At 58.6% G+C, this 55,553-nt stretch carries 61 protein-coding genes and 1 tRNA gene (1 of these 62 running past the window's edge); 28 read left to right on the top strand and 34 right to left on the bottom strand.

What is annotated here, in order from left to right; genetic code table 11:
• The 3 genes in view from WA922_RS08780 to nadB are tightly spaced (at most 48 nt apart) and all read left to right on the top strand, a layout consistent with a single transcriptional unit that may run on beyond the window.
• Nucleotides 1-96, top strand: the 3' end of a protein-coding gene (locus WA922_RS08780) for an ABC transporter ATP-binding protein (RefSeq protein WP_424771321.1). It extends 849 nt beyond the left edge of the window; only the last 96 of its 945 coding nucleotides appear in the window; its start codon lies beyond the left edge, outside the window; the stop codon is at nucleotides 94-96.
• Nucleotides 96-395, top strand: coding sequence for a putative quinol monooxygenase (locus WA922_RS08775; RefSeq protein ID WP_424771320.1), 300 nt, complete (start codon nucleotides 96-98; stop codon nucleotides 393-395). The genes WA922_RS08780 and WA922_RS08775 overlap by 1 nt, the downstream gene beginning before the upstream one ends.
• Before the next feature lie 48 nt (nucleotides 396-443).
• Nucleotides 444-2,027, top strand: a complete 1,584-nt coding sequence (gene nadB / locus WA922_RS08770) for an L-aspartate oxidase (RefSeq protein ID WP_424771319.1) — start codon at nucleotides 444-446, stop codon at nucleotides 2,025-2,027.
• On the opposite strand, the gene WA922_RS08765 is transcribed toward nadB, so the two are convergent.
• Nucleotides 2,024-2,737, bottom strand: coding sequence for a hypothetical protein (locus WA922_RS08765; RefSeq protein WP_424771318.1), 714 nt, complete (start codon nucleotides 2,735-2,737; stop codon nucleotides 2,024-2,026). The genes nadB and WA922_RS08765 overlap by 4 nt on opposite strands.
• Before the next feature lie 197 nt (nucleotides 2,738-2,934).
• A complete protein-coding gene (locus WA922_RS08760; RefSeq protein ID WP_424771435.1) occupies nucleotides 2,935-3,114 on the bottom strand; it encodes a hypothetical protein in 180 nt (59 codons plus the stop codon).
• Between the two features lie 147 nt (nucleotides 3,115-3,261).
• Here WA922_RS08760 and WA922_RS08755 point away from each other — a divergent pair, with 147 nt between their 5' ends.
• The 9 genes from WA922_RS08755 to WA922_RS08715 all read left to right on the top strand — a co-directional run bounded on the left by WA922_RS08755 (nucleotide 3,262) and on the right by WA922_RS08715 (nucleotide 12,049).
• Nucleotides 3,262-4,161, top strand: a complete 900-nt coding sequence (locus WA922_RS08755; RefSeq protein ID WP_424771317.1) for an alpha/beta fold hydrolase — start codon at nucleotides 3,262-3,264, stop codon at nucleotides 4,159-4,161.
• A 660-nt stretch (nucleotides 4,162-4,821) separates the two neighbouring features.
• Nucleotides 4,822-6,762 carry a ribonucleoside-diphosphate reductase subunit alpha gene (locus WA922_RS08750; RefSeq protein ID WP_424771434.1) on the top strand — a complete coding sequence of 647 codons (1,941 nt, stop codon included), beginning with the start codon at nucleotides 4,822-4,824 and terminating at the stop codon, nucleotides 6,760-6,762.
• Nucleotides 6,763-6,810: 48 nt separating this feature from the next.
• Nucleotides 6,811-6,993 carry a hypothetical protein gene (locus tag WA922_RS08745; RefSeq protein WP_424771316.1) on the top strand — a complete coding sequence of 61 codons (183 nt, stop codon included), beginning with the start codon at nucleotides 6,811-6,813 and terminating at the stop codon, nucleotides 6,991-6,993.
• Nucleotides 6,980-7,300: a hypothetical protein gene (locus WA922_RS08740; protein ID WP_424771315.1), complete on the top strand. Its 321-nt coding sequence runs from the start codon at nucleotides 6,980-6,982 to the stop codon at nucleotides 7,298-7,300. The genes WA922_RS08745 and WA922_RS08740 overlap by 14 nt, the downstream gene beginning before the upstream one ends.
• Before the next feature lie 25 nt (nucleotides 7,301-7,325).
• Nucleotides 7,326-7,499: a hypothetical protein gene (locus tag WA922_RS08735; protein ID WP_424771314.1), complete on the top strand. Its 174-nt coding sequence runs from the start codon at nucleotides 7,326-7,328 to the stop codon at nucleotides 7,497-7,499.
• A gap of 125 nt (nucleotides 7,500-7,624) precedes the next feature.
• Nucleotides 7,625-7,996 (top strand): DUF4440 domain-containing protein, encoded by a 372-nt coding sequence (locus WA922_RS08730; protein ID WP_424771313.1) that lies wholly within the window; start codon nucleotides 7,625-7,627, stop codon nucleotides 7,994-7,996.
• Nucleotides 7,997-8,108: 112 nt separating this feature from the next.
• Entirely contained in the window at nucleotides 8,109-9,467 is a 1,359-nt protein-coding gene (locus WA922_RS08725) for a GntP family permease (protein WP_424771312.1), read from the top strand.
• A 243-nt stretch (nucleotides 9,468-9,710) separates the two neighbouring features.
• Nucleotides 9,711-10,778: a ribonucleotide-diphosphate reductase subunit beta gene (locus tag WA922_RS08720; RefSeq protein ID WP_424771311.1), complete on the top strand. Its 1,068-nt coding sequence runs from the start codon at nucleotides 9,711-9,713 to the stop codon at nucleotides 10,776-10,778.
• 5 nt (nucleotides 10,779-10,783) lie between these two features.
• Nucleotides 10,784-12,049 (top strand): hypothetical protein, encoded by a 1,266-nt coding sequence (locus tag WA922_RS08715; protein ID WP_424771310.1) that lies wholly within the window; start codon nucleotides 10,784-10,786, stop codon nucleotides 12,047-12,049.
• A 367-nt stretch (nucleotides 12,050-12,416) separates the two neighbouring features.
• Here WA922_RS08715 and WA922_RS08710 read toward each other — a convergent pair whose 3' ends face one another.
• From WA922_RS08710 to WA922_RS08695, 4 genes are all read right to left on the bottom strand, one after another.
• Nucleotides 12,417-12,860 carry an endonuclease domain-containing protein gene (locus WA922_RS08710; protein ID WP_424771309.1) on the bottom strand — a complete coding sequence of 148 codons (444 nt, stop codon included), beginning with the start codon at nucleotides 12,858-12,860 and terminating at the stop codon, nucleotides 12,417-12,419.
• Between the two features lie 241 nt (nucleotides 12,861-13,101).
• On the bottom strand, nucleotides 13,102-13,767 hold the full coding sequence (locus tag WA922_RS08705) for a hypothetical protein (RefSeq protein WP_424771308.1): 666 nt from the start codon (nucleotides 13,765-13,767) through the stop codon (nucleotides 13,102-13,104).
• 146 nt (nucleotides 13,768-13,913) lie between these two features.
• Nucleotides 13,914-14,441: a thermonuclease family protein gene (locus WA922_RS08700; RefSeq protein ID WP_424771307.1), complete on the bottom strand. Its 528-nt coding sequence runs from the start codon at nucleotides 14,439-14,441 to the stop codon at nucleotides 13,914-13,916.
• A gap of 51 nt (nucleotides 14,442-14,492) precedes the next feature.
• Nucleotides 14,493-14,912, bottom strand: coding sequence for a thermonuclease family protein (locus tag WA922_RS08695; protein WP_424771306.1), 420 nt, complete (start codon nucleotides 14,910-14,912; stop codon nucleotides 14,493-14,495).
• Between the two features lie 305 nt (nucleotides 14,913-15,217).
• Between WA922_RS08695 and argB the strand changes: the two genes are divergently transcribed.
• The 5 genes from argB to WA922_RS08670 all read left to right on the top strand — a co-directional run bounded on the left by argB (nucleotide 15,218) and on the right by WA922_RS08670 (nucleotide 18,827).
• On the top strand, nucleotides 15,218-16,129 hold the full coding sequence (argB, locus tag WA922_RS08690; protein ID WP_424771305.1) for an acetylglutamate kinase: 912 nt from the start codon (nucleotides 15,218-15,220) through the stop codon (nucleotides 16,127-16,129).
• Between the two features lie 83 nt (nucleotides 16,130-16,212).
• On the top strand, nucleotides 16,213-16,488 hold the full coding sequence (locus WA922_RS08685) for a YggT family protein (RefSeq protein ID WP_424771304.1): 276 nt from the start codon (nucleotides 16,213-16,215) through the stop codon (nucleotides 16,486-16,488).
• 15 nt (nucleotides 16,489-16,503) lie between these two features.
• Nucleotides 16,504-17,400 (top strand): bifunctional methylenetetrahydrofolate dehydrogenase/methenyltetrahydrofolate cyclohydrolase FolD, encoded by an 897-nt coding sequence (folD, locus tag WA922_RS08680; RefSeq protein ID WP_424771303.1) that lies wholly within the window; start codon nucleotides 16,504-16,506, stop codon nucleotides 17,398-17,400.
• Nucleotides 17,397-18,197 (top strand): hypothetical protein, encoded by an 801-nt coding sequence (locus tag WA922_RS08675; RefSeq protein WP_424771302.1) that lies wholly within the window; start codon nucleotides 17,397-17,399, stop codon nucleotides 18,195-18,197. The genes folD and WA922_RS08675 overlap by 4 nt, the downstream gene beginning before the upstream one ends.
• A 12-nt stretch (nucleotides 18,198-18,209) precedes the next feature.
• Entirely contained in the window at nucleotides 18,210-18,827 is a 618-nt protein-coding gene (locus WA922_RS08670) for a MarC family protein (protein WP_424771301.1), read from the top strand.
• A gap of 1 nt (nucleotide 18,828) precedes the next feature.
• On the opposite strand, the gene WA922_RS08665 is transcribed toward WA922_RS08670, so the two are convergent.
• On the bottom strand, nucleotides 18,829-19,440 hold the full coding sequence (locus WA922_RS08665; RefSeq protein ID WP_424771300.1) for an LON peptidase substrate-binding domain-containing protein: 612 nt from the start codon (nucleotides 19,438-19,440) through the stop codon (nucleotides 18,829-18,831).
• Between the two features lie 4 nt (nucleotides 19,441-19,444).
• Nucleotides 19,445-20,353, bottom strand: coding sequence for a tetratricopeptide repeat protein (locus WA922_RS08660; RefSeq protein WP_424771433.1), 909 nt, complete (start codon nucleotides 20,351-20,353; stop codon nucleotides 19,445-19,447).
• Nucleotides 20,354-20,585: 232 nt separating this feature from the next.
• Between WA922_RS08660 and WA922_RS08655 the strand changes: the two genes are divergently transcribed.
• Both WA922_RS08655 and WA922_RS08650 read left to right on the top strand, forming a co-directional pair.
• A tRNA-Gly gene (locus tag WA922_RS08655) sits at nucleotides 20,586-20,660 on the top strand.
• 233 nt (nucleotides 20,661-20,893) lie between these two features.
• Entirely contained in the window at nucleotides 20,894-21,802 is a 909-nt protein-coding gene (locus WA922_RS08650; protein ID WP_424771299.1) for a LysR family transcriptional regulator, read from the top strand.
• Here WA922_RS08650 and WA922_RS08645 read toward each other — a convergent pair.
• The 12 genes from WA922_RS08645 to WA922_RS08590 all read right to left on the bottom strand — a co-directional run bounded on the left by WA922_RS08645 (nucleotide 21,778) and on the right by WA922_RS08590 (nucleotide 31,863).
• A complete protein-coding gene (locus WA922_RS08645) occupies nucleotides 21,778-22,017 on the bottom strand; it encodes a DUF2274 domain-containing protein (protein ID WP_424771298.1) in 240 nt (79 codons plus the stop codon). The genes WA922_RS08650 and WA922_RS08645 overlap by 25 nt on opposite strands.
• Complete coding sequence (locus tag WA922_RS08640) at nucleotides 22,014-23,186, bottom strand: TrbI/VirB10 family protein (protein WP_424771297.1); 1,173 nt, start codon at nucleotides 23,184-23,186, stop codon at nucleotides 22,014-22,016. Before WA922_RS08640 ends, WA922_RS08645 begins: the two co-directional genes overlap by 4 nt.
• Nucleotides 23,186-24,178, bottom strand: coding sequence for a P-type conjugative transfer protein TrbG (gene trbG, locus WA922_RS08635; RefSeq protein ID WP_424771296.1), 993 nt, complete (start codon nucleotides 24,176-24,178; stop codon nucleotides 23,186-23,188). The genes WA922_RS08640 and trbG overlap by 1 nt, the downstream gene beginning before the upstream one ends.
• Complete coding sequence (trbF, locus tag WA922_RS08630) at nucleotides 24,178-24,858, bottom strand: conjugal transfer protein TrbF (protein ID WP_424771295.1); 681 nt, start codon at nucleotides 24,856-24,858, stop codon at nucleotides 24,178-24,180. Before trbF ends, trbG begins: the two co-directional genes overlap by 1 nt.
• A 6-nt stretch (nucleotides 24,859-24,864) precedes the next feature.
• Entirely contained in the window at nucleotides 24,865-26,178 is a 1,314-nt protein-coding gene (trbL, locus tag WA922_RS08625; protein ID WP_424771294.1) for a P-type conjugative transfer protein TrbL, read from the bottom strand.
• A 1-nt stretch (nucleotide 26,179) separates the two neighbouring features.
• Nucleotides 26,180-26,527: a putative entry exclusion protein TrbK-alt gene (gene trbK-alt, locus WA922_RS08620; RefSeq protein WP_424771293.1), complete on the bottom strand. Its 348-nt coding sequence runs from the start codon at nucleotides 26,525-26,527 to the stop codon at nucleotides 26,180-26,182.
• A 6-nt stretch (nucleotides 26,528-26,533) separates the two neighbouring features.
• The gene (gene trbJ, locus WA922_RS08615) at nucleotides 26,534-27,280 is read right to left on the bottom strand and encodes a P-type conjugative transfer protein TrbJ (protein WP_424771292.1); all 747 of its coding nucleotides are present in this window, start codon (nucleotides 27,278-27,280) and stop codon (nucleotides 26,534-26,536) included.
• A complete protein-coding gene (gene trbE / locus WA922_RS08610) occupies nucleotides 27,277-29,739 on the bottom strand; it encodes a conjugal transfer protein TrbE (RefSeq protein WP_424771291.1) in 2,463 nt (820 codons plus the stop codon). The genes trbJ and trbE overlap by 4 nt, the downstream gene beginning before the upstream one ends.
• Nucleotides 29,740-29,742: 3 nt before the next feature.
• Nucleotides 29,743-30,018, bottom strand: a complete 276-nt coding sequence (locus WA922_RS08605) for a VirB3 family type IV secretion system protein (protein ID WP_424771290.1) — start codon at nucleotides 30,016-30,018, stop codon at nucleotides 29,743-29,745.
• Nucleotides 30,018-30,347, bottom strand: coding sequence for a TrbC/VirB2 family protein (locus WA922_RS08600; RefSeq protein WP_424771432.1), 330 nt, complete (start codon nucleotides 30,345-30,347; stop codon nucleotides 30,018-30,020). The genes WA922_RS08605 and WA922_RS08600 overlap by 1 nt, the downstream gene beginning before the upstream one ends.
• Complete coding sequence (trbB, locus tag WA922_RS08595) at nucleotides 30,347-31,327, bottom strand: P-type conjugative transfer ATPase TrbB (protein WP_424771289.1); 981 nt, start codon at nucleotides 31,325-31,327, stop codon at nucleotides 30,347-30,349. Before trbB ends, WA922_RS08600 begins: the two co-directional genes overlap by 1 nt.
• Nucleotides 31,328-31,650: 323 nt before the next feature.
• The gene (locus tag WA922_RS08590) at nucleotides 31,651-31,863 is read right to left on the bottom strand and encodes a DUF3892 domain-containing protein (RefSeq protein WP_424771288.1); all 213 of its coding nucleotides are present in this window, start codon (nucleotides 31,861-31,863) and stop codon (nucleotides 31,651-31,653) included.
• A 179-nt stretch (nucleotides 31,864-32,042) separates the two neighbouring features.
• Here WA922_RS08590 and WA922_RS08585 point away from each other — a divergent pair, with 179 nt between their 5' ends.
• From WA922_RS08585 to WA922_RS08550, 8 genes are all read left to right on the top strand, one after another.
• Nucleotides 32,043-33,752 (top strand): restriction endonuclease, encoded by a 1,710-nt coding sequence (locus WA922_RS08585; RefSeq protein ID WP_424771287.1) that lies wholly within the window; start codon nucleotides 32,043-32,045, stop codon nucleotides 33,750-33,752.
• Between the two features lie 301 nt (nucleotides 33,753-34,053).
• Nucleotides 34,054-35,028 carry a DUF4365 domain-containing protein gene (locus WA922_RS08580; RefSeq protein ID WP_424771286.1) on the top strand — a complete coding sequence of 325 codons (975 nt, stop codon included), beginning with the start codon at nucleotides 34,054-34,056 and terminating at the stop codon, nucleotides 35,026-35,028.
• Between the two features lie 344 nt (nucleotides 35,029-35,372).
• Nucleotides 35,373-35,660 (top strand): hypothetical protein, encoded by a 288-nt coding sequence (locus WA922_RS08575; protein WP_424771285.1) that lies wholly within the window; start codon nucleotides 35,373-35,375, stop codon nucleotides 35,658-35,660.
• Nucleotides 35,653-38,148: an AAA family ATPase gene (locus WA922_RS08570; RefSeq protein WP_424771284.1), complete on the top strand. Its 2,496-nt coding sequence runs from the start codon at nucleotides 35,653-35,655 to the stop codon at nucleotides 38,146-38,148. Before WA922_RS08575 ends, WA922_RS08570 begins: the two co-directional genes overlap by 8 nt.
• A 61-nt stretch (nucleotides 38,149-38,209) precedes the next feature.
• Nucleotides 38,210-40,525: a hypothetical protein gene (locus WA922_RS08565; protein WP_424771283.1), complete on the top strand. Its 2,316-nt coding sequence runs from the start codon at nucleotides 38,210-38,212 to the stop codon at nucleotides 40,523-40,525.
• A gap of 271 nt (nucleotides 40,526-40,796) precedes the next feature.
• On the top strand, nucleotides 40,797-41,978 hold the full coding sequence (locus WA922_RS08560; protein WP_424771282.1) for a DNA cytosine methyltransferase: 1,182 nt from the start codon (nucleotides 40,797-40,799) through the stop codon (nucleotides 41,976-41,978).
• Nucleotides 41,975-42,835, top strand: coding sequence for a hypothetical protein (locus WA922_RS08555; RefSeq protein WP_424771281.1), 861 nt, complete (start codon nucleotides 41,975-41,977; stop codon nucleotides 42,833-42,835). The genes WA922_RS08560 and WA922_RS08555 overlap by 4 nt, the downstream gene beginning before the upstream one ends.
• A complete protein-coding gene (locus tag WA922_RS08550; RefSeq protein WP_424771280.1) occupies nucleotides 42,832-44,517 on the top strand; it encodes an AIPR family protein in 1,686 nt (561 codons plus the stop codon). The genes WA922_RS08555 and WA922_RS08550 overlap by 4 nt, the downstream gene beginning before the upstream one ends.
• Nucleotides 44,518-44,708: 191 nt before the next feature.
• Here the strand turns inward: WA922_RS08550 and WA922_RS08545 are convergent, their stop codons facing one another.
• The 14 genes from WA922_RS08545 to WA922_RS08480 form a co-directional block, all read right to left on the bottom strand.
• Entirely contained in the window at nucleotides 44,709-45,122 is a 414-nt protein-coding gene (locus WA922_RS08545) for a CopG family transcriptional regulator (protein ID WP_424771279.1), read from the bottom strand.
• Complete coding sequence (locus WA922_RS08540; protein ID WP_424771278.1) at nucleotides 45,119-47,104, bottom strand: conjugal transfer protein TraG; 1,986 nt, start codon at nucleotides 47,102-47,104, stop codon at nucleotides 45,119-45,121. Before WA922_RS08540 ends, WA922_RS08545 begins: the two co-directional genes overlap by 4 nt.
• A gap of 96 nt (nucleotides 47,105-47,200) precedes the next feature.
• Nucleotides 47,201-47,917: an RES family NAD+ phosphorylase gene (locus WA922_RS08535; protein WP_424771277.1), complete on the bottom strand. Its 717-nt coding sequence runs from the start codon at nucleotides 47,915-47,917 to the stop codon at nucleotides 47,201-47,203.
• Nucleotides 47,904-48,395 (bottom strand): antitoxin Xre-like helix-turn-helix domain-containing protein, encoded by a 492-nt coding sequence (locus tag WA922_RS08530; protein WP_424771276.1) that lies wholly within the window; start codon nucleotides 48,393-48,395, stop codon nucleotides 47,904-47,906. Before WA922_RS08530 ends, WA922_RS08535 begins: the two co-directional genes overlap by 14 nt.
• Nucleotides 48,396-48,407: 12 nt before the next feature.
• Nucleotides 48,408-50,159 carry a relaxase/mobilization nuclease domain-containing protein gene (locus tag WA922_RS08525; RefSeq protein WP_424771275.1) on the bottom strand — a complete coding sequence of 584 codons (1,752 nt, stop codon included), beginning with the start codon at nucleotides 50,157-50,159 and terminating at the stop codon, nucleotides 48,408-48,410.
• A gap of 240 nt (nucleotides 50,160-50,399) precedes the next feature.
• Nucleotides 50,400-51,080, bottom strand: a complete 681-nt coding sequence (locus WA922_RS08520) for a lytic transglycosylase domain-containing protein (protein WP_424771274.1) — start codon at nucleotides 51,078-51,080, stop codon at nucleotides 50,400-50,402.
• 3 nt (nucleotides 51,081-51,083) lie between these two features.
• Nucleotides 51,084-51,416: a DUF736 domain-containing protein gene (locus tag WA922_RS08515; RefSeq protein WP_424771273.1), complete on the bottom strand. Its 333-nt coding sequence runs from the start codon at nucleotides 51,414-51,416 to the stop codon at nucleotides 51,084-51,086.
• A complete protein-coding gene (gene traF, locus WA922_RS08510; protein ID WP_424771272.1) occupies nucleotides 51,413-52,033 on the bottom strand; it encodes a conjugative transfer signal peptidase TraF in 621 nt (206 codons plus the stop codon). The genes WA922_RS08515 and traF overlap by 4 nt, the downstream gene beginning before the upstream one ends.
• Complete coding sequence (locus WA922_RS08505) at nucleotides 52,003-52,425, bottom strand: DUF2840 domain-containing protein (protein ID WP_424771271.1); 423 nt, start codon at nucleotides 52,423-52,425, stop codon at nucleotides 52,003-52,005. Before WA922_RS08505 ends, traF begins: the two co-directional genes overlap by 31 nt.
• Before the next feature lie 260 nt (nucleotides 52,426-52,685).
• The gene (locus WA922_RS08500) at nucleotides 52,686-53,579 is read right to left on the bottom strand and encodes a replication initiator protein A (RefSeq protein ID WP_424771270.1); all 894 of its coding nucleotides are present in this window, start codon (nucleotides 53,577-53,579) and stop codon (nucleotides 52,686-52,688) included.
• Nucleotides 53,580-53,590: 11 nt separating this feature from the next.
• Complete coding sequence (locus WA922_RS08495; protein WP_424771269.1) at nucleotides 53,591-53,863, bottom strand: helix-turn-helix transcriptional regulator; 273 nt, start codon at nucleotides 53,861-53,863, stop codon at nucleotides 53,591-53,593.
• A 121-nt stretch (nucleotides 53,864-53,984) separates the two neighbouring features.
• Complete coding sequence (locus tag WA922_RS08490) at nucleotides 53,985-54,512, bottom strand: DUF2285 domain-containing protein (protein ID WP_424771268.1); 528 nt, start codon at nucleotides 54,510-54,512, stop codon at nucleotides 53,985-53,987.
• A gap of 22 nt (nucleotides 54,513-54,534) precedes the next feature.
• Nucleotides 54,535-54,771, bottom strand: a complete 237-nt coding sequence (locus WA922_RS08485) for a transcriptional regulator domain-containing protein (RefSeq protein ID WP_424771267.1) — start codon at nucleotides 54,769-54,771, stop codon at nucleotides 54,535-54,537.
• A gap of 160 nt (nucleotides 54,772-54,931) precedes the next feature.
• A complete protein-coding gene (locus WA922_RS08480; RefSeq protein WP_424771266.1) occupies nucleotides 54,932-55,192 on the bottom strand; it encodes a DNA -binding domain-containing protein in 261 nt (86 codons plus the stop codon).
• A 236-nt stretch (nucleotides 55,193-55,428) separates the two neighbouring features.
• Here WA922_RS08480 and WA922_RS08475 point away from each other — a divergent pair.
• Nucleotides 55,429-55,553: helix-turn-helix domain-containing protein (locus tag WA922_RS08475; protein WP_424771431.1), on the top strand; the 125-nt coding region annotated here is incomplete at its 3' end.

The following is a 55,553-nucleotide window of genomic DNA, read 5'->3' as shown; positions in this document are numbered from 1 at the left end:
CAGGAACAGGGCCTAGTGGTGGAAGACGTAACCACGCGCGAGGCGGACCTCGAAGATGTATTTGTCAGCCTGACCAGTACGGCGGAGAACGCATAATGCTACTCGTTATCGGCACCGTCCGTATGCCTGCGGAAAACCTCAATGAAGCGCGTTATGCGATGCAGGAAATGATTGAGGCGAGCCTGGAGGAAGAGGGCTGCATCCGCTACGCCTATGCCGAGGATGTGATCGAGCCGGGTCTGGTCCACATCACCGAAATCTGGCGTGATCGCGCTACACTGGAGGCCCATTTTGACAGCGAGCATCTGGCCGAATGGCGCGCCAATTGGGACCGTTTCGGCATTCATGACCGCGATTTGCAATTGTTCGAAAGCGACAGCGCCGAACGGATTTAGAAAGCTGCTGCTTGCCCCAATAGCGGCACGCGCGCATGAGGGCTTTCCATGACTATTCATTATGACGTTCTGATTATCGGCTCGGGTGCTGCCGGGCTTACCGCCGCGCTGGCCCTGGCGGAGCATAAGAAAGTGCTCGTTCTGGCCAAGGGCGGGCTGGATGGCGGATCAACCGCTTGGGCGCAGGGCGGGATCGCTGCGGTGCTCGATGCGGGCGATACGTTTGAACATCATATCCATGACACGATGCGCGCGGGCGCGGGGCTGAACCGGCAGGAAACGGTCGAGTTCGTGATCGAGCGCGCCCCGCGCAGCATCGCGCGGCTGGTCGAACTGGGCGTGCCTTTCAACCAGGATTCGGGTGATCTGCATCTGACCCGCGAAGGGGGCCATTCGCACCGGCGGATCGTGCATGTCGATGACGCGACCGGATGGGCGGTGCAGGAGGCGCTGCTCAATGCCGCCAATGCCAATCCCAATATCACCATGCTGGCGGGCCGCGCCTGTGTCGATCTGATTACCGGCCGCAACGGGCAGGATTATTCGGGATCGGGCCGCGTCTGGGGTGCTTATGCGCTGAACCAGGCCACTGGCGAGGTCGAAGCCTACACCGCGCGCGCCACCATTCTGGCGGCGGGCGGCGCAGGCCGCGTCTATCAATTCAGCACCGCGCCGCGCGGCGCGACGGGTGATGGTATCGCGATGGCATGGCGCGCCGGCGCGCGGGTATCCAACATGGAAATGATGCAGTTTCACCCGACCTGCCTGTATAATCTGGAGGTCAAGAACTTCTTGATCACCGAGGCGGTTCGCGGCGAAGGCGGGCATTTGCTTCACCCTGAAAGCGGCCACCGTTTCATGGCCGATTACGATCCTGAGCGGATGGAGCTGGCCCCGCGTGATGTGGTGGCGCGCGCGATCGATGACCAGATCAAACGCTATGGCCTCGATTATGTCCATCTCGATATCAGCCACAAATCGCCCGACTTTGTGAAGGGCCATTTCCCGACCATTTATGACAAGCTGATCGGGCTGGGCATTGATATGACAACTGGGCCGATACCGGTTGTTCCGGCGCAGCATTATACTTGCGGCGGGGTGCTGGTCGGGCTGGATGCGCGGACCGATCTGCCCGGCCTGTGGGCGGCGGGAGAAGTGACCGAAAGCGGCCTGCACGGGGCCAACCGGCTTGCATCAAATTCGCTGCTCGAATGCTTCGTGTTTGGCGAAGCGGCAGCGCGCGATATTCTGGGCCGGTGGGATGAATTGCTGGAACCGCCCGCGATCAGGGAATGGGATGAAAGCCGCGTCACCGATTCGGACGAAGAAGTGGTCGTCAAACAGAACTGGACCGAAATCCGCCGTTTCATGTGGAATTATGTCGGCATTGTCCGCACCACCAAACGGCTGGAACGCGCGCGCAACCGGATCGATATGATGAACAAGGAAGTCGCCGATTATTACGGATCCTTCCGTGTAACGACCGATCTGATTGAACTGCGCAACCTGCTCCAATCCGCCGAACTGATCGTGAAAAGCGCACTCGAACGCCGCGAAAGCCGGGGGCTGCATTACACGCTCGATTATCCCGAAACGGCGGAGGCCGCGCGCGATACGGTGTTGGTGCCTTAATTTACAGAATCTGGCGCTTTGAGTGTTGTTCCATCGCCAAAAACAATCTGGTCAGGCACAAATCTAAACTTCTTATTTTTATCTAGCTGCATAACCTTTTTATGTTCATCCATGAACTTGTTTATCTCCATTCCTAGCTCGACAGTCTTACTTTCACCAGGTGATATATCGTCCTCTGATTGCATTGGAACACGCACATACTCATCTCCGAAGGTGTCGATGAAAACTGCTTCACCTTTTACCGCCTTGATAGGCTTGGTACTGATATTTTTGATTGCAAAAGTTAGGCGTTGAAAGTCTTCGTAACGGCCCGATCTAAAGTCGCTCGGTACAAACTCAGCATCGACAAAGGCTATCGTAACTGCCTTTGAAATTTTTGTGGCGACTGCTTTTCTTTTTGCCTCAACCTCTACTCTAAGTTCTTCAGTTCTTTTCTCCTCGTCAGATAAATTTTTCGCAAACTGCCTCTGAGCATCTAGCGCCTCACCTACAGTCGTAACGCCATCATTGAGTTCGTTACCACCAAATGCTTTTGCCATCTCACGGCGCATTAGATAGCCAATAAGAAGTTTCTTATCGCCCTCAGATAGACCGTCTGCGATAACCTTAAGCTCTGGGTCGTCTGAACTTGTAGGTAGGGGTGTATTATTAACTGGACTGCAGCTTGCTAAAATCAAAGCTAGCGAAGAGATAAAAATAAAATTTTTCACAGTAACACCCTACTCATTTACAGTTCACGTCATGCTAACAAACCAGTACAGAAAATCAATTATCGCCGAGCTGAAAATCACAATTATCTAACTTGCAATTACACTTATCTCATCATTCGGACGATTTAGCACCTCCTCCAATCGCCTCGTTTCGCGGATAATGCGGTTCGCTTGCAGGCTCGGCCAAAGGGTCAGCTCTAGTCAGAGCGGAGATAATCAGGAGCGGCGTGGGGGAGGCCCTGATGGCGTGCTTGCAGCGCATCGGCCGCGGCAAAGACGCGGATGGCGATCCACATAGATGCGGCGAACATAATCAGTTGTGCGGCCATCAGCAGCCAGCTGATCGATCCCAATTCTCCGCGAAACGGTTCTGCGATCTGGCAGGAATACGCTGGTTATGGACCGGATGTATACTCGCTGGTCATACAGTCTTTCCTCGCAAAAATCTTGCAAATCGGGCGCTCGCTCTTGTCGCGCGCGATATAATGCGGTCTTTAGGTTTCAAAATACTACGGAGAAGAGCCATGCCAGATATCACCGCCAACGGAATTTCCATCCATTATGACGAGCATGGCGACAAGAATGCGCCGCCCATGCTGCTGATTATGGGGTTTGGCGCGCAAATGACGTTGTGGCCGATGGAATTGGTCGAGGCGCTGGTGGCGCGCGGTTTCCGGGTGATCCGTTATGATAACCGCGATGTCGGCCTCAGCCATAAATTTGACGGGGTGAAAGCGCCGGGCCTCATCAAAATGACTTTGCTGAGCAAATTCGGGATCACTCCTAAAGTGCCCTACACGCTGGCCGATATGGCCGATGATGGTGCAGGATTGCTCGATGCTTTGGGGATTGAAAAGGCGCATATTGTCGGCGCCAGCATGGGCGGCATGATTGCGCAGCATTTTGCGGTCAAGCATGCGGATAAGACTTTGTCGCTGACCTCAGTATTCTCCACCACGGGCAATCCGAAGCTACCGGCGGCCAAGAAAGAAGCGATGAAAGTGCTGATCACACGCCCCGCCAGTATGGAGGAGGAAGTGCTGGTCGATCACGGCGTGAAACTGGCACGCACCATTGGCAGCCCCGGCTATCCGGCGGAAGAGGCCCGCTTGCGTGACCGCGTTAGGCAAAGCGTGCAGCGCAGTGTCTATCCAGAGGGGCCGACGCGGCACCTGTCTGCGATCGTGGCTGATGGAGATCGCCGCGCGATGATCGGGACTATCACGGCCCCCACTTTGGTACTGCACGGCGAGGATGATCCGCTGGTGCCGGTGGAGGGCGGCCGGGATACCGCCGCGCATATTCCGGGCGCGGCGATCAAAACCTATCCGGGCTGGGGGCATGACCTGCCGGCGGAGCTGGTCGATACTATTGCAGACGATATCGCAGCGCATGCAAAGGCGCCTGATTTCGCAAAGGTATAATCGGCAATAGGTTATGCGAAACCGGCACGATTTGAATGAAAATTGCGCGGTTCGATTCGATTGAATCAAAGCCCTGGAAACGACTTTTCCGGCGAAATATTTTTTCCCAGATTCATTTTGGTTCTTGCGCGCGCCAAGACCCTAGGAGTTCTGCCGCGTCGCTGTGTGTCAGCAGGGTAATACACTGAAATTTTTGCCCGCAGAAACCGGTTAATTATCATTTACCCTCTTGCGCCAGAGTCCTGCTTGATTCACTATCTAGTGGTATTGCTTTCGGGTGCACCTACTAGACCTTGTATTGACGCAGTTCGGGCCGGGCGGCTCGTACAGCTGTGATTCGGGCCGGTTGGGGGTGGGGACGTCGCCAGATACAGACGTTGCCAGATACAAACAGGGCTGGGGGTATTTGCGGGATAAGTAATTCCCCGTGACGTCTTCAACACTGCTAGGCGGGAAACCTCTCGCCGAATCGAACGGAACAGGAACGCGGGCCATTCTGGTCCGGCGTTTTCTAATCGCTAGGGTGAGTGACAACACATGGAATTACGAAGCGGGGACGATGCGGATATGGGTCGCGGTGAAACAACAGATACGGCAGTCCAGCACGATACAGCGTCTGCACCCGCACCCAGGAAACGCGCGGCAAAGGTAGCAGTGGCAATGGAAAATGATGATCTGGGCAGCGAACAGCTGATTGCCGCGAAAGCGGGCGAGGCATTGGCGGGCGCGCTTGCCAGCTCTGGGGGTGAGGCCAACTCTGATGATGACAGCAAGAAGGTTAATGACCGCCGCTTTACCATCGCCACCGATGAAAGCCGCGATGATCTGCTGACCGACTTCGGCAAAGAAACGCTGATCGACCGCTATTTGCTCCCCGGTGAAAATTTCCAGGATCTGTTTGCGCGTGTGGCGGATGCCTATGCCGATGATCAGGACCATGCCCAGCGCCTGTATGATTATATCAGCCGCCTGTGGTTCATGCCCGCAACGCCGGTATTATCCAACGGCGGCACGTCGCGCGGCCTACCGATTTCCTGCTATCTCAATTCGGTATCCGACAGTCTTGGCGGCATTGTCGATACGTGGAATGAAAACGTCTGGCTCGCGTCCAAGGGCGGCGGCATTGGCACCTATTGGGGCAATGTCCGCGGCATTGGGGAGCCGGTTGGCCTGAACGGCAAAACCAGCGGCATCATTCCGTTCGTACGGGTGATGGACAGCCTGACACTGGCGATTTCGCAAGGATCGCTGCGGCGCGGATCAGCGGCCTGTTATCTTGATGTATCGCATCCCGAAATTGAGGAATTCCTCGAAATTCGTAAAGCATCGGGCGATTTCAACCGCAAGGCGCTCAATCTGCATCACGGCGTCTTGCTGACCGATAAATTCATGGAAGCGGTTCGTAATGGCGAGAAGTTCGAGCTGCTCTCGCCCAAAACCGGCGAAGTGCGCGGCGAGGTCGATGCGCGCAGCCTGTTCCAGAAACTGGTTGAGACCCGTCTGGCCACGGGCGAGCCGTACATCGTGTTCAATGATACCGTGAACCGGATGATGCCCAAACATCACCGCGAACTGGGCCTCAAAGTATCGACATCGAATCTGTGCAGCGAAATTACGCTGCCAACCGGTATCGACCACCTTGGTAATGACCGGACGGCGGTATGCTGCCTGTCTTCGCTAAACCTTGAAAAATGGGATGAGTGGCACGAGGACAAGACCTTCATCGAGGACGTGATGCGGATGCTCGATAATGTCCTGCAGGACTATATTGACCGCGCGCCGCCGGAAATGGCCCGCGCCAAATATTCCGCGATGCGCGAACGCTCTGTCGGGCTCGGCGTGATGGGGTTCCACTCCTTCCTCCAATCCAAGAATATCACTCTGGAAGGATCGATGGCGAAAGTCTGGAACCTGAAAATGTTCAAGCATATTTCGGGCAAGGCGGAAGAGGCCAGCATGGTGCTGGCGCATGAGCGCGGCCCGTGCCCCGATGCGGAAGAGATGGGCGCGATGGAGCGGTTCAGCTGCAAAATGGCGATTGCCCCGACGGCGTCGATTTCGATCATCTGCGGCGGCACCTCCGCCTGTATCGAACCGATTCCGGCGAATATCTACACGCATAAAACCCTGTCGGGCAGCTTTATCGTGAAGAACCCGTATCTGGAAAAATTGCTGCGTAACAAGAGCAAGGATTCAACCAATGTGTGGAATTCGATTCTTGAAAATGGCGGCAGTGTCGCGCATCTCGATTTCCTCAATGAGGAAGAGAAAGCGACGTTCAAAACCAGCTTCGAGGTCGATCAGCGATACCTGCTCGAATATGCCGCCGACCGCGCGCCCTTCATCGATCAGGCGCAGAGCCTCAATCTGTTTATTCCGGCCGATGTCGATAAATGGGACCTGATGATGCTGCACTTCCGCGCATGGGAACAGGGCATCAAATCGCTCTATTATCTGCGTTCCAAATCAATCCAGCGCGCCGGTTTCGCCGGTGCCAGTGCGGGCGGCGTGGAAGCGGATAACACCGCTGAAGCGGCCAAATTCGAACTCGCCGGTGCGGGCGAACAAACCGATTATGAGGAATGTCTGAGCTGCCAGTGATGGCGGCCGATGCATGACATCACGATCAGAAGGCAGAGCGAGAGTGCGATGATAAATCTATTGAGCGGTCTGTTCCTGCTGCTGGCGATTACTTTCGCCTCGATTGCCGTGGCGTTTGTGAAAATGCCGCAACTGGTTGATCCTAAACTGGGCCGCGTGACAGCCATCCTGTTCGTGGTCGCTGCCGTGCTGTTTGTGCTGATCGGTATAGTCGGTTTTGGCGGAGCGTAAAACTGCACCTGCCCCTGCGCGCCGCTATGGCGACAGGGCGGCGGCATTGCTGTTATTGCTGACGCTCTCCGCGTGCGCCTCGCAGATTGATGCGGGAGTAGCGGGGGATGCGGGCACGCCCGGTTTTCTGTGGGGCATGTGGCACGGTTTTATCTTCCCGTGGTCGTTCATCGGATCGCTGTTCAGCCCCGATATCGCGGTTTATGCCGTTCCCAACACAGGCGGCTGGTATGATTTCGGGTTCTTCCTGGGCATTACCGTGCTGGGCGGCGGATCGTTCTTCGGTTCGAAAAAGAGCCGCGCATGATTGAACCGGGAAATAGGGGCCCGACATGATCTCGCAGATTGTCTTTAATGCCGCCAGCATCGTATTTTTGCTGGTTCTCGCCTATATCTTGTGGAGCGGTGTGGGCAAGAAACGTCCGCAGCTCGGCCGCGGCTTTGGCGCATTATGCGGCGCGATTGCGTTATTTCTGGTCTGGCAAACGGTCCAGTTGCTAAGATAGGGGCCCGGCCCTGGACCGCGCCTGCCGCAGTGCAAAATTCCGGATAATCTGAACCATACCGTGATTGCTGCGTTGATAGGAAAAGCGCGCATGATCCTGCGCGGCCAATCTTACAGGAGTGATCCATGAATGACGACCGTATTTGGGAATTTGAAACTGAATTATGGACCGGTTCAGCCGATGCCTATGACCGCAAAGTCGCCGATGACTGCGTGATGGCACTACCGGCAGATCCGTGGCTGCTTAGCGGGGCTGCCGCGCGCCAGGCGGTCAAGGATACACCCCGGTGGGACAGTGTGGAATTTTCAGACACACATATCGCCAAACCCGAACACGGCCTGATCGTGATCGCCTACCGCGCGCAGGCATCGCGCGGCAGCGAAAACTATGATGCGTTATGCACGAGCACTTTGCAGCGCGTGGGCGAAGAAGACTGGCAAGTCGTCCAGCACCAGCAGACCCCGCTTGATGTCAAAATTGCCAAACCGGACGGGTAAGTCCGCCCGGACCCGCATGCGCGCCAGCGTGTGTGTGCCCGATTGCAGCCATATCGCCTTTGTCCCGAAGGTGCGCTAAGCATCCCCTCCACAGACGTTGGGGGAAGGCATTATGGCTGGAATGGCGGGATTGCTGGCGGGGTTGGCGCTGCTGATCTGGCTGGCGCTGCGAGATGTGAATATCATTTTTGCATCGGTGCTGTGTTCGTTGGTTGTGATCGCTTCCAATGCTCTGCCACTTGCCGACAGCATGACAAATTCCTACGCATTCGGCGATCTGGGTGCCTTTACCTTTGCCGGGCGGTTTTTCCTGCTGTTTGCAGCGGGCGCCATATTCGGGCGGTTGATGGGCGAAAGCCATGCCGCCACCAGCATTTCAATGGCGCTGGTCCGCGCATTGGGCGCGCACCGGGCACTGTGGATTACGGTGCTGTCCTGCGCGCTGCTTACATATGGCGGCGTGGTGGTGTTTGTGGTGATTTTCGCGATGTATCCGCTGGGGCTCCGCTTGCTGAAAGAGGCGGATATTCCCAAACGGCTGTTCTGCGGCGCGGCGGCGCTGGGGGCGGGAACGTTCACGCTGACAGCACTGCCCGGTACGCCGTCCATCCATAATGTCATTCCAACACTCAAGCTGGGGACTGATCTTTTTGCAGCGCCGGGCCTTGGCCTGTTTGGCGGCGGGCTGATGTTTGCGCTGGGTATGGTCTATCTGGAGCGTGAACGGATCAGGGCGCGGGCGGCGGGCGAGGGGTTTGTGGCCGGTCCGCGCGATGTGATCCCCGATTTCGGCACCATCGCCAAGGACGTACCGCATCCCGCACTGGCCGTGATCCCGCTCATCCTGGTGATTGCAACCATCCTGCTGCCGCGATTGCTGACAATGGTGGGTGCCGGGCAGGATTTGGTCATTATCCAGTTTGCCGCCAGCCAGTCTGTCCTGTGGCCCTCCATCGCGCTGATCGGTGGCAGCCTGGCGGCCATTGCGCTGTTCCCCGCCGCGCGCCGCGTGCCGCTGAAATTAATGGGTGAGGGAACACAGGATGCCATCATCCCGCTCATGGCAACCTCTGCCGTGATCGGTTTTGGCGGCGTAGTGGCGCAGACATCGGGCTTTGCGCTGTTTACGCAGGCCATTGTCGGCGCGGATTTGCCGCCGCTGCTGTCGGTGTTTGCCGCCGCTAGCACGGTGTCTGGCATTACCGGATCCTCTTCGGGCGGGTTGCAGATATTCATGGCGACGCTGGCGGACCCCTATCTGGCGATGGGTATCGACCCGCAGGAGCTGCACCGGCTGGTCGCTATGGCGAGCGGCGGATTTGACAGTCTGCCCCATTGCGGCGCGGTGATTGTGCTGCTGCAGATCACCGGCCTCACGCACCGGCAGGCCTATCGGGATATCGGTATTATCACCGTGGCAGTTCCGGTGATCGCGACCTTGCTGACGGTCGGTCTGGCGATGGTGATATAGCGCCAGTGTTATAGCGGGGATGTTACTTGGAAGATCACATAGGTTTGCCGGACCAGCCAATATCGGGTGAAAAGTAATTCAGACATATTGGCTGTTGCCCGAATCCGCACAGCTCCTGATACAGGCGCGGCACGGGCATTATCTCTGGGTCACTTATCCACGTGCAATCTTTGCACTTGCTCTCGATTCCCAAATCTGATTCTGTACAAGGGATAGCTGATCAAGCCCCCACGGAGATACTACATGTCGTTGACCGAAGCCCGCAAGACCTACAAGCCATTTGAATATCCGTGGGCCTATGACTTCTGGAAACGCCAGCAGCAAATCCACTGGATGCCCGAAGAAGTGCCGCTGGGGGAGGATTGCCGCGACTGGGCGCAAAACCTGACCGATCATGAGCGTAACCTGCTCACGCAGATCTTCCGCTTCTTCACTCAGGCCGATATCGAGGTGCAGGATTGCTATCACGAAAAATATGGCCGCGTGTTCAAGCCGACCGAGATCAAGATGATGCTCGCCGCGTTTTCCAATATGGAAACCGTGCACATCGCGGCATACTCGCACTTGCTCGACACGATTGGCATGCCTGAAAGCGAATATGGCATGTTCCTCGAATATGAGGAAATGAAAGCCAAGCATGATTATCTGCAGGAATTCGGCGTCGATAGCGATGAAGATATCAGCCGCACGCTGGCAATGTTCGGCGGCTTTACCGAAGGGCTGCAATTGTTCGCCAGCTTCGCCATGCTGATGAACTTCCCGCGCTTCAACAAGATGAAAGGCATGGGCCAGATCGTCAGCTGGTCGGTGCGCGATGAAAGCCTCCACTGCGAAGGCATCATCCGCATGTTCCACGCCTTTAACGAAGAACGCGGCTGCCTGACCAAGGCGGTTAAGGAAGACATTATTGATTGCTGCCAGAAAGTCGTCCGCATGGAAGACGCCTTTATTGATCTGGCGTTTGAGGAAGGCCCGGTACCGGGCATGACCGCGAAAGAGATCAAGCGTTACGTGCGTTATATCGCCGATTGGCGCCTGGGCCAATTGGGCCTGCCGCAAGTCTATATGGTGGAAGACCACCCGCTGCCGTGGCTCGCCCCGCTGCTGAACGGTGTGGAACACGCCAACTTCTTCGAAACCCGCGCCACCGAATATTCCAAAGGCGCGACCAAAGGCAGCTGGCAAGATGTCTGGTCCAGCTTCGACAACCGCAACAAAGCCGGTGCCGGCGATGAGGCAAACGACGTTGTCGATGATGGCCCGGGGTTGTTTGGTGATGCTGGCAACGAAGGGGCTGTTGCGGCGGAGTGAGGTGAGTGGCACGCTACAAGCCACTTGAAGGGCATCCGCTAATTGAGATTCTTAATAGCCTTCTTAAATTCGAGGGGCGAAAGGAACTAGGTCAAGAGCACTTTGGTATCCAGCCACCTCATGTTTATGCTATTGATCGTATTTTCTCCGTAGCGCGAAGTACGCAATTATCGTTGTCAAAGCTCGGCGGAGAGCCAATCAACATCAGCGCGCTCAACGACCTTGAGAATGCATTTTCCAACGTTCAAAACGAACTGAACGCATTTATTTCTAATGGTAATGCGGCGCATATCGACAACGCGAGAACCCACATTGATCACACTGCTACACCTTCACTTCGAAACCTACTTCCAATAGGATTCGAAGTACATCCGCGAACAGAAGCTGCCCTAGAATCTTATAGAAAAAAAGCAAGAGATGCCAATTCTGAGCTAAAGAATAGGACGTCTGAACTAAACGATAAACTAGAAAAATTGCTTGAGACGATAGGTGCTGAGAGCGAAAAGCTAGTATCGTTTTCGGCAGAAATCCAAGAACGGAAAGCTGAGAATGACACAGCAATCTCCGACCTAAAGAAATCGGACATAGCTCGCGTCGAAAAACAGACAAATGATGCTCAAGCAACGCTTGCTGAAGTTGAGCGGCAGCTAGCGGACTTCGTTAAGAAGAAAGAGAAGTCGCTTCAGTCGGCTCTCCAAGGTTTTCGTAATAGCGGTAAAAGTTTAGTAGGAGACCTAGAGGCAAAAAAAGATGAAGCTTCCGGTATTGTCCAATCTGTTGGCGACCTGCTGACAACAGGGACTTATGCAGATCGAGCAAGCAAGGAGACTGGTAAGGCTGATTTTTTCAGGACAGTAACTGTTGGATTATTTGCCTTTGGTCTGCTGATCATAGTTTCAAACTATATGATTTATGCCTTTGGTATAGCCTTCAGCAAAGAGGTTGTTCTCGCTGAAAGTTGGCAGTCTCTAGTTGCCAGAGTAGCGACCGGGCTCGCCGTTACGCTCCCAGCTTTTTATACTGCAAGAGAGTCTGCACGGCATAGAACCAATGCGGATATCGCGAAACAGCGTGAACTTGAACTTACTACTTTGGGTCCCTTTATCGAATTGCTTCCGAATGATCAAAAATCAGCGATTAGGGACAGGTTGACAGATCGTTATTTTGGAGGGGAAATCGAACCTCACAACGTTAAAGCGCCTATTGATGTTGATGCTCTGATCAAAGCAATTACAGATGCCGCAAAAGTTTCAAAAGACGGAACGAACTAGTAAACATACTACCATGAGTGCAGCTAATATTTACGAATATTAGTGCTGATGTTTTGATGGTGGAGGCCCACCCCCGGCCCCTCCCGCAGGCGGGAGGGGAGAAGCCAGTAGATGTGCCCTCCCGCAGGCGGGAGGGGGAAAGGCAGAGAGATGTCCCCTTCGCCCAGTGGCAGAGAGGAAGCGGGGATATTCCGCTCTTTCTGACAGGACGGCGCGTTGGAGCGCTGCGTTGTGTCCGTATCCATAAATACCGCCATTCTTATCCCCCTACCGTTTACGGGAGGGGTTAGGGGTGGGCATTGGCTTGGTCCTAGTTTTCGCGTTGGCGCCTATCTTATATCTCGCGCTTTTGCCCACCCTGCTGCGACTAATCCGATGGCTCGGATAAGTCTCGCTTCCCTCCCGCAGGCGGGAGAGATTTTAGGCGCTCGACTTCTAGTTTGATCGCGGTGACAACGCCTTCGATATTATTACGCACATCATCATTGGTGAAATGCAGCACGGTATAGCCGTGATCTTGCAGCCAACGGTCACGCCGCACATCGCGCTGCGGATCAATATCATGCGAGTGGCCGTCCAGCTCAATCACCAGCTTCAATTTGCGACACAGGAAATCGGCGAAGAACGGACCGGCGGGCATTTGCCGGTTAAACCGCACACCCAAGCCCGACCGGCTCAAATACACCCACAGGGCACGCTCTGCAGGCGTAGCTTCACGGCGCAATTTTTGCGCGCGGTCCGTATTGCGGGGCGTCCATTTGGGCATGGTGATTATGTGCCAGCAGGATGCAGCGGCGGCAAGGAGTGGCATGGTGGTATCGTGGCGCTGTCCTACACGCAGTGGGCACGTTACGGCCCGCTCATGTTTAACCATCGAAACGCCTTAGCCCCCGCCTTAACTCTTGCCCCTATTCCCTGTCCGTCACTTTGGGCAGAAACCTTAAAATGCGTTCTATATCAGAGGTTTGGGAAGAAACGATCAGAGTGACGCGGTGTCACCTTTGTCACCCAAGCGTCACTCTAATCCTGCGGAAATTGCTGCAACGCGCGGATCAAAAGCCCCACGGCGGGGGCGGCGGATCGACGGGTTTGGTGAGGTTAAACTCGACGCGGAAAAAGCGCGGCTGCGGCGCGCCGCCTTCGACCGTGCGAGTAAGCTGATAGGCAAACTCAGCGCCTGCCGCATCGGCCGGATCAACCTCGATACGCCAGACATTGGTGACCGACACATCCAACCCCTCGCGTTTGAACATATCGATGCTGAATTGGTCCACGGGGAAATCCTGCGCCGTGGCAGTGCCTTTGGTCGCCGTATCGCCGCCATACATGGTCACTGCGTCAGGCTGCCCGTCCTGATGCCGGTGATCATGTTTCAGGCGGATGCCAGTATCGGGGCCAGTATCGGGGCCGCTATCCGTTCTGGTCAAAACCCACGTGCGCGACCGGTCCCATTCGCCGCCGGCCTGCTGGATATGGAACGGCACCGAAATCGCCGTATCGCTGCATTCGCGGACATGCATCACCATCGCGCTACCCGCCATATTGGCATCAGCGGCATCATTGCTGGCAAGGCGGCCCTCATACGCATTGCCGCAATGCGAGGAAAGCGCCGCCCAGAATGCGTCTTGGGGTTCGGTGCTTGCCGGCGGTGCGCCCGCTCTGATGCATGCGGTAAGGGCAAGGGCCGCGGTGCCGGTTAGCAGCAATGGACGGATCATAGCGGCGCGCAAACCCGCACTGTTTCAATATTGGGCAGCCCTGTGCACGGCTGCGATCTTACGGCGGACATCGTTCTTACCCTCCTCGAAACTGATGGGCGTTGTAACGCTATGGCTGGCGCGTGGGAAGAGCGGGCGCAGTACCGCTATTCGCACCAACCGCCGCGCACAGTCCCCCAGCCGGAGCCTTGCGCCAATCCGCGATCGATCATCACGTCCGCCAGGAATTCATCCCCGCGCCGCAACTCGCGCAGTTCGCGGCCATATTGGTCAAAGGCGGGATCATCGCCGCCACCGATCAGAAACGGGGCCACATTTAGCCAGTCCAGCACCGCATCGCGCGACCGGCGGGCCAGCGCGCTTTCCGCGGGGCACTGGCCGTCCATCTCTGGCGCGTTATAGCCGGTGATACGGATTTTGCGTCTGCCGATCATGATCGTGTCGCCATCTATCACGCATGCCACGGAAGACCGATCTGCGCATAGGGTGAAGCGGGTATCCGCCATCTGCCAGTCACCGCTGGTTTGGGAAAAATGCATGAATATTGCGCCAATCGCCAAAGCAATCAGCAGCGTCAGCAGCGCCCTGACCGTGCGCCAGCCAGAGCCGCCACGGCGCCGCGTTCTGCGCAGCGGTTTGGTGTGAAAGCGCGGCGGTTTGATCTTTCTAACCATTCTGCGCTGTCCCAGAAAAAGGCGCTGCGGGAAAGCTGCTGCTGCGGATGATCAACACCAGTTTCGGCGGTGACCATTCCATCGCTCGGCCAGCCCCTCGCGCACCAGTTCTGCGCCCAGCGACTGCCCGCCGCGCGTGATCACGCGCAGCTTGCGGCCATACCGATCTTCATCGCGGTCAACCGCCCGGAGATCGAACGGTCCCTGGTTAAGCAATTGTACCAGCCGCACTGTCGCCTGGTCGCCTAGAGCTTTCTCGGCGGGGCAATCAGGCTTGAATGTTTCGGGCGTGTTGATATCGGCGATGCGTATTTTGATCCGCTCCAGCCAGATCGTATCGCCGTCCACCACACATGTGATCCGTTCGCCATATCCGCAGGTGCTGAAGTTTGCGCGCACGGGGTCAGTCAGCAGGGGGTCAGCTAGCGGTGGTTCAGGCAGCCGGGGGTCAGCCATAGGTGGGTCAGCCATAGGCGCGGGGGGCTTTGCCGGCACGGCCAGAACCGCTGGCCCGCCGTCCCATAAAAACGCTGCCGAGAATGTTGCGAGACTTAGCGCACACACCGCCCATACAAAGCTGCTGAGACCGCTTGGTTTACGCCGGCGTGATCTGCGGAAAGGAATTACCCCGTTATTTGAGAAGGAGCGCGCCATGCTTCCCGATTTTACCGGGAAGCCCTCGCCAAAGAATTAAGGACGGCTACGTAGCGCGCTCACTTCCCCCCGCGCGATCGAGCCGCTAGACGGCGAGCACACACCCCGCAAAGGATTTCGCGATGAGCGCCGCCACTTCTGACCCGACTACGCTGACCAAAGCGGAAACGCTGATTGAGGCGCTGCCCTATTTTCAGCGGTATGCCGGGCGGACATTTGTGGTAAAATATGGCGGCCATGCAATGGGCGACCCCAAAGCGGCGCGCGAATTTGCCGAAGACATCGTGCTGCTGCGCGCGGTCGGGATCAATCCGGTGGTGGTACATGGCGGCGGCCCGCAGATTGGCGCGATGCTGACCAAACTTGGTGTCGAAAGCGAATTTATCGACGGTTTGCGCGTGACTGACAAGGCCACGGCGGAAGTCGCCGAAATGGTACTTTCAGGCAGTATCAACAAGGAGCTGGTCAGCTGGATTGCGCAGGCAGGCGGCAAAGCCATCGGCATTTCGGGCAAGGATGGCGGGCTGGTAACCGCCATCAAGGCGCAGCGCAGCACGCGCGACCCGGAAAGCAACATCGAACGGGTGATTGATCTGGGTTTTGTTGGCGAGCCAGCCAAAGTCGATACCACGATCATCGATACGGTGGTGGCATCGGGCATGATCCCGGTCATCGCGCCGATCGGTGCGGGCGCCAATGCGGAAACCTATAACATCAATGCCGATACTATGGCGGGCGCGATCGCAGCGGCACTGGGCGCAGCGCGGCTGTTCCTGCTGACCGATGTGGCGGGCGTGCTGGACAGGCAGGGCCAGCTATTGACTGATCTGTCGCCCGATGACGTTGCGACCCTGAAAGAAGACGGCACAATTACCGGCGGCATGATCCCGAAACTGGAAACCTGCGTCAATGCGGTGGAGGCTGGCTGCGATGCGGCGGTTGTGCTGGACGGGCGGGTGCCGCATGCGATGCTGCTAGAATTTTTCACATCGCGCGGTGCAGGTACATTGGTCAGCGCCAAATCCACTATATAGCGATATCTGTGTTACGGTGTTGATACACCCGCATCAGATCACATATACCAACGACATCCATTTCATCTGCGAAAGACCGATCCATGATTGCCTTTATCCAAATACTCGGAATGCTGATCAATGTGCTGGTGATGCTCGTCATTATCCAGTTCATCATCGGACTGTTATTCGCATTCAATGTGATCAATCAAGGCAACCAGTTTGTGGTGCAGATATATAATTCGATCAATTCGCTGCTCGAACCTGTGCTCAGCCCGATCCGGCGGATACTGCCGCAGACCGGTGCGCTCGACTTCTCGCCATTGGTGCTGATTTTGGGACTGAATGCGCTGATGATCATTTTGAACAATGCTGTCTGATAAAGGGACGGGCTGATGAGCGCCGAACGGATTGACGGGAAAGCCTTTGCGGCCGATCTGCGCGAGCGGGTCGGCGCGATAGCAGCTGATTTTGAAAATACCGCAGGCCGCAAGGCCGGTCTGGCTGTGGTTCTGGTAGGGGATGATCCGGCCAGCACTGTATATGTCAGGTCGAAAGGCAAGGCCACCGTGGCCGCCAATATGGCCAGTTTTGAACACCGTTTGCCAGCCGATACCAGCGACGACTCTCTGCTGGCTTTGGTAGAGCAGCTGAATAATGATCCGGCAGTCGACGGCATTCTGGTGCAATTGCCTTTGCCCGCGCATCTGGACGAACAGACAATCATCTCCGCGATCAGCCCGGACAAGGATGTCGACGGGTTTCACGTGATCAACGCGGGGCGTTTGTCTGTCGGGCAGTCAGGATTTGTGCCCTGTACGCCGCTTGGCTGTATCATGCTGCTGACTGACCGCCTGGGCGATCTTTCGGGCCTGGAAGCGGTCGTCATCGGCCGCTCCAACATTGTCGGCAAACCGATGGCGCAATTGCTGCTGGATGCGAATGCAACGGTCACCATCGCGCATAGCCGTACGAAGGATTTACCCGCCGTGGTCCGCCGCGCCGATATTGTCGTGGCCGCAGTTGGGCGCGCGCACATGGTCAAGAAAGACTGGCTGAAAGACGGTGCGACTGTCATCGATGTCGGCATCAACCGCCTGCCGCCGGCAGAGGGTGAGGAGAAGGGCCGCCTGGTCGGCGATGTCGATTACCAGGATGTGGCTGACACTGCGGGCGCAATTACGCCTGTTCCGGGCGGCGTCGGGCCGATGACCATCGCGGTCCTGCTGCGCAACACGCTGGTCGCGGCACATCGCAACGCGGCGATTGATCTGGCCGAGGGTGCCATATGAACCGGATTGTTGCCGCAGCGGTGGCGGCATCGCTTGTCGCGGGCTGCTCAAGCGGCAGACCCATTGCGCGTGACCGGATTGACCGCGCGCTGTCGATCGCACCAGGTGAAGGCCAGCCAAGCAAAATCGTTGCCGCAGAAGTGGCCATGGAACAGCGCGCCCGCGAGAGAGGCCAATGGAGCAGCTTTGCACAATATGCAGCGCCTGATGCCAAGATCCATCTCACCAGCGGCCCGGCCCCGGCCGCTGCATGGCTGAGGGGCCGCCGCGATCCGGCGCAGACCGCCAGCTGGGAACCGCGCAATGTCTGGATCAGCTGCGATGGCAGTCTGGCAGTCAGCAAAGGCCGGTACCGCGCCGCCGATGGCAAAGTCGGTGATTTTGTGCGCATATGGCAGCGCAGCGGGGAAAATGAATATAGCTGGGTGCATCACCTTGCCGCTTTGGATAACCCCCAACCCGCCCGCCGCCCGGCGCTTCCCGCTGCCGAGGGTGATGAGATCGTCGTGACCGCAATCGATTCCATCAAGGGTTTTGTCGCTGACTGCCCAGAACGCGGCACAGCCATACCCGCCGCTCCGCCAGCAGCCATGCCATCCGATGTGCCATCCGATAATACGTCAGCTGTCATATCCTCTCGCGCCGCATCGCGCGACGGGACGCTCGCATGGCGGTGGGAACACGATAGCGCGAGCAATCGCCGGATCGTTGCTGAATATTTTTCCGGCGGAAAATGGCAAATTGCACTGGACGAACGGTTTATCCCTGATACCGGCGCTGCCTTACAAGATGATTGATCGAGTGCAGCCGTGACCGAATTGTTTATCTCTGCCTTCATTACCTTTTTCGTGGTCATTGATCCGCCCGGCTGTGCGCCGATCTATGCCAGCCTCACCGGGTCTGCCCCTGCACGCGAACGCCGCATCATGGCTATCCGTGCCGTTTTCGTGGCTACGGTTATTCTGCTGGTTTTCGCGCTGTTTGGAGAAGGTTTGCTGGGCGCTTTGGGGATCAGTCTGGATAGTTTCCGCATTGCAGGCGGGATCATGCTGTTTCTGATCGCGCTTGAAATGGTGTTTGAGAAACGCACAGAACGCCGTGAAGTGCGCGCCGATGAAATACGCGGCAAGCCGGAATATGAGGATGTATCGATTTTCCCGATGGCCATGCCGATGATCGCCGGGCCAGGCTCTATCGCGGCGGTCATGCTGCTTACCGCGCAGAATGACGGTGTCGACAATGCGCTGGTAATTTTGGGCGCTTTGGGTTCGGTACTCGCGCTAACGCTTCTGGCATTGCTGGCTGCCGGCCGATTGATGCGGCTCCTGGGCAATAAGGTCGAGGCAGTGATTACCCGGGTTCTGGGGGTATTGCTGGGCGCTTTGGCGGTGCAGTTCGTGGTTGATGGATTGAACGCCAGCTTCTGAATTATTGCAGCGTAACCCGGTCATCATCACTGTCACGGCGGGCGAAAAACTGCATCAGCTGAACCAGCAATTCGCACCGTTCGTTCAACGTATTTGCTTCGAGCAGCGCCTGTTTGGCCGCCGGATCGAACGGAGCGATTTGCGATACGCCATCAATCAGCGATATGTCATCCAGCCGGGTAACCGAATCCCAATCGACACTGTAACCCTGCGCATCAGCGAAACGTCTGGCTTCGCGTTCAAAACTGGCGCGTTCTACCGAGCTGAGATATTCATCATCGGGTTCTTCAAGCAACTCCGCCTCGATCTGGCGGAACTGCGTGGTTACTTCCAATTCGCGAATAATACGGAAACGGTTTTCACCCTCGAGCATGACATTGAACCGGCCATCATCCAGTGCCTCGACATCACCGATCCGGCCAACGCAGCCGATCTGGAACAGCGGCGCGCCCTCGACCGGACGTTGCGGCTGGACCATCGCGATCCGGCGGTCGCGCGCCAGAGCATCCGATACCAAAGCGCGGTAACGCGGCTCAAAAATATGCAGCGGCATTTGCAATCCAGGAAACAGGAGCGCGCCGGTGAGCGGAAAAATCGAAAGCCGTTTGGTCATCGGCTTAGCTGAACAGGATTTTCGACAGGCGGCGGCGTGTGGCGACAGCCCACGGATCTTCCAGACCAACCGCTTCGAATATCTGCAGCAATTTGGTCCGCGCTGCGCCGTCATTCCATGCGCGGTCGGCCTCCACCATACGCAGCAGCACATCTGCGGCCTCATCTCGCTGGCCCGCAGCATAGACGGCTTCTGCCAATGCCAGTCCTGCCTCCATATCGCCGGGATCACCTGCAAATCTGGTGCGCAGCACTTGCAGTTCGCCGTCATCAACCGCGGTTCCTGCAAGTTCCAGCGCGGTCAAAGCCTGGGTGATCGCGGGGTCGCCTTTCATTTCGTCTGTCAAAGTATCGGCAATGCTGCGCGCTTCGTCGCCGCGTCCGCCAGCTATCAGCGCGCGGATCACGCCCGAATACGCCGCCGCATTGTCCGGCGCCATCTGCACCACTTGCATAAACACGCTCGCAGCGCGCTCTGCATCACCCTCTGCCAAAATCTGTTCGGCCATTTCAATAAATTGTCCGACATCCTGTTCTGGCGGTTCACCGCCAGTCCCGGAATCGAGTGGCAGTTTGGCTATCAGCTCGTCAAGCATCTGCTTCATTTGCGACTCGCTGCGGGCAGGGGTCAGATCGGCAACTGGCTGTCCCTGAAACATGGCATAGACGGTGGGGATGGATTGTACCTGGAACTGGCCCGCGATGAATTTCTCTTCATCGACGTTGATCTTTGCCAGGACCACGCCCCGATCGGTATAGTCGGCAGCGACTTTCTCCAGCATTGGCGCAAGCGCCTTGCACGGCCCGCACCACTCGGCCCAGAAGTCGAGAATGACAAGTTTTGTCATGGACGGTTCGACCACATCTGTCTTGAACCGCTCGACCGCTTTCTGTTCCTCGATATTCAGCCCCATACTCGCCAATGTCATATCCTTTTCGGTAGTATTTTGTGCACCCTATGTGGGTGTCTTAGCGCCAATGTGAAGAGCATGACAGAGTGTGGCGGGGGCCGTTCCGAAAGCGCATTTTTGGCCTTGCGGGTCCTGGCAACCGCTGCTAGTTGCCCGCATCCCCACACGGTATAGGTGATTCACTTACCGTAGTGCTGGTTGCCAGCGATATGGCCAACTGGAGACGTCTTAGTGAGCGGGCGTAGCTCAGGGGTAGAGCACAACCTTGCCAAGGTTGGGGTCGGGCGTTCGAATCGCCTCGCCCGCTCCATTATTTCTTCATATATTCAAGTGTGTATAGCCTGTAGGCGCCAATCAAGGGCGCTTACACGGCTCATTACGCTTGTTGTTGTAAGCAGAATGTAAGCGCGACGGCTTGTGCTGGGCGTGCGGTGAATTGACTCAGCCCCGGTAAATGGCATGACGTATGCAGCACCGAAAACGGAGCATTCGTTCAAATTATGGGGCCACAACAATGACTAAGGGCAAGGTGGGGCGAAGTCTTTGACCATCGACCTTCGCCAGCTTCGCTTCGCTGTTACCGCAGCAGACACGGCCAGCTTCCTGCGCGCGGCCAAGCAGCTCAATGTGAAACAGTCCACGTTGAGCAAGAAGGTATCGGCGCTCGAGCATCGCCTCGGTATCACTCTGTTTGAGCGCTCGACCAGAGGCGTTGTCCCGACAGAGACCGGCAAGGCCTTCCTCGAGGTCGCGCGGCGGATCGTCACCGATGCCGACAATCTGCTAACGACGGCGAAGGCCGTGAGATACGGGGAGGTCGGGCGCCTGATGGTCGGCTTTTCCGGCTCGCTCAGCACCGGCAATCTGCGCCTATTGCTTGGCGATGTGCTCGAACGCTTTCCCGATGTGCAACTCGATGCGCTCGAAGCCAGTCCGGAACGCATGCTATCCGGGCTGCAAACCCGCATCGTCGACATCGCCATCCATGCCAGCCAGATCGAGGAACCCGGAGTCACCAAGCGCTGGCTGTGGTCCGAACGGCTGATGGTCGTCTTGTCCAAGGAAGATCGCCTAACCGAGAATGAAAACCTGCTCTGGACCGATTTGCGCAAAGAAGTGTTTGTGATGCCGCGCGACCGTAGCGGGCCCAGAATCTCCGAAGTGATCCGCCAGCGACTTGGCAGCCATGGCTTCAAGGCCAACATCATCACCCAGGAAACGAGCGCAGAGACCATCGCCGCTATGGTGCCGTTCGGGAAGTTCATCACCGTGGTCCCCGAAAGCGCGACCGGCGCTGCCCGGCCCGATGTCGTGTTCCGCGAGATAACCGACCCAAGCGGTGCTGCGCATCTCGATTTTGCAGCCTGGTGGCGCGAAGACAACGACAATCCCGCACTCGCCCGCTTCTTCAAGCTGCTCGATGAACGCTATCCGCTAACCGGCGCTGGCTGAATGTTCCGCCGCGCTTTCGCAAACTCGCGATCGGTCGCCATAAACCGCTCCAGCATCGGGGCGACCAACTGCTCGGGTGTTGGTGCACCCAGCTCCTCTCCGCCATTTAGGACGGTGCCATAGGTAACCAGATCGCAGTGCAACCGGGCGGGGATCTCGATGGTGAGCTTGACCGGTTTCTCGTCTGTGATGTCGGAAAGCTTGAGCCGGGTCATTGCCCGCCTTCCAGGACGATATCACGGGTGACCAGCACCCGAACGGGAAAGCCGGGACGAATGGTCAGCGTCGGGCGGATATTGAGCTCGCGCGAGACTATCTGTTCGCCTGCGCGGTTGACGCTGTCCTGACTGCCGCGCCGCAGCGCCCGCGCCAAATCGCTGTCGCTCCCCGAACCAAGCTCGCCGCCGATGCCCAGCAAGGTCGAGACCAGCGCGGCCTTGAGCACGCCGCCCCAGTGATAGTCGGCCCCGTCTTCGAGACCAGCATAGCCGGAGGGATCGGCTGCGGGCTGGCGTTCCAGTACGATCGAACGCCCATCGGGAAGGATGAGCCGGTTCCACGCGAGCAGCACGCGCCGCTGGCCAAAGCCGGCATCGGATTCGTATTCGCCGATCAGGCGCGCGCCCTGCGGGATCAGCAAGCGGCGTCCGGTCAGGCTGTCATAGACGTTTTGAGTCACTTGCGCGGTTACAAGGCCGGGCTGGTCGGAGCGGATACCGGTGATGAGCGCAGCGGGGATGACTGAACCGGCTTGCAACAGCGTCCCCGATGGTGCGGCATCGAGCCGCTCGAGCGAAACTGTGCGGCGCTCGGCGGGTCGATCAAGAAAAGCAGGCTGTGCGGCAGAAACCGAAGGCTGAGCTGATGCAGGCAATGGATCGGAGGGCGGGAGCGCCTGCGCTAGACTGGCAGCGGGCGTTCCGCCGCCAAAAAACAGGCGGCTACCGCGTGCGGCTTCGCGTTCCTGTTCGATCCGCTGACGCGCCGCTTCCTCTGGGCTGATGCCCTGCGGCGGCGGTGGGGGCGGTTGCGCGCCGACAGGCGGTAATGCAGCAACAGCGCCGCGCTCCTGCGCATCAAGTATCGGCTTGCCGAGATCGCCGGGAAGCGGCGGTCCGAGCCTTGGCACCTGCGAATAATCCCTCGGGGCCGATGCCAGACCATCGGCCACCGCGACACCATCGGTGTTGAACAACTCCTCCTCGCCCCCTTGCGAGGCAGGCTGCAGCGCATAGAGCAAGGCTCCGCCCACAAGCGATAGTCCGACGGCGCTGGCGATACCGATGGCTTTGCGCGACAGCCGCACAACGCGCGGGCCCTCGCCGCGCAGGCTGGTGATGGATTCGGCGTCGACGGGGCGTTCGGGAGCAGGCTCGCTGTTCATCACTCGCTCCGCGCGCGGTTGGTGATCTTGACGCGAACCTGCCTGCGTCCTGCGCCGAGCCGCAATTCGGCCTTCTGGAACAGCCGGTCGACGATCAGGTAGCGCCCGTTCACCCGGTAATTGACCAGTTCGGCCTCGCCCTCCTCGCCAATGACAAAGAAGGGCGGCATTTCGCCTTGGGCAATGTCGGGCGGGAACTCCACGAGCGTGCGCTGGCCGTCATCGAACACGCGCAGCGGCCGCCAATCGGGTTTGTCGCCCGATATCCGGTAATCAAAATTGAGGTTTTCGATGGTGAACCCGTCCGCAATCGGCGCCGTGCGTGCGGCTTCCGCTTCGGACTGGCGCAATGCGATCAGCTCGTCTTCGGGATAGGACCAGCTGACCGAGGCCATGTAGACGCGGGCGTTGGCGCGCAGTTCGACGTGATAGGTGCGCCGGTCGGTGTTGATGACGAGATTGGTGGTGATGTCAGGCCGGGTCGGCTTGACGAGGATATGCACCCGCTGTGTGGCGCCCGCGCCGCTGAGCGTATCGCCGATCATCCAGCGCACCGTATCGCCTGCCGCAACCGGACCGGGGCCGACCAGCTGCTCGCCTTCCTGCAATGCGATATCGGTCACTTGCCCTGGCTTGGCATAGATCTGGAATAGCGCCCCCTCGCTATAGGCATAGCGCTGGATCGCGTTCTGGAACCCTGTATCCTCGGGCTGGATACGGGCAGCATCGTTTGCCGCTCCCACCTCGTCCTCGGGGTCAGGCGGGCGGGAGCGGCGCGCGGCAGTGGGGGAGGCCTGCCGCGAAAGGAGATGGATATCATCGGGTGTCTGGATCGCCGTGAGCGGGCGCATTTTCAACAGCGCTGCCAAGGCTGACTGCATGGCCGCAGCCGAAGGGGCCGGGGTCGCCGAAGCCGGAACGGCCATCGCCAGCGACGCGGCACCAAGCAGGCTGACACAGATTTTGCGGGATAGAATTTGTGAGCGGGACATCAGCCGAGCTCCTTTGACCAGTTGATGGATGTGACGAAGATGCCGAGTGGATTCTTGGTGAGCGCATCGGGATTGTTAGGCGGCTGCACGGTGATGCCGAGGATCGCGGTCCACCGGCTCGTCTCGGCGAGCGCGCCGTCGCGGTAGCGGCGCTCGACCCAGGCCACCCGGAAACTTCGCGGCGAAGCACGGATCACGCTGGTGACATCGACGGCCACCTGTTCGCGTCCAATCACGGAAAAAGGATCATTGGCGCGCGCATAGTCATTGAGTGCCAGCGCGCCCTTGTCGCTCGCGAAGTCATAGGCTCTGAGCCAGTTTTCCCGCACGACGATGGCATCGTCGGGAATGGCGCGGACATGTTCTGTGAAGCGGGCAAGGTGGAAGGCGATCTGCGGATCGGTTGGTGCGAACTCGGCATTGGCAGGCGCGACGCTGCGCGCTTCGCCAAGCTTGTCGACCTCGACCACCCACGGGACGATGGTGCCGCGCGCATTCTGCCAGATGAGACCGCCGGTCAGCGCTGCTGATAGGCCGAGCGCGCCGAAGAAGGCATAGCGCCAGCTCTTCGCCTGGATGCGGGCCGAGCCGATGCGCTCGTCCCAGACCTGGCTCGCGCGCTGATAGGGCGTCTCGGGTTGCGGTGTCTTGCCGTACCGGATCGAGGGGCGTTTGAACATGAGAGGTCAGTCCTTCTCTTTGGTGTCGATCGAGGAACCTGCGCCGTGTCCGTCACCGGAGCGCACAGTGTGCGCGGCGAGCGAGGCCGAGTGGCCGAGGCTCTGGCGCTGCTTCATGGATTTGGCCCAGGCGGGCGGGCCGCTTTCGGGCTGCGGGCCGGAGGGCGTGCTGCCTGGTGCAGGCACGATGCGTCCGCCCATATTGCCGACCGACGCCCGTGCACCCTCGCGGAAATTGCTTTTGGCGCTATCTGCCGCTTTGCGCAGCGGCGACATGGCCGCGCCTCTGGCGGCGCGGCCGACCCCGGCCATGCCGCCTGCAACCGCTGCACTGCCACTCTTGCCTGCGGAGCCGGTGGCATAGGCCATGGTTGCTCCGCCCGCGGCGCGCGAGGTGCCTTGCGCAACCGACGAGGCGGCGCTGGCGACAGCGCCACCGGCCAGCTTGGCCCCGGCGATACCGCCCACTGCCGCGCCGCCCGCTAACAAAGCCGTGCCTGCTGCAGCGCCGGCTCCCAGTTGCGGCCCGCCAGCGACGATGCCGTTGGCGATGCCGGGACCGAAAATGCCTAGGCCGAGCAGGGTCAGACTTGCAAGCACGATGGCCAGCGCATCCTCGATGGTTGGCTCGCCGGGGATCGCGCTGGTAAATTCAGCAAAGAGCGTCGAGCCGATGCCGATAATCACGGCCAGCACCAGCACCTTGATGCCCGAAGAAACGACATTGCCGAGCACGCGTTCGGCTAGGAAGGCGGTCTTGCCGAACAGACCGAAAGGGATGAGGATAAAGCCAGCCAGCGTGGTCAGCTTGAACTCGATCAGCGTGACGAAGAGCTGGATCGAGAGGATAAAGAAGGCGATGATCACCACCGCCCAGGCGAGCAGCAGAATGATGATCTGCAGGAAATTCTCGAAGAAGCCGACATAGCCCATCAGATCGGCGATGGATTCGATCAGCGGCCAGGCAGCATCGATCCCGACCTGCGCAACCCGGCCTGGCTGCAGAAGGTCAGCGGCACCCAGCCCTGACCCGCTGGCCTTGAGGCCGAGACCGGCAAAGCTGTTGAAGATGATGTTGGCGAGCGCGCTCCAGTTACCGATGATATAGGCGAAGATGCCGACGAAGAGCGTCTTCTTGACGAGCCGCGCGATGATGTCGTCATTCTCGCCCCAGCTCCAAAACAGGGCGGCTAGCGTCACATCGATCACGATCAGTGTGGTCGCGATGAAGGCGACTTCGCCAGAGAGCAGGCCGAAGCCGCTGTCGATATATTGGGAGAAGATCGCAAGGAAGCGATCGACGACGCCGGTGCCGCCCATGTCAGTCCTTCCCTCGCTGTTCGCCAACCGGGGCTGGCACCGGGAGGTCAGGCGCGTCCGGCGGCGCAGGATCAGCGAGCCCGGAATAGGCATCGGGATGATCCACACCCAGAAAGCGCCGCCGCTTTTCGGCCCAGGCCGCGCGGCAATCGGGTGAGGACAGCGCCAACTCGCCCATCTCTGCACAGGCCTTGATCTGTAAGGGTAACGGGTCGCCGTCGGGCACCCATGCGATTGGCACGGAGTCCGCGCGCGGGGCAGGCTCCTCGCGCATTTGCACGAGCGTCATAGCGAAGGCGAGGCCGACGAAGACGGCGGCACCGACGCGCGCGAGGAGCTTGCTATCCATGGCCGATTACTTCGAACCGCTGGGCAGGTAGTGCGGACGATTGGCAAGAAAGCGCCGCAGCTGTTCGCGCGCCTGAGCCTTGGCTGCTGCGCTTTCGGCAGCATCGAGCGCCTGCGCCCGGCTCATCGCCGCCAGCGTGGCAGTGAGATCGGCCAATTGGCCTGCCTGCACGGCCAGCAATTGGTTGCCCGCCTGTGCGGCCTGCAAGGCGCCGGTAGCTGACTGACTGGCGCTGACCAGTTCACTGACCGCCGCGCGCGAGCCTTCGAGATTGGCGACCGCGCCTGCCTGGACCTTCAGCGCATCTTCGAAGCCGGCCACGCTGTTCTGCCAACGCGCCTCGGCGCCATTGACCATCGCCTGCTGCGAGGCACCCAGCGGAATATTCTTGTACTGGGCATCGAAGGTCGTTTCGATTTCGCGCACATCGTAGGCGATCCGCTGCGCCTGCTGGAGCAATTGCTGGGTCTGCCGGATCTGGTCCTGCAAGGGCTGAAGCACGGTAAGCGGCAAGCTCTGCAAATTGCGCGCCTCGTTGACGAGCGAGTTGGCCTGGTTTTGCAGCATGCGGATCTGATTGTTGATCTGCTCAAGCGTGCGCGCAGCGGTCAGCACGTTCTGGGCATAGTTCGTCGGATCATAGACAATGCCGCCGAACTGCGCGTGGGCAGGCGCGGACACGAGAGCGCCGGAGCCTGCGCAGGCGAGCGCGACACCGGTCAAAATGCTGCGGAGGTATTTACGGGGGATCATGGGAGGTCTCCTTGTTGGGGGCTGGGGGTCAGGGAGGTTTGTTCGGGGGCACCGAGCAGGTCGGCGGCCCAGTCGAGACCGCGATGGCGCAGCCAGGCGGCGGCGAAACCTGCGCGGCCGGAATTCTCGATGATCCGCGCTATGGCGAGCTGGTCGCTTTTGGACGAGGCGGCAGTGAAGGCGAGCGCGACCTCTCCCAGACCCAGTTCGAACAGACGGTTGCCGCGCGCTGACTGGCAGTAATAGTCGCGCTTGGGGGTTGCCCGGCTGAGGATTTCGATTTGGCGATCATTGAGCCCGAAGCGGCGATAGATGCTCAGGATTTGCGGTTCGACCGCGCGCTCATTGGGCAGGAAGATACGGGTTGGGCAGCTTTCGATGATCGCCGGCGCAATCGCTGAACTCTCGATATCGGCAAGGCTCTGCGTGGCGAAGACGACGCTGGCATTCTTCTTGCGCAGGGTCTTGAGCCATTCGCGCAATTGCGCGGCAAAGGCTGGGCTGTCGAGCACCAGCCAGCCCTCATCGATGATGATCATCGTGGGCGACCCGTCGAGCCGCCCTTCGATCCGGTGGAAGAGATAGGACAGGACTGCGGGGGCCGCTGCCGAACCGGTCAGCCCCTCGGTCTCAAAGGCCTGGAAGCTGCCTTCGCCAAGCCGCTCGCTTTCGGCATCAAGCAGGCGCCCAAATGGCCCGCCGATGCAATAGGGAGCGAGTGCCTGCTTCAAGCCCTGCGATTGAAGCAGGACGGCGAGGCCCGTGAGCGTGCGTTCGGAAATTGGCGCGGTCGATAGCGAGGTCAGTGCCGACCAGAGATGGTCCTTGGTGACCGGATCGATCGCAACACCTTCGGAAGCAAGGATCGCCTGCAGCCACTCCGACGCCCAGCCTCGTTCCGCTGGCTCGTCGATCCGCGCGAGCGGTTGCAGCATCACGGCCTCGTCGCCGTCCTCTGAAAGGCTTGATCCCAAGTCCTGCCAGTCACCGCCACAGGCGAGCGCCGCCGCCCGGATCGAGCCACCAAAGTCGAAGGCGAAGATTTGCGAGCGATCATACCGGCGGAATTGCATTGCCATCATGGCAAGCAGCACCGATTTGCCCGCCCCGGTCGGGCCAACCACCAGACCGTGTCCGACATCGCCGACATGCAGCGAAAAGCGGAACGGGGTCGAGCCTTCGGTCTTCGCATAGAACAGCGGTGGTGCACGAAAATGCGCATCGCTTTCCGGCCCAGCCCAAACCGCCGATAGCGGCATCATATGCGCCAGATTGAGCGTCGAGATCGGAGGTTGGCGGACATTGGCATAGACATGACCCGGCAGTGATCCGAGCCAGGCCTCGACCGCATTCATGCCTTCGGTCACGCAGGTGAAATCGCGGCCCTGGATGACCTTTTCCACCAGACGCAGCTTTTCGGCTGCGAGCGCGGCATCCTCGTCCCAGACGGTGACGGTCGCGGTGACCAGCGCCAGACCGACATGGTCGGCGCCCAGTTCTTGCAGGGCCGTATCGGCATCCTCGGCCTTGTTGGCCGCGTCGCTGTCGACCAGTACCGAAGCCTCGTTGGTCATCACCTCTTTGAGAATCGCGGCAACCGATTTGCGCTTGGCGAACCACTGGCGGCGGATCTTGGAAAGCAGCCGTGTGGCATCGCTCTTGTCGAGCATGATCGCACGGGTCGACCAGCGATAGGCGAACCCTTGTGCGTTGAGTTCATCGAGCAGGCCGGGAAAGGTCGCGCTCGGAAAGCCGATCACGCTGAGCGTGCACAGATGCGCCGTGCCAAGACGCGTTTCGAGCCCGCCAGTGAGCGGCTCGTCGGCGAGCAGTGCATCGAGATGCATTGGGGTTTCAGGAACACGGACGGATTGCACCTGCGTCGAGATGCAGCTGTGCAGATAGGTCAGCGTCTCGTGATCATCGAGCCAGTGGGCTTCGGGGAAGAAACCTTCAAACAGGCGCAGCAGCCGGTCGGTCCTGTCGATAAAGCCTTCGAGTAGTTCGCGCGGATTGACGCCTTTCTCGGCCTTGCCCTCGTAGAGCCAGCTTTCCGCACGCGCGGCGTCCTCGGCGGGCGGCATCCACAGGAAAGTAAGGAAATAGCGGCTCTCGAAATGCGCGCCTTCCTCGGCAAACTGCGCGGCGCGTTCGCGCTCGACCAGCGCCGATGCCGGATCGGGAAAGTCACAGACCGGATAGTCAAGCGCAGGTCGGCGCACGGCTTCGACGAAGATCGCCCAGCCAGAGCCCAGCCGCCGCAATGCGCTGTTGAGCCGCGCGGTGGTTGCGATCAGTTCGGAAGGCGTGGCGCTGTCGAGGTCTGGCCCACGAAAGCGCGCCGTCCGCTGAAAGCTGCCGTCCTTGTTGAGCACCACTCCGGGCGCGACCAGCGCTGCCCAGGGTAGGAAGTCAGCGAGCCGGTCGGCCTTGTTTCGGTATTCGCGCAAGCTCAGCATCCCTCACACCCCGCAATGAACAGGAAAGCGCAGATGACGCCGGGCCACGTCCACGAATTGCGGATCGCGCCGCGCTGCCCAGACCGCCACCATGTGACCGAGCGCGAAGAAAACGAGCCCAGCGATCCACAACTGCAGGCCCAGACCAATGGCTCCGGCCAGCGTTGCATTGGCGATCGCGAGCCCGCGCGGTGCGCCGCCCAGCAAGATATGCTCGGTCAGCGCGCGGTGGACCGGGACCACGAAGCCATTGGGCAAACTGGATGCGCCGCTCTCCATCAGACGAGCGCCCCGCCGCCGAAGGAAAAGAAGGAGAGGAAGAAGGACGATGCGGCAAAGGCGATCGACAGGCCAAACACGATCTGGATCAGCCGCCGGAACCCGCCCGAGGTATCCCCGAATGCCAGCGCCAGACCGGTGGCGATGATGATGATCACCGCGACGATCTTGGCAACCGGGCCTTGGATCGATTCAAGGATCGCCTGCAGCGGTGCTTCCCATGGCATGGACGAACCGGCGGCATGGGCGGGTGTCGCGACTGCCAGTGCGACAAAGCTGCCAAGAACAAGAGCGGACAGGCGCGAACGCGCCCGCGAGAAGGCATGGATCACGAAGGGTCTCCTTGAGTTGGGGAAAGGGGTGCAAGGACATATTCGCCGGCAGCATCGAGCCCGCGGACCTCGGCCAGTTCAGCGAGCCGCCGACCGGTGCCATCACGCACGAGCACAGCGATAACGTTGATGGTCTCGGCGATCAGCGCGCGCGGCACGGTGACCACACTTTCCTGGATCAGCTGTTCGAGCCGCCGCAGCGTGCCGAGCGCTGTCCCGGCATGGATCGTGCCGATCCCGCCCGGATGCCCGGTGCCCCAAGCCTTTAGCAGATCGAGGGCCTCTGCGCCGCGCACCTCGCCAATCGGAATGCGGTCCGGTCGCAGCCGCAAGGCAGAGCGGACCAGATCGGACAAGGTGGCCACGCCATCCTTGGTCCGCAGCGACACGAGATTGGGAGCGGCGCATTGCAGCTCGCGCGTATCCTCGATAAGGACAACACGATCAGAGCTGGAAGCAACCTTGGCGAGCAATGCGTTGGTAAGCGTGGTCTTACCAGTAGAAGTGCCGCCAGCGACCAGGATGTTCTTCCGCGACACAACGGCGTCGGCGAGCAAATTGGCCTGCCAGTCGGCCATGATGCCCGCGGCGACATAGTCGGCCAACGTAAACACTGCGACCGCAGGCTTGCGAATGGCAAAGCTGGGTGCGGCAACTACAGGCGGAAGCAGGCCTTCGAAGCGTTCACCGCCTTCGGGCAGCTCCGCCGAAACGCGCGGCGCCCCGCCATGAACCTCGGCACCGACATGATGCGCGACCAAACGAATGATGCGCTCGCCATCGGCGGCGCCCATAAGACAGTCAGTTGCGGCAAGGCCTTCACCCAGACGGTCGACCCACAGGCGACCGTCGGGATTGAGCATGACCTCGATCACTGCGGGTTCTTCGAGCCAGCGAGCAATCTCTACGCCCAAAGCCGTGCGCAACATGCGCGCGCCGCGCGATGAAGCTTCGGATCGTATCGGAATGACACTCATGGGCTGCCCCGGATTGCGGCAACCGACCATCGGCTGCGCTTGCGAGGCGGATTAAGAAGGCATCAGATTGCCGTCAGGCAACAAGGAATTGCGAGTGGCGTGCCATGGCGAAAAAGAAGAAAGGATCGGCGGAAAGTGGGCCGGTAGCGGTCTGTCTGGTATTGGCGTGGGACTACGTGGAAGCGGACCCTCAGTGCCGGTCTCAGGCGAACCTCGCAGCTTGTTGCGGCTTCCGGTATAATGACTGAGACGACGAGGCTCTTTTCCGCGCATGGATCGCAGCATCGGTCTGCACAAAGAATGGCACCCCTCCAATGCAACGGTCACTTGTTCCGGTTCACGTTGTCCTTTCTCGAGTTGTCCGGATTGTCACGCACATATTCGCGGTTGTTAATCTTCACCACGTGTGCACCGGGATGCTCGCCACGTTTGACCTCTGCCACCGCGTTGCGCCGTGGGACGTTCTTTCGATTTCCGATTTCATAATGCTCGTTGCGACCGCCGGGTCCGTCATTTTTACCCTTGATTTTCGTCATCTGCTTTACCTCTTTCAGAATTCGAATATTGAATCAGAAGTGCAGTCTAATGGTCAATGTAGTTTCGGACCACGCTAATCTATTGAGTGGAAAGATCCGGGGCATTCCAGTCCGTCCGGATTGATCTAGAGGACAGGTTTTAATTCGGTTGCGAATTGCAGTTTATTGAAGGGGGCGTCATGGCAGGCATCACAGTCGAAAGCCGATATCTCAGCGACATTTCGGTAGGTGATCTCAACGTCAAATGGAGCGCGAGGGGCGATCGCATCCTCCGCTACTACATCGACTTTCGTCATCGAACCTTGAACCTTCACCGCGAGCTTGGAGCCCCGGACCTGCCCATCTTGCAGGAGAAGGCGAATGCGCTTCTGTCGTCATGGGATGAGAAGACCGACAAGCACAATGTGAAAACCATGTTCGCCGACGGAAAAGCCGAAGCAGAACGCCTCACTGTTCAGGCTGAACTGGAACGCGACCAGCTTTCGAATATCCTGTCGCACACGCTCAAGATCGACGACACGGTGGATTGGGAAGAACTTCGCAGAAAAGATTCATTCGCGCGTTCAAACACGTTCGACAGCCCGCGCCCTCAACTCGAACGTGAAGACGCGCCCGTTTACGAAGAGCCGAAGGTCACCTTCTGGGACAAATTGTTCGGCAAGAAGGCGAGCCTCATTCAGCAAGCTGAAGAGTCCCACGCTGTTCGAATGGAGGAATGGCAACGACGCGAAGCGGCGTGGAAGGATGCGCACGAAAAGTCAGTTGTCGCCTACGAGCTGGAAAAGTCTGCATTCCTCGCCAAACATGCTGAGGACAAGGCGGCGCATGAGAAAGAGGTTGCAGAACATAATCAGGCGATTGAAGAGCTGATTGGATCCCTGCGAGAGGGACACGAAGAAGCGGTGATGGAACACGCTTCTCTCGTTTTGGAGGCCTCGGACTATCACGGCCTCATCGAAAAGGAGTTCGTCCTCGATTATCGATCCCAAGACAAGATTTTGCTGGTCGAATACGAAATGCCGAACCCAGACGATCTCCCGACCGTGAAAACCGTCCGGTTCGTACGAGCTACCGGCGAGCTAAAGGAAACCCCGCTTGCCGCCAAAGCTCGGAAGGATCTTTTCGACGACACGATATACCAGATTGCCTTGCGGAGCATTCACGAGGTTCTCGAAGCAGATGAATTCAAAAACATCGAGAACGTGGCGTTCAATGGCTTCGTGACCGCTATTAACCCCGCCAATGGGCTTTCGAATCGCAACTGCATTCTTTCCGTTTTGTGTTCGCGAACCGAGTTCGAGAAGATTGATCTCGCGCGTGTTGAACCCAAGGCCTGCTTCAAGGCGCTGAGTGGCGTCTCCGCTGCTTCATTGGCCGCGCTGGCACCTATCCCGCCAATAATCACGATCGACAAAAGCGATCGCCGCTTTGTCGATGGCCGCGAGATTGCCGATACGCTTGATGCGTCGGTCAACCTGGCAGCCATGGATTGGGAAGACTTCGAGCACCTGATCCGCGAGTTGTTCGAGAAGGAATTCAATTCGCGTGGCGGGGAGGTCAAGGTTACGCAATCAAGCCGCGATGAGGGCGTCGATGCGATCGCATTCGATCCCGACCCCATTAGCGGCGGCAAGATCGTGATCCAGGCCAAGCGTTACACCCGGACCGTCGGTGTCGCTGCCGTCCGGGACCTATATGGGACCGTCATGAATGAAGGAGCTACCAAGGGGATTCTCGTGACGACGTCGGATTTCGGTCCCGATGCGCACAGATTCACAACATCGAAGCCCCTTTCTCTTCTTAACGGAGCGAACCTGCTGCACCTCCTACGCAAGCACTCCTATGACGCGCGGATCGATTTGGCAGAGGCGAGAGAGGCTCTAGGTTGAACAAGTCTCAAGACCGTTGGCGGCTGTGCTCAGAATGGATCAAGCGCCGTGTCGAAGTGTGGGCCGTATGCAGAACGTCGGGTTCCAGCCAACGAGGGGCAGATAGCTGCCTTTCAATCAATCCTCATAGACGGCTGCCCGCGACCAGAGCTGGTCGTTTAGTGTCTGGGTTGGGTGTCCAGTTGAGCCCTCAAGCTGCCGATCGCAATCTACGCGAATGCGGTTTGATTCACAGCGGTAATCATCGTGCCGATTGAGCATAGGTCTGGATCGAAACATGAGAGGAAGAGGTTGCGTTGCCATGTCGGTTGGAAAGAGAAGAGCGGACCAGCATCTGATCGATCAGGACGGGATCAGTTTACTGCGCGCGAATCTGCCGCGCCACTGGCTGCTGCGGGAATATCGCCCCGATTACGGGCTCGACTTTACGATCGAGACTTTCAAGACGGCCGACCCCGGTAGCTCGGCAACCAGAGTCGCAACCTATGAAACTTTGGGCGAGCATGTGTTCGTCCAGCTTAAAAGCCTGACTGAGCCTGATGTGTATTCACTCGACATCTATGGGCGCTCCAATGTCGAAAAGGGCCCTGAGCAGCTCAACCGAAAGGATAAGATCGGCACGATCGAAACCTATCGGATTCAGCTCGAAATGAGCGAGCTCATTACTGTCGAACGCATGGGAATCGGTGTGCCGGTGCTGTTGGTGGTCGCCGATCTCTCCCGCCAACGTTGTTCTTACGTCTGCCTCAACGACTATATCGACAAGATCCTGATTCCCCGGCACGTCGATTTTCGGAAAGCGCGGTCGCGTGTAATCCATGTCCCGATTTGGACGGAAATGGCGTCCGAAGCGGGACTGGCCGGCCTCCGCTGGTACGGAAAGCGCGCCAAGCTGCTCGCTGCGTTCCAAAGATTCCGGTATCAGTATTCCGAGCTTCAGCACCGCGACAATGGCGATTGGCGGCCCCTCGCACGCTATTTCGCCGAGCGGATCATCCCTTACGATTTCTGGGACGACACGGAGATGTGTGAGTTAATCTCATATTACGGCTCGCGGCTTCGGCAGTTTCTGGCGACCGGGCAACCGGGCTGCATCACACTTCTCGAGGACGCGGTGCCAGAGAGCTTTCGCAATGAAGAGTTTTTCGAGCATATGAAGCAACAGGACGTGTTCGAGCTCTGGCGTTGTCTGTCGCATCTGTCTAACCTTTACGAGGACGTGTGGCGCGAGTGGTTTCTGCCCACCGGCCTCGGCCAAGCTGTGTCTGCACCCTAAAGCAAAGACTGCGCCATATCGCAGAGACGGAGGCGGGGCGCGGCTGATTACTTTTAGTTCGGAATTTCGTGTGGACGGAAGTTGGGCCGTTTTGCTGACTTTCCGGTTCAAGTAGCAGCATTGGGAAAGCAGAATTTCGTGCTTCGACCCAATTCGTTCAATTAGGCAAGGAGAGGGCTACTAAATCAACATCGACCATTGACGCCTTCGCTCTCTGGTTTCACTTTGAGTGAAGGCTAATAATTAGCGTCTGCAGTTACGCTGCCCAGCCACCTGATATTGGCGGCATTGCCACGAAGTCACTGGCGATGGTTCTAGGAAGAGGGCCGACAATAGGGGGAATTATGGGACAGGAAGAAATGGGGGCATCGGAAGAAGCGGCGACCCCCGAAATGTTCGCGGCACTGGCCGTGCCACAGGTGGAACAGACGGATACGCCCGAAAAGTTCCTCACGACCCTCTCTGAGACCCTCAAAACGTCGGACGATGTCGACGCCGATCTCGCCGGCATCCTGTCCGATCACCTGTTGACGGTTACGCCGCATGCTAATGCCGTAGCGAATGCCAAGGCCGCGATAGTCGCGCTCGCGACGAAGCGCGCCGCGCCGGTCGAGGAGCAGGCCGATGGCTGATCCGACGCTGTTTAGCTCGCTGACGCTCGAAGGCTTTCGCGCCTATCTCCAACCCAAGACATTCGACCTCAGCAAAAAGCCGTGCCTCGCGATCTTCGCGCCCAACGGCCTCGGCAAATCGAGCGTCATCGACTCACTTGAGTTTCTTTTCTCCGAACATGGCACGCTCGAACGCCTCGGGCAGCGCACTTTGAACAACCAGGCGGGACCGCCCGCTCTCGCGCACAATGGCGCGCAGGCGGCGGGCATCGCGCCAATGGCCAAGTTCACCACGATCACAGGCAAGAAGACGGTACAGGGCAGTCGTACCGCCACCGGCAATCTTCGCCCGATCCATCCGGCCGCGACCGCGATGAAAGCTGGGTTCGTAGTCTCGCCGATCATCCGCGGCTATACGCTGCGCACCTTCGTGGAGACGCATAGTCCCGAGAATCGCTACAGCGACGTGGCCAGCTGGCTGCAGCTTTCACCACTGGTGGAAGTGCAGAAAAACCTTCGTCTTTTGCGCCGCGACGTGAAGGCTGCGGCCGAAAGTAACACCGAACAGGTTCGCCTTGCCGGCCTTTTGCGGACGGAGACCGCACAGGCTGTTCAGGCTTGGGATGACGCGACCGTGCTCAGTTTCGTCAACACGAGCGTCATCTCTCCGCTCGATCCCAAGCTTACGCTCGCAGTGTTCTCCGCGGAGGACGACGGTTATATCGAGGTCGGCAATCGTGTCGAGGCGGAGGAAAAGCGGCTCGGTCTCGCCGGCCTAAAACAGATTCGCAATTCGCTTATCGCGCTGTGGCAAAAGATCGTCCCCGAGGATGGCGGCGACGCCGAGTATTCGGGCGCCATCGAAGCGTTCGATAAGGCGCTGTCTGCGCTCGCCGACGCGAAGGCAGCTGAGGTCGTTGAGCGCGACAAGGCGGCGGGCACGGTCTTCCGATCAGTGTGGAAGGAAGCCGAGAAACTGTTTGGCGACGACGCGACCGCGCCGGACGCATGCCCGGTATGCGCCACGGCGATCGGTGACACGGCCGCCGGAAGCGTGCCCGCCATCCGCGACCTTCTGACGAGCCACCTCGAAGATTTGCAAAGCTACAACGACGCGAAGACCGCACTGGACAATGCGGAAACCGCTGCCAATCAGGCGCACAATCGGCTAGTAGCTCGTCTTCCGGCGATGATCGAGCATTTGTCCGATGACGATGATGGCGGATTCAAGACCGCGCTCATCGCCTACCAAACCGGTGTTGGCGGATGGCCGGCCGTTGACCCGCCCGATTCTGCCGCAATCGTCGCTGAGTTGGAGACCCGCCTCTCCGACCTTGATCATGAGATTGCGGACATCGAGGCGAAGCAGGGCGAGCATACTTGGGTCAAGGTTAAGGCCAGCATCGACCGGCTGCTTAAACTCCAAAAGGATGTGGCGCTGGCAAACCGTACCACCGAGCAGTTGACCACGCTGCACGAAGCACTCGTAGCGCAGGCCACGCTTGTCTCGGGCAAAATCCGGGAGAAGGTCCAGTCGCTCCTCGACACGCTTCAGGCACCGATGAACGACATCTACAAGGAGATCCAAGGCGCCAAGGCAATGCCGATCCGACTTGAACTGCCTGGAGAGGACGACACTAACCAGCAGCGCATGCAGCTAGTGATCGATTTCGCGGACAATCGTCAAAGCGTCGCGCCGGGCGGCTATCTCAGCGACTCGCAGATCCATTCGGTCGCGCTCGCGCTGCGCCTCGCGGCGATCAAGAAGTTCAATAGTGCCGCACCGGTGATTGCGCTGGACGATGTCGTCACATCATATGACGCTGATCATCGCCGCGCGATCGGTGCACTGCTCGCGAAGATGTTCACGGACTGCCAGATCATCCTCGCCACGCATGACGAACGTTTCTTCAATCATTTGAAGGACCAGCTAGCAGCGAAGGACTGGCAGTTCACCCGCATCATCGGACTTGATCCGGCTTATGGGCCCCGCTTCGCCGACCACAAGGTCACCGATGAGATGATCGCCGATCGCTGGGCCAATGGAGAATCCGCCGCCAACGAGATGCGTCAAGCGGAGGAGGAATGGCTGCTGGGCATCGCCCGCGGGTTCGGCGTCAATGTCCGCATCCGACAGCTCGAAAAGGCCTATTCCTACGAACGCGCTGAGCTGGCCTCGGCAATCGGTGGCTTCCTTGGCGACCTCAAGCTGACTCCCGCTGATGTGCCGGGCGTGAACAACCGCTTCATCACCAGCCTTATCAAGGGCGATATTGAGAATTTCGGAAGCCACTTTCAGGACGCCCCCTACGGCGACGGCTCGATTGGGGACGAGCAGACGCGGTGGGAAGAGTTTAAAGCGTTCCGCCAGCAGTTCGAATGCATGTGCGGTCGCACCAAGTATCAGCGGCCGTTCGGCCTTAAAAAGCCGGTGTGTGCGCATGATAAATGCGAGACCCAGTTCGCGTTTAAGCCGCCTATGGCGGAAGTAACTGCGGCCGAAGCGTAGGTTACATGATGCGAGTGCATGAAATATCGCGACTAAGTATCAGCTATTGCGCGGTGGCCCCGTGACAATCGAGCCCGGTCCAACCGAACTTGCGGTAACGAATGTGCGTTGCGCGCATGGCCCGTGGAGCGACCTTGCGCTTCATACGATCGGTTGGCGCGCCTTCCAGGATCTCTGCTCTCAAGTTTGCGAAGTGGTTCTGGGCCGACCGGTGGAAATATTTCGCGAGGCGCAGGACGGCGGTCAGGACGCGGTATTTTTGATCCCTTCGCTAAGCAATGAGCAATTCATCGGCACGGTCCAGTGCAAGCACACCTCTGATGCCGCGAAGGCGCTCAAGGTCGGCGACCTCTCCACTGAGATCGGTAATGTCGAGGAACTCGTTAAAGCCGGCCAGGCGGACACCTACGTCTTCATGACCAACATGAGTGTGGATGCGCCAGTTGCGGCCCACATGCGGGCCAAGCTGCGCGAACTTGGCGTGCGAAAGCCGCACATCCTGGGCCGCCAATACATCGTCCGGGTCATTAGGAGCAGCGCACGACTGCGCGCGCTCGTCCCGCAGGTCTATGGTCTGGGAGACCTGACTGCGATCATCGACGAGAGGATGGGTCAGCAGAGCCGTGCTCTGCTCGACAGCTGGATTCCGAAGCTTCGCACATATGTACCGACAAAAGCGCACCGTCAGGCCGTCAATATCATAAACGAACATGGCATTGTGCTGCTGCTAGGCAACCCGGCGAGCGGAAAGTCCGCCATTGGCGCAATCATCTCTACGATGGCATCGGAGAACCCTGACAGCACCGTTCTTGCACTGACCAGTCCGCGTGATTTTGAGTCTGGCTGGAATCCGAATGATCCCGGTCGCTTCTTCTGGATCGACGATGCGTTTGGTTCAAATGTTGTACGAGAGGACTATGTCCAGGATTGGGCTTCGACTTTCACAAAGGTCAAGGCCGCGATTGCGCACGGTAATCGTTTCCTGTTGACCTCCCGAAAACATATTTACGAGGCCGCCAAACGCAGGCTGGGACCGCGCAATCTGGCGCCGTTCGGCAGCGGAGCTGCCGTGGTCGACGTCGGTGAATTGACGTTGGAAGAGCGCTCGCAGATCCTCTACAATCATATAAATTTCGGCAATCAAAGCCAAAGCTGGAAGACCAGCGTGAAACCGCATTTGCCGGCGGTCGCAGCTGTGCCGACATTTCTGCCAGGCATAGCCGAGCGCTTGGGTGATCCTAATTTCACTAAGGGCCTGGCACCGCGCGAAACTTCGCTGGTCCAGTTTATGGAAGAACCCTACGAGCACCTGATCGACACACTCAGTGCCCTCGATGAAGCACTCCTGGCCGCATTGGTTTTGATCTACGTCCATGAAGGTCGATTTGATCCGGGAGCCCAGAATTCCGACGCAACCCGGGCAGTCGTTGATCTTACCTCAATTAGTCTGGCGCGACTGCAGGATGGGTTTGCCGATCTCGAGGGTTCCTTCATCAAACGATCAGGCAATGAGTGGACCTTCTCACACCCAACAATTGCAGATGCATTGACCGAAATCCTGCGTCAGAAGCCGCATATGATGGCGGCGCTGTTAAGGGGCGCAACAATTGAAACGATCCTGACCGGGTTCATTTGTGAAGGCGCGACCGGCATTAGGGATGCGCTCATAGTTCCAGAATTTTTAGACGAAGCGTTGGTTCAGCGTCTTGACCGCACGCCGGACGAACTTGCCCGCAATTGGCAGTTGTTTCATTTTCTTGCATTTCGAGCCAATGATAATGTCTTTGCGCACTTGGTGCGCCAACAGCCGGAGTTGCTCGAACGGCAAAGTTGGGTGAGTTCCACCATTGGAAACGATCCCAAGTTGAATGTTCATGCGCGTGCGCTCAGACTAGGGCTTCTTTCCGACCAGCTTCGCGAAACAGCCGCGCTACGCTTGGAGGATTCTGCTCTTCGTGAGATGGATCTTTCTTTCTTTGATGATGAGGACATGCTGCATCTCATCCCGCCGATGCGCTTGGTGGAGCTGGGCCTTGCCCTGAGGAGCGAGACGCTGCCGAAGCTTGAAGAGCGCATTGAGGCTGTCACGAGCGATGCGGATCTGGATGAGGATCCAGCTGATCACTTTCAGAAGATCTCAGCTGCCTTGAAACTGATGGAGAATATCGGTCTGGATGATGGCGGTACCGATCTCATCGACGAAGCTCGAAACCAGATCGATAGCTCAATCGAAAGTCTGGAAGAACGAAAGCGAGAGCGTGACGAGGAAGATGATTCAACGGACTGGACTCATATCGTCACGCAAAAATCGGCTCCGCCGCCCCCTCCACCCTCTGGAACGATGAGATCTATCTTCGACGATGTCGATCAAGGATAGCTCGCCTCCATCGGGAATGCCAGGAATGTCCACTATCGGTCAGCCAACGGCGGAGCTTCAATGGCCGATATTGGGGCGCATTCCGGACCGGCGAGAGTTGGGCCGTTAACTGACAGTCTGCTATCGGAAAAATAGTGTGGAACAGTTGCGCGACTGAATGGGGAAGCGGTAGGCTCGCATGTTGCGTACCTCTCGTTGACGTGCGTAGCCAATCACAGCATCATGCCTTAGCGCGCATCGCACAAATGTGTTCTTGATCCGTTCCGTGAGGATGTTAGTACATACTGAAATGAAGCAGACGGAAAAACATACCTTTTTTGAATTCTTTGCAGGCGGGGGCATGGCGCGGGCCGGCCTTGGCGAGCAGTGGGAGTGTCTGTTCGCAAATGATTTTGACCGCAAAAAAGCCGTATCTTATCAGGCAAATTGGGGCGGAGATGAATTAATCGCGGATGATATCCGCAACATTGCTCCAGAAGAAATGCCGGGCGTTGCTGATCTCGTCTGGGGGTCATTCCCGTGCCAAGATTTATCATTGGCTGGCGGCGGAGCGGGTCTAAAGGGCAATCGATCGGGAACGTTTTGGCCATTTATCCATCACATGCAGGCTCTGGCCGATGAGGGGCGCAAACCCAGGATCATATGCCTCGAAAATGTACTAGGCACTCTTACGTCTCACAAGGGCGGTGACTTCGTTTCGATATGTGAGGCTCTTTCTAAGCTTGGATATCGTTTCGGTGCTTTTGTCGCCGATGCATCGCTATTCATTCCGCAATCCCGTCCGCGCTTGTTTTTTGTGGCAATTGACGATGCCATCGACCTGCCACCGGAGGTAAACGATGATGGCCCTCAAGCACCTTGGCATACTAGAGCGCTTCACAAGGCATATGATAGGTTGCCCGAGGATTTGCAGTCCAATTGGCTCTGGTGGAATATGCCGTCGCCTGCCAAACGTAACTTGAACTTTATCGATATTATCGAAGAGGAGCCAACAAGTACGAAGTGGCACTCGAAAGCGCAGACCACTGAACTTCTCTCAATGATGAGCGAAGTTAATCTGGCCAAAGTGGAAACTGCAAAGGCGGCAGGCATCCCCATGGTTGGCGGAATTTACAAACGGACGCGCTACGAGCACGGCATCAAAGTTCAACGGGCTGAAATTAGATTCGACAACGTCGCTGGTTGCCTTAGAACTCCCGCTGGAGGTTCTAGTCGGCAACTGATCATGCTGATTGAGGGCGACCGCATACGATCCCGTCTAATCTCGACAAGAGAAACGGCTAGGTTGATGGGCCTTCCCGATAGCTACATATTGCCTAAAGCATATAATGAGGCATATCACCTAACTGGAGATGGCGTTGCGGTCCCGATTGTAAGGTATATTGCCAAGAATATCTTCGAACCAGTATTGCAGCACTCAGCAGCGGTAATGGACGAGAGTGAGTTTGCATGAATGATGTTACTCCATGTGAGCCAAACCCCAATATTAAGAAACAGATCGAGACTTACGTTGAGGAACTCAAAACTGAGGCTCACAAAATAGGTTCGCATGGCCTTTCGGAAGAAGAATTCTACGAGAGCGGATTGTTTGAAGGCGCGATTGAGCGCGCTCGAGGCCAAAAATCAGCAACCATGGCACCCAAAAAGCAGTTCGTTGCACTTGTGCTTAACCACATGCAGGACAAAGGATTTATCGAGGATTGGGAAGAGGCTGGCGCCGCAAATCGGCACGACCTTACAATTACGCTCAAGTCCGGGAAAATCGCGGTTGTTGAATTAAAGGGCTGCTTGGACGGCAACAACACGAACATTTCAGACCGCCCGGCCCATGCTGAGGAGTTCGTGACCTGGAGCCTTTGTCAGAACAAGACGTCCAATCTTCGTAAAGGGGTCTGGTCTGGTATTCACACCCGTATGGGAGCGGACATCGTTGATCTTGGTAAACGGCATGACGGCCTGATCGTTTGGGATTGGATCTGCAATACTATCGCCCGCCCATGCCCCAAGGTTGCAGAACAGCCAGAATGCGTGACCGAGCTTGGAGCGCATAAGCTTCCGCCACCATGCCTTTACGCATTTCCTGGAACAGTACCCAGCCCTCGAAACAACCCAAAGCCTGCGGCACGGAGCGTAGAGAGCGTTGAAATCCTCAAAGCATTTTACAATTGCTTTGGCGGTTCTCCTGCTGAACAAAATGTCGTCGAGATTGAAGCACAGATGAAGGGTGCGGACTTAATGCGAAAAACTACGATTCAGCGGGATGGCCGAGAAGTTAAGTCATCAAAATTCACTGCGATCAAGCGGAGATGAGTTTGGCATCTAACCTTCTCACATTGCTGGACCAAAAGTTTGACGAAGAGAAACCTCTTCTTCCAACAGGCTTGGACTTAGGTCAGCAGTTTGAGATTTTTAGCAGCAACATCATCCATCGGAATCTTGGTTGGAGCTACGAGGAGGTTCAAAACGGCATCGTCGGCGGAGAGAAAGACGGCGGAATTGATGCCTTCTATCTCCTGATAAACGGGACTCTTATTCAAGATGAGGACGATTTTTTGCCCCTAACATCGGGCATCAAAATTCATCTTATTTTCCTTCAAGCTAAGCATGAAGCGGCTACCAAAGAAGCGGTGATTGATAAATTCTATCAACACATAGATGACATCCTCAGCCTCACCCCAGACAAGCAGAAGCTAGCGCTACACTTCAACAGCGATCTCCTTCAAAAACTAAAGCTATATCGCGCAGCCATACGGCGTTACGGGACCAAAGACTTCGAGCTGGCCATCGATATCGCGTATGCTTCACGCGGCGGCGCTCCAACTGACGAAGCGCAGTCACTTGCAGATAAGCTCGTCGCAAAATGCCACCAGCAATACCCTGACGCTAGAGTGAATTTCCAATTCTACGGCGTGCAGCGCCTACATAAATTGTCCATTGCTGCGCCGAAAATAAAACGTGTTCTTAAACCGATAGGCGGTGGCACGATCAGCGCCGCTCATCGCTCGCATGTCACTCTCGTTCCACTAAAAAACTATCTAAAATTCATCTGTGAAGATGGCGATCTGTTGCAGCAGCTTTTTGAATTCAATGTCCGCGATTACGAAGGTGATCGCAAAACAGTGAATGCAGAGATGGCAAGCACGATTGACCAATATCACGAGAAAGAAGATTTTTGGTGGTTTAATAATGGTATCACGATCATCGCTCCCGAAATCTCGGTCCAATCTCCAGAGCTCGTGATTGAGAATCCGATGATTGTAAACGGTCTGCAAACGTCGAATGTGATCTTCGAGAAGAGAGACGTAATTGAAGGGAACGACGACGATGAACGCTCCCTCCTGGTTCGTGTGGTTCAAGTCTCGGACCCTGATATTCAAGAGCGGATAATCAAAGCTACAAATTCACAAACGTCCTTGAAGCCCCTGGCTCTAAAGGCAACTGATGCTCAGCAGAAGGACATCGAAGAGTATCTACGCGCAAAGGGTATCTTCTACGAGCGACGGAAGAATTTTTACAAGAACCGAGGTAAGCCAGCGTCCAGCATCATCGACGTCGCCAGATTGGGACAATCAGTAATGGCGATGCGTATGCAGGTTCCCCATGAAGCGCGCGGTCGTCCAGGGACTTTCCTGAAAAATCAGGATAACTACGACAAAGTTTTCCCGGTCTCGATCAATTTTGACGAGTACGTCAACGCAGCCAAACTCGAACGAAAGGTTGATGCGTTCATATCGAAGATTCGGGCGTCAACGGATGCGGTCTATCGTAACAACCTGCGCTACCACTTAATGATGATCCTTGTGTGGGAGCTAGCGGGTAAAAAGACAGGCAAGATTGATGCTCTCAATGTCGACAAACTTGATGATGCAAAGATGCAAAAAGCTTTTGATTGGTTGATAGCTCAGTTTGACAAGGACGGCGCGGAGGACAGCACAGCCAAAGACAAAGCGTTCACCGAAAGTCTGAAAAAGAACTGGTCCAAGCAGACCTAACCATGATTTCTGTCATAATGAAGTGTGGGTGCACTCGTTAGAGCGGGCAGCGGCGACGGACGTCTCTGGGCTCAAAAGCATTGGAGTGAAATCACTAGTACGGGCACGCGAAATTGCCATAGCCACTTATCTGAACTCACGTCAGGTCTTGGGCTCACGCAACCCCTTGCCGAACGTCCATATTGGGGCGCTTAGCGGACTTTGTCATCGACGAAGCTCGAGAGTCGTTGACCTTGCTCAACGCGCCGAGCCAACGCTTCAACGAAATTTCCGAACCGTTGTTCACCAGCAGCCTTAGCCGAATCTGGCTCATCGTCCGGCATCGAGGGGGTTACGCCGAGCCAGAAGCGGACAAAGAGTGCAATAGCTTCATTCCCCACTTCGACATGATAGTCGAGCTTGTCCAACTGCCGCGAAATACGATCCAGACGCCGACTGAACGCAGCTTCCATTTGTTCCGATCCGTCCGGTGATAGGAATGATGCAACCGCCGCCTCCACCACCGATGCTTGGGACACCCGCTTGCGCCCGGCGTAGTCTGCCAGTTGCCGCGAGAGGTCTGGAGGCAACCGAAAAGTATGCTTGATCCGATTGCCCTTGCTCAAAGTTCGATCCCGTCATTCGGATCAAGCGCCGCGCGCCGGGCATTAGCGCGCATCTGTTCCGCCATCCTGCGATTGGTACTCGCAATGTCAGCATCGTTCCTGTCCTCAAAATCAAATTCATTGCGCACAGGTACAGGTGCTGGCGCGATGTCTTCGTGCTCAGGCAATTCCGGCTCACGCCGAATCCCGCCTTCGGCTTCATCCTCCTGCCACTCGGGCTTGCTGACAGGGCTGTCCTTCCGATGCACAGCTTTCGCAATTCTGCCTTCCCAGTCACCGACTGCGCCCTTGTTATCGCTCTGCTGCGCGGTCGGTGGCGCTTCGATCCGCTTCTTGAGCCGCGGATCGGCATAGTAGCGCGCTTTCTTCGCACGGATCGGATGGGCACCGGCCAGCATCACGATCTCATCGGTATCGGGCAGTTGCATTATCTCACCCTGCGTCAGCAGTGCCCGCGCGGTCTCGGAGCGCGAGACCATCAGATGGCCGAGCCAAGGCGACAACCGGTGCCCGGCATAGTTCTTCATCGCCCGCATTTCAGTGGCGGTGCCGAGCGATTCCGAGACGCGCTTGGCGGTGCGTTCATCATTGGTCGCGAAACAGACTCGCACATGGCAATTGTCGAGGATCGCGTTGTTCTGGCCGTAAGCTTTTTCGATCTGGTTCAAGGATTGCGCGATCAGAAAGGCCTTGATGCCATAGCCTGCCATGAAGGCGAGCGCGCTCTCGAAGAAGTCGAGGCGGCCAAGTGCGGGGAACTCGTCGAGCATCAGGAGCAGGCGCTGCCGCTGAGCGCCGTCAGAAAGATCCTCAGTCAGTCGCCGCCCGAGCTGATTGAGGATCAGACGAATGAGCGGCTTGGTCCGGCTGATGTCGGATGGCGGCACGACAAGGTACAGCGTGACCGGGCGTTTGACGTCGACAAGATCGGCGATGCGCCAGTCGCATTGCCTTGTGACTTTGGCGATGACTGGGTCGCGGTAGAGGCCAAGGAAGGACATGGCAGTTGAGAGAACCCCCGAACGTTCATTTTCCGACTTGTTGAGGAGTTCGCGAGCTGCGCTGGCGACGACCGGATGCACGCCTTCCTCACCGAGATGCGGGGTCATCATCATGGCAGCGAGTGTTGATTCAATCGAGCGTTTGGGGTCGGACAGGAAAGCTGCGACGCCTGCCAGGGTCTTCTCGGCTTCGGCATAGAGCACATACAGGATAGCCCCGACCAGCAGCGCATGGCTGGTCTTTTCCCAATGGTTGCGGCGCTCAAGCGATCCTTCGGGATCGACAAGCACATCGGCGATATTCTGGACATCGCGCACCTCATTGATTCCGCGCCGTACTTCCATCAGCGGGTTGTAGGCTGCCGAGGCCTCATTGGTCGGATCGAACAGCAGCACGCGGCTGAATTGCGAGCGAAAGCCCGCTGTCAGGTCCCAGTTCTCTCCCTTGATGTCGTGGACAATCGCAGAATGCGGCCAGGTCAGCAGCGTAGGGATGACCAGTCCCACCCCCTTGCCGCTGCGGGTCGGCGCAAAGCACAGAACATGTTCGGGACCGTCATGGCGCAAATAGAGATTGGCGTGCTGTCCGATGACGACGCCTTTGCCCGCGAGAAGACCTGCTCTCGTAATCTCGGACCGGGTTGCCCAGCGCGCCGAGCCATAGGTGGCGCTGTTCCTGATCTCGCGGGCGCGCCAGACCGACATGGCGATCGCCACGACCACCGAGGCGAGACCGCCTGAGGCTGCGATCATGCCGCCAGTTTCGAAGATGCGCGGCGCATAGGCCTCAAAGCTGAACCACCACCAGAAGATCGCATAGGGCGGATAGACGGGCACGCCGAAGGCCTCAAACCAAGCAGGCCCCAGCTCGGGCTGGAAGCCAAGCGCTGTCGCTGTCCATTGCGTGCTGGCCCAGATGCCTGCCAGCGTCAGGGCGAAGACCGCGAGGATCTGGCCCCACAGGATTTTGGTTGCCGACATGGTGCCTCCTTTCGGGAGGCAGGAGGCCCAACGAGGTCTGCATATCAAGCGCTGCGCTTGGGAAGCGCAGTCTGGCGAAGGCAAAGAAACGGGCGGCTAGATGGCTTCGCAGGCGAACTCGGGTTCGCCGGACCATGTCAGACGGTACATCGCTCCCTGCACGACCGATTGCACGACATTGGGCCAGAGTGCGGCAATGCAGGTTCCGCCCTCGTGGCGAACCGAGGGATAGATGATCCCATTATGCCCTTCGCCGCGCGCCTGCGCCGCCAGAGCATTGCCCGCTGGATAGCCCCTCGCAGCATCGGGATCGAGGCTGGGATGATCGGGAAGGCCCCGCAGGTCGATGAACACGCCCGACATGCTGGCGACCATCTCGCCATATTCGACAATTGCATTGAAATCGCCCGCATCGGCGAGCGCCTTAGTCAGGTGATGGCCGACTTCGGCGATGCAGGTCTCGATAACCAGCGCAGCATACCAGGCACCGCGATCGGCGGGATTAAAGCGACCCGGCTCGCGCGGCTTGGCATAGGCGAAGCTGGCATTGATGAACTTGGCATGCGGCACGCCGTGAACCAGCTCATCGGCGGTCAGCCCGCCAAGCCCTCGTTCTTCAGCAATCAGCCTCCCGCTCGTCGCGCCCTCGATCTCAGCCAACAAGGCAAGGTCGTCGTCATCGTCGACAAGAGCCGACATGACCGCTTCGCGCAAACGCGCGCTTGGCACGAGCCTGATGGTCCGCTCGAAAGCTTCACGTATTGTCGGAAGGCTGGCCGGTGGCGGGGCGGCCTGCCGCTCAGAGCCCCCCACGAAGCGCGTCGATATATTGCCGGGTCTCCAACATGCGCGGGATGCCGCCATTGATCATTGCTTGCACGGGTGACAAGCGGTCGAACACAGGCGCCTTGTTTGCAAGCTTCGGCCAGCGATCGGCCATGTCGTTGGCGAAGAGCAGGTGCAGTCCCTTGAAAAGACCGATCAGCGCCGAAGCGCGGGTCAGTTGGTCCTGACTGAGTGTGCCTTCCCAGGTCCCCGCCTTCATCCGGTCCCAGGTGCTTTCCGACACGCCGAGCAGCGCAGCGCCTTCGGCGTTGCTGCTTCCCCAGGCCCCTACAAGCCGAAGCACGGCTTTCACCGCCGCGCCGGTCAGGCGGCGACGGCCATCATCGCCCGCAAAGGTTTGAAGTCCGCGCGGGGCTTCGACTTGTTCAAAAGCTACACTCGCCAAATCGCTTCTCCTGATGCGTAGATAAGCATCATGTGGTGCTTTTGTCAAGATTTGTGTCATTGGCCTACCTCCTCAGATTGCTGGGCCGCGCGAGCGGGCAAAGCTCCAGTCGACGCCGCCGCGCTGGTTGATCCTGCCGGTCACGGCCTGCCCCAGATGCCGTTCAAGATCCTGCCGCCAGGGGACGAGCTGGAAGCCCATGCCATTGTCAATCATGGCGAAGCGGCCAGACGCGAGCGTAACCCGCTCGCGGTAGATACCAGCTACATGGTCGCCGGCATTGACGGACTGAGCGATACCACCGTGGCGTGCGGTCAAGGCCTTGCCTGCGTCGGCCAGTTCGCGGTCCCGCAGCGTACCGAGCAGACCGCGCGCAAAGACGATGCGCTTCCCCTGACGCTTGGCAAGACCTTCATCTCTCAAGACCTCCGTCCGCTGGTCTAGTGCATCGCGAACCTCCGAACCGAATCCGCCCGACAGTGTTGCGGGTCGCGGCGATACCAGCTGCCGGTCGAGCCATGTCGCGCCGCGTGCATGGATTTGCGTGTCGATGGAAAGGTCGGACCGGACCAGCAGGCTTGTCTGCTGCCGCCCTTTGCGATCGGTCCAGCTGCTGGCCTCGACGATCGCCCCCGGCGCAGCGTCAGTGGTCCGCTCGATGCCTGGAAGACGCAGATGATGTGTGCGGCCATCCACGCTATCGACGATCGCATAGGCCTCGCCGGTCAGTTCATCGTGTAACCCGCGTTCGACCAGCCTGCCGATGACACGCTCGCCACCGGTTCGTCCATGCAGGGCGATGCGCTCGGGATCGATGGTCAGACCGTGGCCGGTCATGACGCGGTGTATGGTCTTGATGATGTCGCCGCGATCACCCAGTTCGCGCAAGGTCGGCTCGATATCGGCTGCCAGCGTCCAGCTGGCCGGACCGACACGCTGGGCCAGACCCATGCGTTCGAGTGTCTGCGCACGGCCTAGCAGCAGACTGCGATCCTTGCGCGTCCCTGCTGCCTCGGGGCGCAGATCGACCACGCCAAGATCGTCCCGTTGCCGTTGCAATCGGCGGTCGAGCGAAGTCCAGCGTTCGGCGTCGACATCTCGCCGAAGCGCGTTTTGAATATCGCGCTCACTGCGCGGGCCGAGTTCCACCGTCACGCGCTCCTCGGCGCGGGCGCGCAGGCCCTCGCTGATATAGGCGCGATCGATAACGAGGTCCTTGCCATCGCTCGCAACGCCCCGGACGAGCACATGGATATGCGGATTGTCGGTGTTCCAGTGATCGACCGCGACCCAGTCGAGCCCAATGTCAGGGTCAATATCCAGATCGCTTGCCATATCCTCCATCATCTCACGGGTGAAAGCTCGCAGATCCGCCATCTCGCTGGCATCCTCAGGCGACACGATGAAACGGAAGTGGTGCCGGTCCTCCTCGCAGCGCCCGGCAAAGGCTTCGCCGTCGGCTTGGTCGGGCCCGGCATCGAACATCTGACCGTCCGATCCGTCACGGGTGACACCGTCACGTTCGAGATAGGCGATATGGCGCGCGAGCGGTGCGGAACGAAACGACGTGCCTCTATGGCGGACAACGCGCGCTTTGATGACGACGCGCCGCTGGAAGGCAGTGCGACGGCGCTGAAGCGCAGCGCGCTTGCCGCGCCCGAGATGGCCAGTGCCGCGGCCGGACCTGCTTCGCCCAAGCGGTGTGTAGCCTGCTCGGCGCGAGACCTGGAGCACGCGGCCGACCAGCGTGTTGGCCTTGCGGTAGGCGCCCGCTCCGCTGTCCCGAGAGCGGCCCGGGCGGATGTCGAAGTCGTCATCGGCCATGTGGGAGGGAGCCCGGCGACGGCGCATGGGCCGTTGAAATTGTGAGAGAATTCGCCAAGAGCGACGGCAGGGCATATGTAAAGACGGCGCATAATGCCCAATAGAACCAACCACCTGCACCCCGGCCGACGGCGGTGCTTTTATCTCGCCATCCTCCTTTCCCCTTTCTGACGCTTCCCACCATACATCCCCAAGCTTCGCCAAAGGACGAAGCCGGGCGCGAGAGCATGATTGCGGGTATCATTGATCGCTGACTGTGGAGACAGGTGCGAAGAGGTCGTGCGAAGGCTGATCGGCACGCGCGAACGGATTGGTCGGAGCTTGCTGTTCGTTGGCTTCTGCTGGGATTAATGGTGTAGCCGTTTGGGCAGTAAATGCGGGCAACGCTTCGCTCATCGGTGGCTGGGCCGGTGCAACGAAAATGCGTTCCGCCTGCAGCATGGGCACAATCTTGGCGACATACCGACGCGTTTCGAGCGGGAGCGAACGCCGTCCTGCACGCCATGCCTCATACCGTCCCGGTCCAGCATTATAGGCCGCAAGGAAACCCGGTGCGCCATGGCGATCATACATTTCCCGCAGGTAAGATGTTCCTGCCATGATGTTGTCACGCGGATCGAAGGGATCGCTGCCGAGCGCAAACCGGTCGCGCTGGCGCGCCCAGGTTCCGGGCATCAGTTGCATCAGACCCATGGCCCCGGCGGATGACACGGCGCGCGTCCGGCCCGCGCTTTCGATGCGGATTACCGCATAGATCCAGTGCTCAGGAATACCGAAGCGCTGTGCAGCTTCGCGCACATGGACCTCGATATCGATGCGCTGTGCTTGCGAACCGGCTGAACCGGACTGCGCATAAACGGCAGTCGGGAAGGCGAAGGCCAGTGCAACCAAGCCGGCTAAAGCCAGTGGATGGTTGCGCATCGCTCAGTCCTTCGCTTCGCGGCGCGAGGGGCGCGACCACATCAGCACATGGGTGCGCGGGTCCGACTGGAACAGATTCGCGCGCAGCGGTTGCACGAGCGTCGGATCATCAATCAAAACCGCGACGTAAGCGCCCGCCTTGTCGCCAACGCGCTTCCAGCCTGCTCCGACCTCGAAGGCGGTATCGCCCTCGCCAGCCATGATGCGGTATTCCGGCGCGTTTTCGGCTTCGCCGGGCTCGGCAGGGACAATGGTCAAGGCGCTGTCGATCGTCAGCGTTTGCAGACGTCCTTCGAAGCCATCGGCGCGCGCGGTGAATGTGCCGATACATGTCATGGTTTGGTCTCCTTGTTGTCGTTGGGGTTGGTGTTGGGGATTGGGGTCAAATGCGGACGTGCGAACCAGACATGCTCGCCGTTGCCCGCTTCGTCGGTCCAGACAGGGTTTGCGCGTCCGATCACCTGGGCGCGCGCAATCGGCCCAAAGTAGCGCCCGTCAAAGCTGCCGGGCGCGCTCCTGTTCATGACGAAAATTTGATCAGCGCCGATGGTGCGGCAGCCCTGCCAGTCAGGTAGCGGGCGCGCCCGGCTGTCGAGCGCACGCGCCTCGCCCGCCGGTTTGCCATTGATCGTTATGACGAGGCCACGGCGGCAAACGGTTTCACCGCGCAGCGCCGCGACCTCCTTCAGCAGCGGGACACCGGTGGGTAGATAGCCGCGCTCAGCGAGATAGGTGCGCAGCCTAGGCGGCGGATCGATGGCCACCCGCTCGCCGACATGGAGACTGGCTTTCCCGCGAATATGGTAGAGCCCGGTCGGCACGCTGGCGGTCGCATTCCAGAGGAGAATTCGCGACATGGGCAGAGCAGCACTGAGCAATGCCGCCGCCGCAACTGTGCCTGCCAGAAGGATCGTTCGCCGCTTCATGATTGCAGTTTCCGGCGACGCAGCCATGCACGGTGGCGGCTCTTTGCATAGCAGCGCGGCAGCATTCCCGCTGCCAGCCTGTTGTGCATATGCCGCCAGTGATCGGGTGCGACTTCGCACGGATCGTGGCCCGCCTGTTCGATGGCGTCGATCAGTTCAAAGGTCTGGCGAACCTTCCGCCAGCCTCGAACCGACAGGAGGATTTCACCGCCAGGGTTGACTTGCGGCACGGTGATGAAGGCTTCGCCACTGGCGACTGCGCGCACGATATCGAGCGTTGAACGAACGGTGCCGTAATCATTGGAGGCCCAGCGAACCAAAGCGAACACCTGACCCGGCGCATAGCTCTCAATGCGGGTGCGGCGATCCAGAATGCGTTCGGCAACCGGCTTGCCAAAGCGCAGCCAGTCTTCGCGCACGCCTTGCTGCCACACCAGCGTGACATGAGTGAGCGGCGGATTGCCATTCTGAATGCACTGATTGGTAGAGGGAGGCTCCGCCGCGCCCTCTGTGCACAGGCGCCGCGCCGTTAGCAGGAATCTGGAAGATTCCTTGTTAGGATAGTTAAGGGGCGCAGCAGCCCAGCATTTCTGCGGGTTTGGGCTCGATTCCGGTTCCCGATAGTCCGAACTTTCGGTTCCTGATCGACCGAGCGCGTGGGTTCCTAATAGTCCGAACATCATACTGACTTGTCCACAGGGGTCATGCCGATCCGCCGCATGGCGGCATCGAAAGGATCGACGGGCAGAGCTACGAAATTCAGTCGCTCGCGGCCCAGCTGATGCTCGAGCGTCAGTTTGTAGCCCGGCAGCGGTTGGCGCTTGACGATATCGCGCATCTCGAACGCGAATCGCTTCAGCGGCGAGAGCGCCCCGGACTTGAGGTGGAGGTGCGCAATATCAAAGCTCCACCCGCCCTTCTGTCTGCCGCCATGCTTGCGCACGATGCGGTAGAGCCATCGTTCGAGCCCGCCGGTCAGCTGGAAATAGGCCGGGTCGATGGTAAGCACGAGCGCCCGGTCAAGCACGCCTTCATAGAACCAGTCGGGCACAATCATCTCGATCCCAAGCGCGCGGCCATTGCCATCGAGGCGCTCGCGCCATTCGTTGATCCAGGAGAAACGGTGACGGCGGCGTGCGCCAAGTTGTCGGATCGAGGTGGCAACGGTGGTTGATTGCAGCCGGTCGAGCGCCGCCTTCAACCGGTCATAGCCCGCCTTGCCGGTCCCGCGCCGTGTGAAGGCAAGGATTTCATGCGGCGTGGCAGCAATCAGCCGCGAGGTGGGTCTCCCGGCATCGCGCGCCTCAACGATCTGGCTCGCCACCCAGATCAGCACATCGGCATCCCAGATGGTCGCCATGCCGTGTTCGGCGGTGGCTTCGACGAGGATCGCGACCTCGCCCATACGAAAATCGATCGGTTTGACGCGCTTCGACTTGGCGAGACTGAAGAAAGGCCAGGCCATCAGGTCCTGCGCATCGCGCGCCGCGATATCGCCTCCGGCCCCGACGAACAGGTCGAGTTGCTGCGCCGCGCTGGAGAGGGACGGGGCAAAAGTTTGGCGGGTGGGCATTAGCCTGACCTTCAGCGCCGGACGGGACCGGAATAACCGTCTATCCGCTTGGCGGGGTGGACCACGCCCTTGCCCGGATCGCTGGTTGAGCGGCGTAGGCCCTGCTCGGCCCAGTTGTCGAGATCGTCGAGCCGGTAGACGATCCGCCCACCGAGCTTGCGATAGACCGGGCCAGTACCAAAGCAGCGATGCTTTTCGAGTGTGCGCGGCGAAAGCCCGAGATGCACGGCGGCATCGGGTGTACGCAGATAGCGGGGGCGGATGGGGGCGGGAACGGCGTCCATGGAATATCTCCGCTTGAGACAGGTTGCTGCAGCGCAGAGCTGCTGGTTGCGGAGTGAGATGGCGCAGGGCGGCGCGGCGGAGGGAGTGACCAAAGGGAGGTGGCCAAAGCTGACACCCCCGTCAGATGGAGCGATCAAATCCGTGAAAGGTGCGGTAGCCGCCGCCGCGCAATTTCAGTGCTGATTGCAGCAGACGCAGTACATGGCGCTTTTCGCCTGAGGCCTTCCATTCAGCGCCTCTAAGAAGTCGCGAACTGGGATAGGCGAGAGTGAAGGCAAGCTCGCGGATGGTGGCACCGGCTTCGCGCGCATCGAGCATCGCCAGCATGTTGACCAGCCTGCGGCGCTGGTACTCGCTTGGCGAGATATTGGAAGTTTGAAGCGCCGCCTGGCGACCTGAGCAGGCGAGCTGAAAGCGATAAAGGGCCTCGGATCGCAAGGAGGCAAGCGCGTCGTCTGGGATAAGGAAGGCGGGTGAAAGACCGACTGCCAGATCCGCTTGCCACAGCCGATAGCGGCCAAAAATGCTGGTCAGAACATAGTGCAGTCCGTCCGAACATGCACAGCTATGAACCGCATTGCAGGGAAGGTCCGAGAGCAAGCGTTCAGCAGGTTCGGCTCCCGTCTGGATGATAGTGGTGCCAAGCACCTCGGGCGACCAATGCGCCGGTTCATCCTTCGCCGACTTGCTCGGATCGCAGGGGAAAGCTCAGGCCCCATCGCCGAGCCAGGCCCTCCCTTTCTTCCTGTGCCTTTGCCGGATCGGCAGCGGCGCGCTGTTCTGCTTTGGCGTAATCGCGGACATAGACGGGGTTGCGGCGCAGGAATTCCTGCGCGAAATCCGCATGGTCATGGGTCTTGAAGCGCTCGGCATAGTCGGCTGAGCGCCAGGAGCCTTCTCCCGACATTGCGACCTCCTTTGGCAGAGGGCAGCTTGGCCAGACTGAAACGTTTGAGAGAATTGAAGAATCGGGAAGTATCCGAATCTTCTCATTGCTGCTCTTCGCGGCGGCACAAGTGGACGCGTGAAATTACCTAGAATTGCACAAAGTCGAAATTGGCTCGCAATTAATCCTTCGCGATCAATTGCCTGTAGCCACTACGCGCCATCCATCGTGCGCGCTCGAGATGCGCCGCGTGCATCGCGCGCGCTGCGTCTGGATCGTCAGCGGGATCGAGGCCAAACACAAGTCGGACCACTCCGCGCCAATCCGCGCCTTCCGCAGCGGCATCAAGCAGGCGCAGATAGGTGACGAAATGCGCTTCATCATAGTCCGTGACGTGCTCGGACTGCGGCGGAACGTCCTGGAAGGCAGGGGTCTCAGTCATGGTCAGCTCGGTTTCGACTCGCTTGCTTTCGGGCTCGCTTCTAGCACGAAATCCTTCGCCACTCTTAGCTATGCCGCTTATCCCCAAACAGGCAATGCGATATTCCAGTCGAGGCTAACGGGGCGCACGGCAAAAGCCGCTGAGTTTCAAAGCTTTTCGCGAAATCAGCAAATACCTACTTTTATTCAGAGTATACTCCGTGGTTAAATACTCTGCAATCCCGCTCTCTCGCCAGCATGACCCTGCGCGAGACCTTTGCTGCCAATTTGCGCCGCTATCGAAAAGCGGTCGGCCTGTCGCAGGAAGAACTTGCCCATCGCGCACAGATCGACCGGACCTATGTCAGCAGCCTTGAGCGCTG

It is taken from the genome of Pontixanthobacter sp. (assembly GCF_049682855.1).
Lineage (GTDB): Bacteria > Pseudomonadota > Alphaproteobacteria > Sphingomonadales > Sphingomonadaceae > Pontixanthobacter.
The sequence above is the reverse complement of the archived record's forward strand: the minus strand, read 5'-3'. Positions and strand labels throughout refer to the sequence as shown.

What these genes read in the sequence shown, in the direction of transcription:
- WA922_RS08775 (WP_424771320.1), top strand. Translation starts at nt 96, where the DNA reads ATGCTACTCGTTATCGGCACCGTCCGTATGCCTGCGGAAAACCTCAAT.
- nadB (WP_424771319.1), top strand. Translation starts at nt 444, where the DNA reads ATGACTATTCATTATGACGTTCTGATTATCGGCTCGGGTGCTGCCGGG.
- WA922_RS08755 (WP_424771317.1), top strand. Translation starts at nt 3,262, where the DNA reads ATGCCAGATATCACCGCCAACGGAATTTCCATCCATTATGACGAGCAT.
- WA922_RS08750 (WP_424771434.1), top strand. Translation starts at nt 4,822, where the DNA reads ATGGAAAATGATGATCTGGGCAGCGAACAGCTGATTGCCGCGAAAGCG.
- WA922_RS08745 (WP_424771316.1), top strand. Translation starts at nt 6,811, where the DNA reads ATGATAAATCTATTGAGCGGTCTGTTCCTGCTGCTGGCGATTACTTTC.
- WA922_RS08735 (WP_424771314.1), top strand. Translation starts at nt 7,326, where the DNA reads ATGATCTCGCAGATTGTCTTTAATGCCGCCAGCATCGTATTTTTGCTG.
- WA922_RS08730 (WP_424771313.1), top strand. Translation starts at nt 7,625, where the DNA reads ATGAATGACGACCGTATTTGGGAATTTGAAACTGAATTATGGACCGGT.
- WA922_RS08725 (WP_424771312.1), top strand. Translation starts at nt 8,109, where the DNA reads ATGGCTGGAATGGCGGGATTGCTGGCGGGGTTGGCGCTGCTGATCTGG.
- WA922_RS08720 (WP_424771311.1), top strand. Translation starts at nt 9,711, where the DNA reads ATGTCGTTGACCGAAGCCCGCAAGACCTACAAGCCATTTGAATATCCG.
- WA922_RS08710 (WP_424771309.1), bottom strand. Translation starts at nt 12,860, where the DNA reads ATGCCACTCCTTGCCGCCGCTGCATCCTGCTGGCACATAATCACCATG.
- WA922_RS08705 (WP_424771308.1), bottom strand. Translation starts at nt 13,767, where the DNA reads ATGATCCGTCCATTGCTGCTAACCGGCACCGCGGCCCTTGCCCTTACC.
- WA922_RS08700 (WP_424771307.1), bottom strand. Translation starts at nt 14,441, where the DNA reads ATGGTTAGAAAGATCAAACCGCCGCGCTTTCACACCAAACCGCTGCGC.
- WA922_RS08695 (WP_424771306.1), bottom strand. Translation starts at nt 14,912, where the DNA reads ATGGCTGACCCACCTATGGCTGACCCCCGGCTGCCTGAACCACCGCTA.
- argB (WP_424771305.1), top strand. Translation starts at nt 15,218, where the DNA reads ATGAGCGCCGCCACTTCTGACCCGACTACGCTGACCAAAGCGGAAACG.
- WA922_RS08685 (WP_424771304.1), top strand. Translation starts at nt 16,213, where the DNA reads ATGATTGCCTTTATCCAAATACTCGGAATGCTGATCAATGTGCTGGTG.
- folD (WP_424771303.1), top strand. Translation starts at nt 16,504, where the DNA reads ATGAGCGCCGAACGGATTGACGGGAAAGCCTTTGCGGCCGATCTGCGC.
- WA922_RS08675 (WP_424771302.1), top strand. Translation starts at nt 17,397, where the DNA reads ATGAACCGGATTGTTGCCGCAGCGGTGGCGGCATCGCTTGTCGCGGGC.
- WA922_RS08665 (WP_424771300.1), bottom strand. Translation starts at nt 19,440, where the DNA reads ATGACCAAACGGCTTTCGATTTTTCCGCTCACCGGCGCGCTCCTGTTT.
- WA922_RS08660 (WP_424771433.1), bottom strand. Translation starts at nt 20,353, where the DNA reads ATGGGGCTGAATATCGAGGAACAGAAAGCGGTCGAGCGGTTCAAGACA.
- WA922_RS08645 (WP_424771298.1), bottom strand. Translation starts at nt 22,017, where the DNA reads ATGACCCGGCTCAAGCTTTCCGACATCACAGACGAGAAACCGGTCAAG.
- WA922_RS08640 (WP_424771297.1), bottom strand. Translation starts at nt 23,186, where the DNA reads ATGAACAGCGAGCCTGCTCCCGAACGCCCCGTCGACGCCGAATCCATC.
- trbG (WP_424771296.1), bottom strand. Translation starts at nt 24,178, where the DNA reads ATGTCCCGCTCACAAATTCTATCCCGCAAAATCTGTGTCAGCCTGCTT.
- trbF (WP_424771295.1), bottom strand. Translation starts at nt 24,858, where the DNA reads ATGTTCAAACGCCCCTCGATCCGGTACGGCAAGACACCGCAACCCGAG.
- trbL (WP_424771294.1), bottom strand. Translation starts at nt 26,178, where the DNA reads ATGGGCGGCACCGGCGTCGTCGATCGCTTCCTTGCGATCTTCTCCCAA.
- trbK-alt (WP_424771293.1), bottom strand. Translation starts at nt 26,527, where the DNA reads ATGGATAGCAAGCTCCTCGCGCGCGTCGGTGCCGCCGTCTTCGTCGGC.
- trbJ (WP_424771292.1), bottom strand. Translation starts at nt 27,280, where the DNA reads ATGATCCCCCGTAAATACCTCCGCAGCATTTTGACCGGTGTCGCGCTC.
- trbE (WP_424771291.1), bottom strand. Translation starts at nt 29,739, where the DNA reads ATGCTGAGCTTGCGCGAATACCGAAACAAGGCCGACCGGCTCGCTGAC.
- WA922_RS08605 (WP_424771290.1), bottom strand. Translation starts at nt 30,018, where the DNA reads ATGGAGAGCGGCGCATCCAGTTTGCCCAATGGCTTCGTGGTCCCGGTC.
- trbB (WP_424771289.1), bottom strand. Translation starts at nt 31,327, where the DNA reads ATGAGTGTCATTCCGATACGATCCGAAGCTTCATCGCGCGGCGCGCGC.
- WA922_RS08590 (WP_424771288.1), bottom strand. Translation starts at nt 31,863, where the DNA reads ATGACGAAAATCAAGGGTAAAAATGACGGACCCGGCGGTCGCAACGAG.
- WA922_RS08585 (WP_424771287.1), top strand. Translation starts at nt 32,043, where the DNA reads ATGGCAGGCATCACAGTCGAAAGCCGATATCTCAGCGACATTTCGGTA.
- WA922_RS08580 (WP_424771286.1), top strand. Translation starts at nt 34,054, where the DNA reads ATGTCGGTTGGAAAGAGAAGAGCGGACCAGCATCTGATCGATCAGGAC.
- WA922_RS08575 (WP_424771285.1), top strand. Translation starts at nt 35,373, where the DNA reads ATGGGACAGGAAGAAATGGGGGCATCGGAAGAAGCGGCGACCCCCGAA.
- WA922_RS08570 (WP_424771284.1), top strand. Translation starts at nt 35,653, where the DNA reads ATGGCTGATCCGACGCTGTTTAGCTCGCTGACGCTCGAAGGCTTTCGC.
- WA922_RS08560 (WP_424771282.1), top strand. Translation starts at nt 40,797, where the DNA reads ATGTTAGTACATACTGAAATGAAGCAGACGGAAAAACATACCTTTTTT.
- WA922_RS08555 (WP_424771281.1), top strand. Translation starts at nt 41,975, where the DNA reads ATGAATGATGTTACTCCATGTGAGCCAAACCCCAATATTAAGAAACAG.
- WA922_RS08550 (WP_424771280.1), top strand. Translation starts at nt 42,832, where the DNA reads ATGAGTTTGGCATCTAACCTTCTCACATTGCTGGACCAAAAGTTTGAC.
- WA922_RS08540 (WP_424771278.1), bottom strand. Translation starts at nt 47,104, where the DNA reads ATGTCGGCAACCAAAATCCTGTGGGGCCAGATCCTCGCGGTCTTCGCC.
- WA922_RS08530 (WP_424771276.1), bottom strand. Translation starts at nt 48,395, where the DNA reads ATGACACAAATCTTGACAAAAGCACCACATGATGCTTATCTACGCATC.
- WA922_RS08525 (WP_424771275.1), bottom strand. Translation starts at nt 50,159, where the DNA reads ATGGCCGATGACGACTTCGACATCCGCCCGGGCCGCTCTCGGGACAGC.
- WA922_RS08520 (WP_424771274.1), bottom strand. Translation starts at nt 51,080, where the DNA reads ATGCGCAACCATCCACTGGCTTTAGCCGGCTTGGTTGCACTGGCCTTC.
- WA922_RS08515 (WP_424771273.1), bottom strand. Translation starts at nt 51,416, where the DNA reads ATGACATGTATCGGCACATTCACCGCGCGCGCCGATGGCTTCGAAGGA.
- traF (WP_424771272.1), bottom strand. Translation starts at nt 52,033, where the DNA reads ATGGCTGCGTCGCCGGAAACTGCAATCATGAAGCGGCGAACGATCCTT.
- WA922_RS08500 (WP_424771270.1), bottom strand. Translation starts at nt 53,579, where the DNA reads ATGCCCACCCGCCAAACTTTTGCCCCGTCCCTCTCCAGCGCGGCGCAG.
- WA922_RS08495 (WP_424771269.1), bottom strand. Translation starts at nt 53,863, where the DNA reads ATGGACGCCGTTCCCGCCCCCATCCGCCCCCGCTATCTGCGTACACCC.
- WA922_RS08485 (WP_424771267.1), bottom strand. Translation starts at nt 54,771, where the DNA reads ATGTCGGGAGAAGGCTCCTGGCGCTCAGCCGACTATGCCGAGCGCTTC.
- WA922_RS08480 (WP_424771266.1), bottom strand. Translation starts at nt 55,192, where the DNA reads ATGACTGAGACCCCTGCCTTCCAGGACGTTCCGCCGCAGTCCGAGCAC.